Here is a 57,671-nt window from a genome sequence, read left to right as displayed (position 1 = left end):
TGTCTCAATCTCTTTTTTATCCCAAGAGTGATTTCCACCACTCATACAATCAACCCCATACCCAACCATCTCGTTTGCATTTTTTACAGTTAGCCCAAACCCATGAGATGCGTTTTCATAGTTTGCTATAACAAAGTCAATTTTATACTCTTTTCTTAGATTTTTAAGATAGTTTTTCAGCATATCTCTACCGGGTTCACCTACTACATCGCCTATAAATGCTATTCTCATTATGAAACTCTTCTTTGCTTTGAATATTTATTTGTTATGGATTGTACAAAATAGATGATGAATTCTTAGTTATATTTGAATGCGGGGGCTTAAGTTTGCTTATATTTTAAGTATGTTGTCAAATAGAGCTGTTTGACACTCCTTCTACTCTTTATCTGCACATTTAACTTGCAGATAAAGGGCACATTATAGACTAAGGCAGTAAAATCGCTACCGCTATTATGCCATTGAAAGCGTTGTTGACGCCGTTGCGGTACTGCTACCGTTAGTATAAGCTGACAAAATACGCTGCAAAAGTGCTGCTTGCATTTTTGAAGATGATGAATCATCCGGAGCTGTTGTAGCCTGTGAGAGCTGTTGCACCACATCTGTTGGTCCTTGCGAAGAGTCCGCTTTATGATGACCACCATGGCCATGTTTACCCTGCGACTGCTTCAGTGCGCTAAGGAGCTCATCAACACTCATGGATTGATCGCCATTTTTATCAATAGCACTAAATGCGCTATCCGCATCATAAGTGTTACCTGTTTTTTGAGAAAGTGCTTGTGATGCCTGAGAAAACTCATTTTTATCTATCGCTCCATCCTTATTTGTGTCAAGGGTAGAAACAAGCATCTCTGTCACTTGCTGCATCATGGAAGAAAAATTGTCAGTTGAATTTGCAGAACTTACGCTATCTTGGCTCTGAGTACCGCCAATTTTACTGGATTGTAAGCTAGTTGCCCAAGCTGATCCGCCGTTAATGGTCATTGTATCTCCTTTTAAGGGTTAAATACATATAAGATTCTTTAAAAAATATAAGGTCCTTCTTGTCGTTTCTAGGAGTTCAGATATGCTTTTTTTTGCAAGCAATATTAATTCCATAACCTCTACATAATTTTCATTAAGCCACTTCTTATAGAGTTTCAACAGCATCTTTACAAACAAGAAGCAGTACAATGGCACTCTTTGGCTATCTCTATAAAGATGGAGCTACAACCAAAAAAGCTACTTCTTCGCTCTTAAGTATAAAAGCACCGCTTTTATGATGTCATCATCATCTTTTGAGGCTGATTTTATGCTCTCTTTTTTCTCATCCATAAATGTAAATGTTATATTTTGCCCATAGTTTGAGACGCTCTTTATATTTTTTTCCAAACTTAGAAGTTTTATGACCATTAGCTCGAAGAACTGCTCTGTTGGAGTGTCGATTTTTCCAAATCTATCTATTAGTTCCTCTTGTATCTCATAAACCTCAACGCTGTTTTCACATGCCGAGAGCCTTCTGTATATATCCAAACGAAGCCTATCCTCTTGCACAATCTCATCAGAGATATAAGCTGAGATGGTGAGTTTTATATCTATTTTTGCCTTCTCTTTATCCACACTATTGCTTAAAAGCTTTATGGCATCCTCTAACATTCTAAGATAGAGCGAATAGCCTATGTTTTTGATATGTCCGCTTTGTGCATCCCCAACAAGGTTACCACCACCTCTAATCTCTAAGTCATGATAAGCCAAAACCGAACCGCTTCCCAAGAATGAGTTTGACTCTAATGCTAGAAGTCTTTTTTTTGCCTCATCTGTCAACTTCTCTTTATCTGCAACCACAAAATATGCAAAGCCCTCAACACTTCCACGCCCTACTCTTCCGCGAAGCTGATGCAAATCCGCTATACCAAACCTATCTGCACCATCGACTATGATGGTATTTACTCTAGGCATATGAATACCGCTCTCAATGATGGAAGTCGCAATCATCACATCATATTCGCCGGCTTCAAATTTTAGAAGCTCTTTTTCTGTATCGTTTGCCGAGATTTTGGAATGAAGCATAACTGCCCTTAGGTTTGGCAGAAGTGCTTTTAGTTCACCAAGTTTTATCGGCATGTGGTCAATCGAGTTGTGAACATAAAAAACTTGTCCGCCACGGCGAATCTCTCGCAGAATTACCTCTTTTATGAGCTTCTCTTCATACTCTTTTACAAATGTTCTAACCGGTTGTCTTAAACTTGGCGGAGTTAAAAGCTGTGACATAGTTTTAATCGAACTTAGAGCCTGATTTAGTGAGCGAGGAATCGGCGTTGCGCTCATTGAAAGAAGATGAACATTGTGGTAAAGCTCTTTTATCTGCTCCTTTTGTTTAACCCCAAATTTATGCTCCTCATCAACTATAACAACGCCAAGATTTTTAAAGTCAAGTCCAAAAAGAGCATGCGTTCCAACAACGGCATCTAGCTCTCCAGACGCAAGTGCTGAAATAATTTTTTTTCTATCTTTCTCACTCACAAATCTATCTAGTTTTGCGTATCTGATGCCTAAGTTTTTAAATCTCTCATCAAGTGAGCGAAAGTGTTGGGCAGAGAGAAGCGTTGTCGGAACGATTAAAGCCGACTGAAATCCTGACTTAAAAGCAGCGTAGATGGTGTTCATAGCAACTTCGGTTTTGCCAAAGCCCACATCTCCGCTAAGAAGTCTATCCATGATGTGTCCTGAGCTCATTTGCGAAATTATCTCATCAACCGATAACTTTTGGTCGTCCGTATATTCAAATCCGGACATTGCCTGAAACTCTTTTAAATCTGCTTCTGAGATTGTTATCTTTGGAGCCTCTATCAACTCTCTTGCAGCGGCAGTGTTTACAATCTGAGAAGCAATTTCCATAAGGCGTTTTTTTACACTCTCTTTTAGCTTACCAAAACTTCCCTTGCCGAGTCTATCCAGAGCAGGAGTAGAGCCTCCGGATGCGATGTAGCGGTCTATGCAATCTAGATTTTCAACAGGAAGAAGTATCTTATCGTCGCCGACATATCTTATGACTATAAAATCTTTTACGCCGCCAAGAATTTCAGTCTTTTCAATACCCTCAAATATACCAACGCCATAATCCTCATGAACAACATAATCGCCGCTTCTCAAATCATCAAGCAAGATGGAGCTTTTTCTGCGTCGTCTAAATTTTTCTGGCTTATTCAAAGAGACAACAAGCTCATCTTTTGAGATAATATTTAGAATGTACGGTGCATAAACCACTTTAATTTTTTTATGCTCAAAAAGTCCAACTTGCCTCAAAGCTCCCTCGTTTGAAGCTATAATGGTTATTTTTTTATCTTGATGAAGATTTACTAAAGTCGCAACATCTGAGACAATAAGCTCTTTAAAATCATCAGATTCTGGCAAAATATCCACATTAAAACACTCACGAGATATTGTCGGATGATTTAGTGCATAAGCGTCAATTAAAAGCGCATCTAAATTTCTTACCAACTTTACACTTTTGTTCTCTAGAAAATTTGAAGCGTTTTCATCCAGATGCCAAAAGCCCAGAGATGCCACATCTTTAACCAGTGAATCAAACTCACTTTTTATGATTTTCTCATTCAGAGTGTTGAACTCCTGCTCATTTAGGGAGTAAAAAGCAGGGGTTATGCGAATGCTCTCCAGCTCCTCTTTTTGTGTTCTTTGACTTTCAAGCTCAAAATATTTTATCTGCTCTATCTCGTTATCAAAAAGAGAGATTCTTATGGGCATTGGATTTGATGGAGAGAAGATGTCGATTATATCACCACGAAAAGAGATTTCGCCCTCAACCTGTACCATATCCACAAAACTGTATCCCCAAAAAAACATTCTCTCTTTAAATTCATTCAACTTGATATTTTCGCCAAACTCTAAAGTGCTGTATTGCAAAAGTTTTTCATTCGGCAGCGGAAAAAGAACTGTTTTAAGAGGAGAAATTATCAGAGGCTTTTTCTTGCTTGAGTAGTACTCTCTAAGAAGTAAGAAAAGTTTGTGAAGCTCCTCTTTAAAAACCCTCAAATCATCCCCATAAGATGCTCTAAGATCTGGAAAAACCAGAACTTCTTTACCAAAAAACTTAGCAACACTCTCTAGCTCTTTAGCTTCTCGTATATCTTCACAAATCAGAACTTCTAAATTTTGTTTTTTGTCATTTTTGTAATACTCAAATAGTCTATTCTGCGACACTGTTTTCCTTATTGAAATACTTTTTTAAAAAAGTCTCTACGACGCTAAAAGAGCCAAAAACTAGATATTTTTGCTCTTTGTTTATTTCCATAAATACCCCATGTTTTATCTCTAAATCATCCAGTGCATTTTGTATGAGTTTGACTTCTGCAATTCTGCTATCATCAACCTCTATAATCTCCACTCGTGAGATTATGGGTTTTAATATTTTTAGTATCTCTGTGTAATTTTTATCACTATAGCTATTATAAACAACTATCCGTTTTTCGCCATCAAGTGCCTCTACAATAGCAGATGCGGCAAGTGCATTGTGCCCTACATCAATGATAATATTTTCAGTTAGTTTTGTAACTCTTCCAAAAAGAGGTGGGTTTTTGAAATCATCTGTCTCATATTTTATTCCTAAAAAATTAAGTACTGAGATAGCCAAAGAGAGATTTTGTGAGAGATATTTAGCTAAAGAGAGCTCTTTAGTTATAGTTTCAATTTTTTTAAAATCATCATCATTCAGAAGTTCATCAACGCTATAAATATTCAAAGATTTAGCAACACCCATATTTTGTGCGATTTCATAAACCTCTTTGTGATTTTGGTATCCGATTATTGCGCTATTTTGGATGGCGTTTAATTTTGTAGTTGCAATCTCCTCTATGGATGAACCCAAAAAAGCTTCATGATCAAAAGAGATTGGCGTGACTAGCGTTAGACATTTGTCAAACACTGCAGTTGCATCCCTCTCTCCTCCAAGACCAGCTTCTAGGACTACAAAATCACACTCATTGAAGATAAGCATCGCTAAAAGTGTTGTGTACTCAAAATAACTAAGCGAGTCGGAATCTTCATTTGAGAGTAGAGATTGCAGTTTTTTATGAGCGTTGCTCAGCACATCATCTTCCACGCTAGCGCCATTTAGCCATACTCTTTCGCTAAACTTTAAAATGTGCGGAGAGGTATAGTGTCCGACACTAAAACCTATATGATGTAGCGCTGATGCCAGAAATCTTCCAGTCGTTCCCTTGCCATTTGTGCCAACTATATGGATATTTTTAAGACTTTTAAAATTAGACTCTATCTTCTTATATACCCTTGGAAATCGCTCATAATCAATCTCTGCGTAAAAGAGCGGTTTGTTGCTTAAAAAAGTTTGGAGCATTATTTTTTATATGCCACTTGATTACGACCATTTCTTTTGGCTGTATAGAGATACTCATCGGCTGACTTTAAAAGAGCCTGCAAGGATGTATGTCTTGCTCTCTCAGAGACTCCACAACTAACAGTAACTGCTATTCGCTCTCCCTTATACATGAAGTGAGCTTTTTGCACATGTTCTCTAACTTTTTCAGCAAAATTAGCTGCGCCTTTAGCATCTGTCTTGCTAAGAATCGCAATAAATTCCTCTCCGCCAAATCTTCCTACAATATCAACACTTCTTGTTAGATTTTTAAGCATCTTTGCAAAAGCAGTTAAAACAGCATCCCCAGCATCATGTCCATAGGTGTCATTTATGACTTTAAAGTGATCCAAATCAAACATAATTATAGAAAAATCATGCCCATGTCGCCCATACTCGGCCTCTTTAATATTTATGAATTCATCCAAGGCTCTTTTATTATAAAGTTTTGTTAAAAAATCTTCTCTTGACTCCTCTTTAGCGTTAAGAAGTTCGTTTTCAAGTGTCTCTATTTTTTTATTTAAAACTTTTACTTCTAGACTATGATTTCTTAAGTCTTTACTCAGATTTTGAGTATTTTCTTCCAGCGCCAAGGCAATAGTATATAATTTTTTATGCGCGGTATTAAAATTAGAATTGTCTTGTAAATTGTAAAGCTCTAGTTCGTTTTTAATTTTTTGTATCTCTACAGTTGAGCTGTCTGAACTCTCTATCATCTCAATAAGCCTAATAGAGAGCTTATCTAGTACGCCATCAAGAGACTCCAGCATCTCATTAACGCTCTGTTTGTCAAGCGCAATTCTAAGCGAGATTGCTGATTTTATCTCAGACTCAATATCTTTACTCTCTAAAATTCTTGGATTATCCTGAATCCTTTGGCTTAGATTTGCTATCTTGTCATTTACACTAGAGGCAATTGAGGGCACCAAGGATGAAACTAAAAGAGATGAGATTAAAGATAGCTCAAGCGAATTCATATCCTTATTTACACTACTGAGTAATTTTAGATTTAATACGCTATTTTTAAGATCCTTGCTATCTATATCACCTAAAGTTTTTAGTTTCTGTAAAAATGAGTCATCGTATGTAGTTATGAAGTTAACCCAAAGCTGTCTATATTGATCTATCTCAGTCGCGGAAGCCTCTCTACTAAGAAGATCAATACTCTTTCTAGCCAACTGCTCCGCTTCTTTATTGTGAAGAATCTCAACAACCTGAAGTACTCTTTTTGTAAAAACAGTTTGTGACTCTAAAAGCGTTGAACAGTGAGTTGGATTTGTACGGTTAAGCTTAGAGATTAAAAAGCGAGCGAGCTCAGAGATGGTTCTTATACTATATTTTTCTAGCTCTTTTTGAAACTCTCTATTGAGTGTATTTTTAAGATTTTCAACAAGCATACAATCTTCAACGCGAACTCCAGCCTTAGTCGACTCTTTACAAAATGCGTCCATATAAGCATCAGGAGTAAGCAACTTACCCTCATTTTCGAGTCTTTTAATTGCATTGTTTATAATAGCTTTAACGGTCACTGTATCACTCCTCGTTCTTTTTGGCTCTTGCTCCATCTGCAGAAACTTTTGCTATAAAAGATTTGATTGCTCTTTGTGCAGAAAATTTTATAGCATCAAATCTCTCTTGATCAGTTATTAGCGCATTTTGTGCTATTGTAAAATCATAAAATCCTCTTAAGCTATACTCTTTACTCTCACCATTTTTAAGACTTTTAATCTTTAATATAAGATTCATTCTATAGCCTATAACATAACCATTTTTATCATATACAATTGGCACATAACTAACACTGCCAACACTAACAACAAGATGAGTTGTTGACTCAGCTCTATCGACTAAAGATGTTTGAAAAACTTCTATCATCGCACTATCAATCGCATCTTTTATGATAACTGTATTTTCTGGATCTTGTGCAGAGATAATAACACTAGTACTTACTTTTTCACCTAAAACCCCGCGAGCGAACTTGGCACTTGGCTCATAGCCACAACCATCTATAAAAATCATTAAAAAAAATAGAACTAGAATTTTTTTTATGTAAAATATTTTCAAAATTAACCTTTTACCACTAGATTAACCAACCTATTTGGAACAACTATCTCTTTTACTATAGTTTGGCCATCTAGCCACTTTGCGACACTCTCTTTTGCAAGACTAACTATCTCACCTTGCGCCGTATCTAGAGCGACTTCTATCTCTGCCCTTACTTTGCCATTAACGGAGACTCCAAGTATTATAGAGTCTTGCATAAACACTTCATCCCTAATCTCTTGTTTTGTTAGGTTTTTCAAAGAGAAAAATCTACTGCTAATATCCCAACAGACATGCGGGATCACAGGTTCCATAATTGAAGATAGTATCCAATACCCCTCGCTCCAGACATCAGAGTTGTTTTGAGTGTTTAGTGCATTCATAGCTTCCATAACACCAGCTATCATCGTGTTAAATGTATACTTTTCTCTGTAAACATCATTTGCGCGAACCAGAGCTTCATACACTTTTTTTCTAGCAAATTTTTCCTCTTTAGATAGAGATGAGTGCTCTATCTGTGGAATCGTATTACACTTATAAACATTTGAACTTCTATCATAAAATCTTTTTATAAATTTAAATGCTCCCTCAACCGCACTATCATTCCACTCAAGTTCTTGTGTTGGAGGTGCAGCAAAAAGTATAAAAAGCCTTGCTGTGTCTGCACCATATTTCTCAATAATTGCATCAGGATCAACAGTATTGCCTTTTGATTTGCTCATTTTAGCGCCATCTTTTAGCACCATTCCTTGGGTCAAAAGCTTATCAAACGGCTCATCAAATTCTAAGTACCCCAAATCTCGAAATACTTTTGTAAAAAATCTTGCATAAAGAAGATGAAGTATCGCATGCTCTATACCGCCGATGTAATGGTCAACACCCATCCAGTACTCAATCTGCTCTTTAGAAAAAGCCTCTTTTTCCCAATTCTTTGGAGATGCACAAAAGCGCAAAAAGTACCATGAAGACTCAACAAATGTATCCATAGTATCTGTCTCACGAGTAGCATCCTCGCCACACTGTGGGCATTTGCAGTGCTTCCATGATGGATGTTTTTCAAGCGGATTTCCCTCGCCAGTAATTACGATATCTTCAGGCAGAGCAATTGGAAGATTCTCTTTTTTCTCCATAACCAAACCACAATCATGACAGTGAACAAATGGAATCGGCGCACCCCAATATCTCTGGCGAGAGACTCCCCAATCTTTTAGTTTATAGTTAGTTGTTTTTTTACCAATTTTTTCTGCTTCAAAATGCTCTATAATTTTAGCTTGAGCCTCTTTTGAGTTCATTCCACTAAACTCTGCTGAGTCAAAAAGCTCCCCAACTTCAGTAAATGCGATCTCACTATTAAGTTTGCCATTAAAAGGTTTGATAACTGGGCAAATCTCTAAATCGTACTTCTTAGCAAACTCAAAATCCCTATCATCGTGAGCAGGAACCGCCATAACAGCGCCACTTCCATAATCCATCAAAACAAAATTTGCACACCAAATAGGGATTTTTTTACCGGTTAGCGGATGCAAGACTTCAAGTCCAAGCGCCAAACCTGATTTCTCTTTTTGTCTATCTATTGACGAAGAACTTCTCATCTCTTTTATCTCAGAAATTGCATCAGCATCCAAACCAGCGTTTTCCATCAAATGAGAGATAATCGGATGCTCAGGGGCAAGAGCGGCGTAACTAACACCATATATAGTATCTGGTCTTGTTGTAAAAACATCAAAACCATCAAATTTTCCGTCCAATTTTGCTTTTGAAGCTTCATCAAAAAAGAGATCAAATGATAAGCCGTTTGATTTACCTATCCAGTTCTCTTGCATAGTAAGCACTTGTTTTGGCCAACCACCCTCAAGTTTTGACAAATCACTCAGTAACTCATCGCCATATTGCGTAATCTTAAAATAGTACTGATTCATATCTTTTTTAGTTATCTGAGTATCGCATCTCCAGCATCCGCCATCAATAACCTGTTCATTTGCCAAAACTGTATGACAGCTAGGGCACCAATTTAAAAACCCTTTTTTACGATACAGAAGCCCTTTTTCAAACATATCTATAATAAAACCCTGCTCAAACTTAGTATAAAGCTCATCACTTGTTGCAAGTTCTCGTTCTTTTGAAAATGAAAATCCAAGCGATTTAAACTCACTCTTCATGTAGTCTATATTGTCATAAGTCCATTTTTTTGGGTGTGAGCCATTTTTTATAGCTGCGTTCTCAGCGGGCATTCCAAAACTATCAAATCCTATTGGGTGAAGAACATTAAATCCTTGCTGCCTATAATATCTAGCAAAAGAGTCACTTAGCGTATAGTTTCTAACATGTCCCATATGAAGTCGTCCACTTGGAAATGGGAACATACTCAATATGTATTTTTTCTCTTTTGTAAAATCTTCACTTGGCTCAAAACTCCTATTTTTTAGCCAATAATCTTGCCACTCTCTCTCTACTGTTTTTGAACTATATTCCAAACTTTTCTCCTAAAACTTAATCTACTACTTTTTATAAATTATTACCAATAAAAAACTTCTTATAAATGTTTAATATAACTACCAAGATTATACAAAAAATATCTTAAGCAGTGACTGAAATACGGTGTCTACGACTTATCTATAAATACTCCAAAAAAAGAATATTTCACCATTATAAAATAGAGTTTAAATAAAAAAAATAACCTGTATAAAATTATGAATAAATTACTATTTTTTAAATATATTTTTAAGGTTTGCGAGTTATAATTCCGCAGACTTTACTTTATGTTATTAATTTAATAACCATAAAGAGAGAGAAATAACAAAAAAAAGGAAATAAAATGAAAAAAGTTTTATTCACGGCTCTTTTAGCATTAGGTTTAGTTGCATCATTCACAGGTTGTGAGAAAAAAGAGGCTCCTGTTGAAGCTCCTGTTGAAACTCCAGCTCCAGCTGCAGAAGCTACTCCAGCTCCAGCTCCAGAAGCTGCTCCAGTTGATGCTGCTGCAACTCCAGCTCCAGATGCTGCTGCAACTCCAGCTCCAGAAGCTGCTGCAACTCCAGCTAAATAATTTCTCTTCTTTACACCTTTTTGGTGTAAAGAGAATTTCTTCACATAATCATTTTAATTTCACAGCAGATTATTATATTTCACAAAAACAGTACTATATAGATAAACTAGAAAATATTTTATAGTAAATCTACTTTAGTTATAGACACTCTATACTTTTTTACTAAGCGCCTCTATATGGTTGCTGTCACCTAAAACAACTAAAATATCACCTTTTTCTAAAATATCATTATTCTCAAATGATGTATGCCAAACTCCCTGATGCTTATAGGCGATAGGTTTTACATTAAACTCGGTTTCAAAAACAGGAGATAAAATTGAGATTCCAATCCAAAAAGATGGAACATTCATTTTTGCCAACTTCATAGTAATAGATAGATCTATTGTCTCGTAGTGCATATTTTTTACCATTTTTTTAACAAGTTTTTTTGCAGATTCCATCTCAGGGTAGATAATCTTTGCGGCCCCTAGTTTTGCTAAAATTTGACCATGCACTGGAGTGATTGCCTTTGCTACAACAGTTTCTATTTTAAGCTCTTTTAGTGCCATAACAGTTAAAATACTTGATTCAATATTCTCACCTATACTAACAACAGCCACATCAACCTGATCTATTCCGGCTTCACGCAGTGCGCGAATATCAGTTGAATCAAGCATTATTGCTTCTTGAACATACTCATTTATATCGCGAACTTTTTCTTCATCATGATCAACAGCAATAACATTTAACCCCTGCTGCGCCAACCCTTTCGCAACATTAAATCCAAATTTTCCTAACCCTACAATTGCATAATTACTCATAGTATTACTTTTCCTTCTGCATATTTTATTCTACTCTCAACAGCTTTTCCAACAATTGCTATTGTAAAAGCAAAAACACCTATTCTTCCCATTAGCATTAAGAAAATTATGTTAAATTTTCCAAAATCACTAAAAAGAGCACTAAGACTTAAAACCCCGCCATCCCCAGTTGAAATACCAACTGTACCAAAAGCAGAACATGCCTCAAACAGTATCTTTAAAAATGGAGCACTCTCAATCTCTGAAAGAAACACAGAGGAAGCGACAACATAAAAAGAAGCTACAAAAACAATCGCGTATGATTTATTAATCTGAAATGCAGAAATTGAGCGATGAAAAATTCTTGCATTTTTATCTCCACGAAGTGTAAACCAGACTCCAAGCGCAGACAGAGCAAACGCCGTTGTTTTAATACCGCCAGCCGTACCACCAGGACTTCCTCCAATCATCATAAAAAATGTTGCAAAAAACAGATTTGGGTCTCGCAGTGTTGAAAAATCTATCGTATTAAAACCAGCTGTCCTGTAGTTAACGGATGTAAACCAAGCTGAGAGCATCTTATCTTTTAGACTCATTGAACCAAAAGATGCAGGGTTACTCCACTCCAAAGATAGCACTATAGCCATCCCAATTAAAATCAAAAAAAGTGTAGTATAAAGAACAATTTTTGTGTGCGTTGAGAGACGAACAACTTCTTTTTTGTAGTAATGAAAAAGCTCTTGAAGAACAATGTAACCAATACCGCCGAGAATAATCAAAAATGGAATCACCAGATTGATAATGGTATCGCCACGATAGTTCATTAGATTATTACTAAAAAGTGAGAAACCGGCATTATTAAAAGCTGATATAGAGTGAAAAAAACCAAACCAGAGAGCTTTTCCTAGTGGCATATCAGCAAGAAAGCGCAATGCAAGAATTATAGCACCTGCAAATTCTATAAAGAAAACAAAATAGAAAACAATTTTTAAAAATCTAACTAAACCATCCATGGCTGGATAGTTTAGCGACTCTTTTAGTATTAAACGGTCTCTATGGTCAACTTTTTTTCGTCTAATTACTGCAAAAAATGTAACAGCAGACATGTATCCAAGTCCACCAATTTGAATCAATACCAAAATAACCATATGCCCAAAAGATGTAAAATCAACGGGTGTATCTTTTACAATAAGTCCCGTTACACAAACCGCGGATGTTGAAGTAAAGATTGCATCAACAAAAGAGAGATGTCCATTGTGTGCGAACGGCATAGATAGCAGTATTGCTCCAATAGCTATGAGAACAACAAAGCTTAAAATAATAATTTTTATTTCACGAGAATGCACAAATTAGCCTTTTTTGGCAATTTAAAATCATCATATTTACTTAAAAACAGATATGACAAAAAGAGAAAATAGCCTCAAGACTATATTACTCCTGACTCAAACTGATCGCGCATTCTTTGCTTTTCAGCTATATTTTTCATTTTATCGGCCATTTTTTGACGATAAGAAGATACACTAAATCCAGTCCATACAACAAGTTGTGCAGCCACAAAAATCGAACTATATGTTCCAATAATTACCCCGATAAGCATTGGGAAACTAAAGCCATACATAATATCTCCACCAAAAATGAAAAGTGTTAGCACAACGAAAAATACCGTCAATGAAGTGAGTGTTGTTCGCGATTGTGTACGCGAAACTGCTTCGTTAATAATTGTAACAAAATCACTCTCTTTAGACTCTTCAATATATTCACGCACCCTGTCATAAACGATAATAGTATCATGAATTGAATAGCTTAAAATCATAAGCAGTGCTGCAACACTCTCTATATTAAAATCAACTTCAAAGTATGAAACAAACCCAAAAGTAATAATAATATCATGAACGATTGCAATAATAGCCGCTATGGCAAAACGCCATTCATAACGGAATGTTACTGTCGCCATAATAGCAAGCAGTGTTAATAAAAATGCGGTCAATCCTTTAACACGCAACTCATCACCTATTTTTGGACCAACCATATCAACACGGCGAATCTCAAACTCACCAGTATCTTTTAAAATTTCCTTGGTGGTATCACCTATATCATTAGTTACACCTACTGTTGATGATGCCGTTTTTATAACAATCTCTTGTGGCGAACCAAATTCACTTACACTTGCATGTTCAAAAAGTTTACTCTTTTTAAGGCTTTCACGCACTTTTTCAATAGGAGCATTTTGAGTATATTTTACCTGAACAACCGTTCCGCCAGTAAAATCAATACCAAATGAAAAACCTTTTATTGCAATAATGGCAATTGCAGCAAAAAAAAGAACAAAAGATGCAACAAAAAAAATCTTTCCCTTTCCTAGAAAATTATAAACTTTATCTTCTTTAAAAAGTTCCATAATTATGCTCCTTTTCTTCGTGACATACCAAACCACAATGTGTAGTTTTTATTTTTTTCTATACGACTTGTGAATAAATCATACACACCGTGTGTACCAATAATTGCTGTTATCATTGATGCTATAATTCCTAAACTAAGTGCAACAGCAAATCCTTGAATAGCGCCAGTTCCATAAACATAAAGAATAGTACACGCCAAAATTTGTGTTATGTTTGAATCTAAAATTGCACGCATTGCCTTTTGATACCCTTCCGTAATCGCTCGTCCAGCAGGAATCTTAGCGCGTAATCCTTCACGAATCCGCTCATTGATAATGATATTTGCATCTACTGCCAATCCTATATGTAAAACAATACCTGCCATTCCCGGCAAAGTCAAAGTTGCACCCAACAGAGACATCATTCCTAAGATAATAAAAAGATTGACTATAACTGCGAAATTAGCAATTACTCCAGCAAGTCCATAATAAAACATCATAAAAAGAATAACAAGCCCAAATCCACTAGCTAAAGCAAGAAGTGATGCATGAATACTATCTGCTCCTAAACTAGGGCCAACTGAGCGTTTTTCAAGTAGATAAATCGGTGCTAAAAGTGATCCTGAACGAAGGGCAATTGATAGATCTTTTGCTTCCTCAATTGTGTAGTTACCAGAAATCTGACCGCTTCCGCCACCAATTCTCTCATTTATTACGGGAGCAGAGTAAACTTTCCCATCCAAAACTACCGCTAAATGTTTTCCTACGCTCTTGCCAGTAAAGTCGCCAAATATCTCAGCACCCTCTGCGTTTAAGGAAAAATTTATCAGAGGGCGATTATTTTGATCAAAACCAACATGAGCATCTGTTAACATCGTGCCATCTAAGATTGGGATATCATGAACTAGATGTTTAATCTTTGGATTTTGAGCATCTTCTAGTATCACATCCGCGTACGAAGCAGCATCTGCGTCGCTCATGCTAAAAACACGAGCAGCTCTATCTTCATCAACCGCCATAAGCTCTAATTTTGCCGCACGAGAGATTAGCTCTCTTGCTCTTTGCTCATCTTCTTGAGTTTTTATTCCAGCTAGCTCTACAAGGATTTTATCCTCACCCTGTTTTGCAACAATCGGCTCAGACAAACCAAACTGATCAAGTCTGTTTCTTATGGTCTCTATTGCTTGGGAGATTGCTTGTTGCTCTGTCCTTAGCACCTCTTCTTTGCTTAGCGTAACAGAGACCTTTCCGCCATCAACAGCTACTACTGTTCCCGTTATTGCCGAAATATATGCTTTAACATCTTTAGCTGTCTCTTGGTCTAACAGAGTAAAAGAGACACTACTCTCATCAAAAGAGAACTCATCTATTAAGATATCTTTTTTTTCACTGTAGTGTTTAATACTTGAAGCGATTGACTTTATACGAGACTTTACAGCTTCTTCTGTTTTTACACCGAGAAGCATATGCAAACCACCCTGAAGATCAAGTCCTAGAGTTATTTTTTTGCCACTATCTAGCTGCAGCAGCGTTGGTGCCGAATAGAAGATACCAAATAATATGGCTACAACGAAAATAACAATACGATAACTAAATTTCATTTTCGTACTTTCTAGCAACCGCCTCTTTGGTTAATTTTACTATAGTATCTTCATTTATTTTTACACTCAGATATTTCTCTTCCACCTTGTAAACATCCACGATAAGACCGCCAGCAGTTATAATTTTATCACCTTTTTTAAGCGAGTCAATCATCTCTTTTCTTTTTTTTGTCTCTTGCTGCTGTGGGCGAAAAACCAAAAAGTACATAATTATGATTAGTATAACAAACGGTAGTAGTGATTTTAAAATTTCCATGCGAGGCGGTTTCCTTTGAATAAATTGCGGCAATTATACAAAAAATATATTAATAGCAGATTGAAGAGTGATATAATCTCAAACCAAAAAATAGGGCAACAAAATTATGATTCAAAAACTTCAAGACATAAGAAATTCTCAAAATCATCTACTCTTTGATTTAACTTTCGGGATTTTAACGGCTCTTCTTTTTAGCTCATTCATCTACTTTGAGCATTATGCAACAAGCATAAAATTAATAAACACTATCTCCGCTCTACTCTCTTTGGCACTGCTTTTGTATCTTCCAAAAAGAGCGATTTTAGTTGCTGGATTTTTCATAGGTATTTTATGGTTTTACTGGATTGGATACAGTTTCAAATATAATGGCGTTGGCTATATGGCGCCAATCATCACTCTTGCTTTTGCAATTATCTATATGCTCTTTTTTGGAGTTTTAGCACTCACAAACAGCGTAGCCATAAGAGCGGTTTTACTATTTGCTTTAAGTTTTTTTGAACCCATGGAGTGGAATTGGCTACAAATTCAACTTATCTTCGTGGATAGCTATATTGGGCTTTTTAAGTATCAACTTATAATTGTTTTATTCTCTCTCTCTCTTACTAACTATGTAAAAAAATCATACAAGTACACTCCACTTCTGCTTATATTTTTGGCATTTAACTTTAATCAACCAACACAAAAGGATGCTCCACTAAAAATTAAATTAGTGGCAACCGACATAAAGCAAGATATGAAATGGAGCAGAGACACGCTTACGCAGACAATATTTATGATATTTAACGAGATTGACAGTGCGGCAAAAAATGGTTATGAAGTAGTTGTTTTTCCAGAATCAGTTTTTCCTCTTTTTTTAAATGAAGATCAAACTCTAATAGATGAATTATCTCTTCGTTCTTATGAGATAACAATTATCGCAGGCGCTCTGCTTAATGAAAATGGCGTCCACTACAATGTTGCATATATGTTTAAAGATGGAAAATATGAGATTGCAAAGAAGATGATTTTAGTGCCTTTTGGAGAGTATATCCCACTTCCCTCATTTGCAAAAAAGTTTGTAAATGATTTCTTTTTCGCTGGAGCATCTGACTTTAAAACTGCAACTAAACCAACTGATTTTCTCATAAATGGCGTAAAATTCAGAAACGCAATTTGTTATGAAGCAACAACTAAAGAGATATACTATGGCGATGTTGATTTTGTAATCGCATCAAGCAATAATGCATGGTTTGCACCCTCTATTGAACCAACCCTTCAAAACCTACTAATGAAATACCATGCAAGAAAAAATGGTGTAACAATCTACCATTCTGCAAATTACCGAGGAACAGGCATAGTGAAGTAGTTAATCTAGTTTGGTATAATATAATCTTAATTTGATACAATAATAAACTAAATATTTATGGGAATTTTTAATAATGCTAAATCTAAGAAATCCAAGTCTATACAACAATCGTGAGCTTGCGTGGGTTCAATTTAACACAAGAGTTTTAAAACAAGCACAAGATGAATCGTTGCCGCTTTTAGAGAGATTAAAATTTCTTGCTATCTATGGGACAAACCTAGATGAGTTTTATATGATTCGTATGGCAGGGCTTAAAAAGCTATTTACTGCTGGAATCATAGAATCAAGCGCGGACAAACTAACACCTCTAGAGCAACTAAGAGAGATTAGAAAATATATCCATGATGAGCAAGATATTGTTGAGAGCTGTATAGATAATATCTTAAAAAAACTAGAACCTCATGGAATAAGCGTTAAATACTACAATCAAGTGAGCAAAAGTCAAAAAGAGCATCTTAGTAGATTTTTTAAAGAGCAGATTTATCCAGTAATAATTCCTATAGCAATAGACGCGACGCACCCTTTTCCACACTTAAATAATCTAAGTTTTGGACTAATCGTAAAACTCAAAGATAGCGACAATCCAATGATTGAGAGATCTGGAATCATCCGTGTACCTAGAGTTCTTCAAAGATTTGTTGAACTTGATAATAACACTTACATCCCAATAGAGAGCGTTATTTCAGAGCATGTTGAGGAGCTTTTTCCTGGATATACGCTCATAAAATATGCAACTTTTAGAGTAACTAGAAATGCAGATATAGCGATAGAAGAGGAAGAGGCTGATGATTTTATGGAGATTCTTGAAGAGGGTTTAAAGCTTCGTAGAAAAGGAGCAATGGTTAGGCTTGAGGTTCAGACTGATGGAGACGAAGAGCTTATTAACTTCTTCAATCGTCATGCGAACATTTACAAGGATGATATTTTTAGATTTCATACATTTTTAAATCTCTCAAGCCTATGGCAGATAGTATCAAACAAAAATTTCCAGAACTTACTAATAGAGCCTTTTCAGCCAAAAACTCTACCTCCGCTTAGTAGTAGTGAAAATATATTTAAGATTTTAGAAAAAGAAGATATCTTACTCTATCACCCATACGAGAGCTTTGATCCTGTAGTACAACTTATCCAAAGTGCAGCAAAAGATCCAGATGTTGTCTCAATCAAAATGACACTTTATCGCTCAGGAACAAATTCACCAATAGTTCAATCACTCATGAGTGCTAGTGAATCTGGAAAACAAGTTACCGTTATGGTTGAACTAAAAGCAAGATTTGATGAAGAGAACAATCTTATTTGGGCAAAAGCATTAGAAAAAGCAGGAGCGCATGTAATCTACGGTATCAGAGGGTTTAAAGTTCACGCAAAAGCCACACTTATAACAAAAAGAAAAAATGGGAAACTGAAACAGTATGCACATATAGGGACAGGCAATTACAACCCTGCAACAGCAAGAATATATACTGACATGAGCTATCTAACATCAAAAGATGAGATAACAAATGATTTGACAAGATTTTTTCACTTCCTAACTGGCTTCAGCAAGAAAGGTAGCTTAAATGAGCTATATATGTCGCCAGCTCAAATCAAACCAAAAATACTATCTCTTATTAACAATGAAACAAAATATGCAGATTCTGGAAAAATAATTGTAAAACTAAATGCACTTGTTGATGAGGATGTTATTCGCGCACTCTATAAAGCAAGTCAGGCTGGCGTCAAGATAGATCTGATTGTCCGCGGTGTTTGTTGTTTAAAACCAGGGATTGAGGGTGTTAGCGAAAATATTAGAGTTATTTCGATACTTGGAAAATACCTAGAGCATGCAAGAGCATTCTATTTTAAAAATGATGAAACTCAGGTCTATATCTCAAGCGCTGATTGGATGCCTAGAAATTTAACAAGACGCATAGAACTACTAACCGCCATCAAAGATATAAATGCAAGAGAGAAAATTATACAGATTCTAAAGCTTCAATGTGCCGATAACTCACTCGCTCATGAACTTCAAAGTGATGGTTCTTATGAAAAGGTCAGCAGTAGCTCTAATAAAATTGTAAATAATCATAAACTACTAGAGGATTCTGTAAATAAAATCGTAAAAGCAACAAAAAAAGAGAGCCCAAACACAATCTTGCAACTTGCTTCTAAACTATTTATAGAGGATGAAATATTATGATATACAACTTTAAAAACATGGAACCAAAGATAGGAGAAGGTAGCTGGATTGCGCCTTCTGCTGATGTTATAGGCGATGTTACATGCGGCGTTGATTGCTCAATATGGTTTGGAACAGTTGTTAGAGGCGATGTTCACTACATAAAAATCGGAGATAGAGTAAGCATACAAGATTTAAGCATGGTTCATGTCACGCATCACAAAAAAGATGACAAAAGTGATGGTCACCCAACAATAATAGGCAACGATGTAACAGTTGGGCATCGTGTAATGCTTCATGGATGCACAATCGAAGACGCTTGCTTAATCGGAATGAGTGCCACAATCCTTGATGGCGCAGTTATTGGAAAAGAGTCTATTGTTGGCGCAGACGCTCTTGTTACAAAAAATAAAATCTTTCCTCCTCGTTCACTCATAATGGGAAGTCCAGCCAAAGTAGTTAGAGAGCTAACAGACGCTGAAGTTAAAGAGCTTTATGCTTCTGCATCAAGATATGTAGAGTTTAAATCTCACTACCAATAAACGATGTCTAACTATTTTTTCTTTGCAGACATTATTGGAATAATTGCATTTACTATCAGTGGCTTTATTGTTGCCATGAGAAAGAACTTGGATATTTTAGGAATCTTAATAGCCTCTTCCTTAACTGCGCTTGGGGGCGGAGTCATCAGAGATGCCATACTAAGCACAACTCCTTTTGCTTTTAAATCACTATATCCAGCACTAACGCTATTTTTAACGATGCTAATCTTCTATATACTCAAACTCTACGAAAGAGAGTCGATTGAGAGAAAATGGATTTTTGTACTAAGTGATACAATCGGTTTAGTGGCTTTTAGCATAACAGGTGCTCTTTTGGCTATTCATGCAGAGTATAATTTTTTTGGAATTGTTACCATTAGCTTTATAACTGCAGTTGGTGGCGGAGTAACGAGAGATGTTATGATAAATGAGATTCCAACAGTATTAACGACTGATTTTTACGGCTCTATTGCCATCATAATTGCCACAGCGTTTGGAGTTTTAGATTTTTTTGATTTTGTAAATGAGTTTAGCATTTTGACAGTTGGGATTTTTAGCATACTTCTTAGACTGACCGCATACAAAAGAGAGTGGCATCTGCCTAAATTAAGCTGATGTCAAAAATAAATCTAGAGGGAGAAATCCCTTTAAATTTAACTTCTATAATCAGCATTTATCTTTACATAGTCATGACCCAGATCGCATCCATACGCCTTAAAATTTCCATCTCCAATACCTAAATCACAAGAGATTGTAAATTTTTGATGCTGCATCACAACGGCACATTTTTTCTCCATCTCTGCATCAAAAAATAGTTCACCTCTATCATAAACACACAGATTATCAAACGAAATTTTCAAACTCTCTTCACTGCACTCTACCCCGCTAGCGCCAACTGTTGAAGCTATTCTTCCCCAATTTGGATCCTCTCCAAAGAGTGCAGTTTTTACAAGAAGTGAGTCAGAGAGCGCTTTTGCTACAATCTCAGCATCTTTATCATCTTTTGCGCCACTTACTTTATAGGTAACAAGTTTTGTGGCACCCTCGCCGTCCCTAACCATCTCAAGCGCTAAAAAGTGCATTATTTTAAATAACACTTCTCTAAATGCCTCTTTGTCATATGCTCCACTTTTTCCATTAGCTAAAAGCAAAACTGTATCATTCGTTGAAGTGTCTCCATCCACGCTAATGGCGTTAAATGTTGTTTTTATTGTCTCATCTAAAATCTCTTGCATCTCATTTTTTGAAACTTTGGCATCAGTAGTTATGAAGCAGAGCATAGTAGCCATTGCTGGATTTATCATACCAGCGCCTTTTGCTATTGCACCTATGTTAAAACTGTTGCCATCATCAAGCTTAACGCTAAAAGCTATCTCTTTTGCAAAACTATCGGTTGTCATTATGGCTTTTGAAGCACTCTGTGAATCTTTTTTAGAGAAATCAAAAAGCTTCATACCTTCCATGATTTTCTCTTTTGGAAGTCTAACACCGATTACTCCAGTTGAACTCATAATGGGATTTATAACACTCTTATCAAGAGTTGCAAGAACCTCTCTTATATCATCTATGCCAGATTTTCCAGTCATTGCATTTGCATTTTTAGAGTTGATTAACAAAAAATTACTCTTAAACTCTCCCATAGACAAAAAGTGTCTTATCGGGGCTGCACACATCTTATTTGTTGTAAAAACAGAAGCGACCTCACACAAAACATCACTATATATAAATGCCATATCTTTTGCATTGTCTCTTTTGAGTCCAGCACTCACGCCATCAGCAAAAAAACCATTACTCTCACAAACCCCGCCTCGCATATAAGTTATATTATACAAATCAAAACTCCTTAACCATATTTTATTAATTTGATATTATCACATAATATTTTCAATTATAGATATTTAGAGTAGTAAAGAAAAGATATGTAAATGATTGTTGTAGGAAGTAAGCTTCAAAAAGAAGCTTTGTGGTATATCTGAATATCTCTAAAAATAAAAATTCTTAACTCTTCTATGAGAGTTAAGAATAGCTACAACTAAGAATTTTTCTTAAGTGTACGCAACTCTCTTGCAGAAATTTTAATTTTTTGAGTAGTGCCGTCATCTAAAGTAATACGAAGTGTTCTAAGATTTAGTAAAAAACGACGCTTTGTTCTATTTTTTGCGTGAGAAACATTGTTCCCGCTCATTGGGCCTTTGCCGCTTATAGCACATTTTCTTGCCATGTTGGGTTCCTTATGTTAGGTTTTAAAGTTGCGAATTGTATCAGCTTCAAACAAAACTTCTGCTTAAGGGCTTTATTTGAATCTATATTATTTTATGAATGTTATATCTTTATATATATCTTATTATTATGTAGTTAAAATGCATAAAATTTAACATATGTTGAGCCTATGATAACAAAAAATAAAATAGATTCTTTTATAGAAAAAATTCCTCCTTCGCCGAAAATCATTAAAGAGACGCTTTTGCTTGTGAATCAAGGCGAATTAACTAAGGCAGCAAAAGTTGCTGGAGAAGATATGGCTCTTAGAACATATCTTAAAAATATAGTAAATAAGCCAATTTATGGCTTTACAAATGAGGTAAATGATCTTTCACAAATATTTGCTATTCTTGGATTATCACTAACCAAGCAAACCGTCTATAACTACATGATATCCCTGCTTAGTCCAGATAAGTGGGTCCTTTTTAAGCTAAATAAAAAAACTTTTTATGAACTACAAGCAGATTTATCTAAAAATTGGGAAAAAATCCTAAAATATCTAAATATATCCGATAAAGAGATGTATAACGCAATAACTCTTCTACCATCAAGTATAATCATAACAGAAGCTCTTTTTTTTGAGCATCTAGATGATGTAAAGCTTCTAAGAGAGACAAAAGCAATAGATTTTAATACAATTTTAAGTCGTCTTTGTGGGGTCTCTTTGTTTGATATCTGCGAAGAGATAGCAAAAAAATGGGAGATGAATGAGGTAATCTATAAAGTTATTCAATCTTCATCTGGCACCAAACAATCAGGCAACAAAGAGATTGATACCTTAGGAAAATGGATGCATCTGTTACTTTTTTATGAACTATCAAAACCAATATTTATAGAGGCCAGGCTTAATGATTTTATTGATTTTCAAATAGATTTTGTAGCTGATATTTACAGTGAGTTTGCTGAAGTTATGGAAATTTCATGAAAGCAGTATTAAAAAAAGGAGTGGCTGTCTTTACACCACAAGGCTTTTTAGATGGAAACAACACAAGCGAGCTTCTAAGTATAGACGACATTGAATCAGCTATAAACTTAAAAGCAGATATGATTTTAGTTTCTCTCAAGAAAGTAATATTTTTCAACAAAAATGGTCTAGATGCTTTTACAAAACTGTTTCATGCAGTTCGTAAAAAAAATCATTCAATTGTTGGATTTTGCGACTACGATGCAATAAAATATGATGCAATAAGAAAGTTTTTTGGGGATCAAATTGATTTTTCTTTATATAAAACTTCTGATATTGCATCACTGTTTTCATCCGGTTTTAAAGAAACAGACAAAACAGTTCTACTTTATAGCCCTGATAAATCTCAAAGGACAGCTATGGCGATAGACCTTCATGATGGTGGATACAACCCAATAGTTGCACAGACAGAGGAAGAGTTTAATGACAAAGCCAGCAAAAAAGAGCTTTATGATTATATAATTGACTTAACTTACCTAGGACATATGGGGCAAAAAATTGCGACAAGAGTGGCAGGAAATGCAATAATCTACACAGTATCACAATTTCTAGATGCAGAAATTAATGATAAATTTAATATTGAATATCATAAAAACTCACTCAATGTTGGCTTTAGACTGTTTATATTTGACGCCTATAAAACTATAAGCATGAATGTCCATGCTCTTAACTTTTTCTCTAAACTAGCAAGCTCGGCAGCTGAATATAATGCGACAATATCTATCGTTGGTATGTCATTTAATAAAACTCCAGAATCATTTAAAGAGACGCTTGAAGATTCAGGTATTATTTTTTATGAACAGATGGATGATATTCTTCAAAACAAAGAGTTGTTAAAAGAGCTAGGAGCAAGTAGTGCTTCAAATATTAAAAACAAGAGAACAATAAACAAGCAAACAGTGACAGAGCTCCCTAGCTTTATAAGCGCCACTGTTGGAACAATAGAGATGATGACTAATGCAAAAGCTATCAAAAATGGTGTTAAAATAGATAATATTTTTATTGATGACAAAAAAGATAAAATAGCTAGCTCTATTGGATATTATGGAGATCTTGATGGTATGGTTATATTGGTTTTTCCAATAATTATTGCCAAAAAAGCTTGTGAACTTCTTATTGGTGAGCAGACTGATGATATTGAGTTAATACTAGATACATTAGCGGAACTAGTAAATATTGTGGGCGGAAAGATAAAAACTCTACTTGCAGATGAAAACATAAATGTAAATATTACACTCCCTAGAACTTACGGCAACATAGATAGTTTACTTGAAGTTATTGAGAATAAAAAAGGCGTTCAGGTAGATTTGTCATTCAATGATGATAAATTTTTATTCTTCTTAACAAGATAAAAGCTATCAAAGTGTAATATTGCGTTAATTTTTACAACAAATACAATAAGGTTTATCATGCTCATATCCCCAAGTGTTTTATCTGCTGACTTTGGTAATCTACAAAGAGATATTGAAGATATTTGCAACGCTGGATGTGACTTCATACATGTTGATGTTATGGATGGGCACTTTGTTCCCAACTTAACAATTGGACCTGTTGTAGTATCTGCCATCGCGAAAGTCGCAACCAAGCCTTTAGACATCCACTTGATGGTTGAAAATAACTCATTTTTTGTTGATCTTTTCGCTCCACTAAAACCGCAATACATCTCTTTCCATATAGAAGAAGAGAAACATCCCCATAGATTAATCCAAAAGATTCGCTCTCTAGGTATTAAATCTGCGATTGTTTTAAACCCTCACACTCCACCAGAAGAAATAGAGTTTTTACTTGAAGATTTGGATATGGTTCTTCTTATGAGTGTAAATCCTGGCTTTGGCGGTCAAAGCTTTATTGAGAGTGTTATACCAAAGGCAAAAAGATTGAGTGCTATGAGAGATAAAATTAACCCGAACTGCTTAATAGAGGTAGATGGTGGTGTTAGTGATAAAAATGTGGAACAACTCAGAGATGCTGGCGTTGATATTGTCGTAGCTGGAAGTTATATATTTAATCATACTGACAAAAAAAAGGCAATTATGAGCCTTCAATGCAGATAGTAAAAATTTCAATGCTACAAAAAAGATAAATTATGAGAGTAAAAATCTGCGGCATAACCTCATATAGAGATGCAATGATTGCCATAGATGCTGGAGCTGATGCGCTAGGTTTTGTTTTCTATGAAAAATCTCCAAGATATATTTCCCCTCGTGATGCTAGAGCTATAATAAAAGAACTTCCTCCATTTGTAGAAAAAGTCGCTCTTTTTGTAAATTCTGATGCTCAAATAATCAACTCCTACTCTCAAGAAGCTGGAACTACGCTGGCTCAGCTTCATTTTGAAGTAAATGACTCTTTATGCAGACAACTTTTTGTTCCATACATTAAAGTAGTAAGAGCTCAAAAAGCTAGTGATATATTACAATATAGTGATGAATACAGGCTAATTGACGCTTATTGTGAAGAGTATGGTGGTGCTGGAAAAAGATTAAATATTGAATGGTTTAAAGATGTTGATTGTTCTAAAATAATTCTAGCAGGTGGGCTAAACCCTCAAAATGTTGCATCTCTAAAGAATTATGGATTTTATGGTGTTGATGTTAGCAGTGGGGTAGAGTTATCACACGGCATAAAGAGTGAGCAAAAAGTTAAAGAATTCATAGCTAATGCTAAGTCATGATTTTATTCTAGATGCAAAAAGCATCCATAAACTCTCAACTACTGGTCTGTCTGCAAAAACACTTAAAGAGCAGATAAATGATAATTTAGATTTTCTACTTGAGCTTTGGTATGCACAAGGCTTAAAGATTGTAAAACACCAAAGCAATTACTTTTTTGCCACTAGCTTTATACCAATAAAAGATATGGAATTTTGTATAGTTGATATTGAAACAAATGGTTCTAAAATAGAAAAACATCAAATCATAGAGATTGGTGCCATAAAAGTAAAAAATGGCGAGATAGTTGGCAGATATGAATCATTTGTAAACTGTCATGAGATAAATCCAAATATTACAGAGATAACAGGCATATCTGTCGAAGATACCAAAGATGCGCCTAGTTTAAAAAATGTAATGCATGAGTTTAAAGCTTTTTTGCAAGACTCTGTATTTGTTGCACACGATATCAAATTTGACTATAGGTTTATATCTTTAAGTATGCAAAATGTTGGCTTAGCTCCACTGTTAAATAGAAGCTTATGCTCATTGGCGTTAGCAGAGAGAACAATTGAGTCATACAGATATGCACTCTCATACCTCAATGAATCTCTTAATTTGTATCCAAGCGCAACACACCACAGAGCTATGAGTGATGCGTTAACAACTAACGAACTTTTAAAACTATCATTAAAAAACATAGGGGATGATATTAAAAGCGTTGAGGATCTTATAAGATTTTCCAAGGAAGCAAAAAGATTAAAAAGACCAAAATTTAATCCTACAAGAGAGAATATTAATGGCAGAACAAGCGAAGATGAGTAGTTTATTCGCTATAAGCTCCAACGCCTGTTAGTTTTTTATATCTCTGTTCCATTCTTTCTTCATCACTCATTTTGCGAAGCTCCTTAAGCTCTGCTAAAAAATAATTTTTTATTGCATTTGCAGCACTTTCTTTATCTCTATGTGCTCCAATAAGTGGCTCATCTATAACATCATCTATAAGATTTAATTTCTTTAAATCTCCACTTGTTATCTTCATGGCATTTGTAGCAACTTCTGCTTTTGCTGGGTCATTCCATAAAATAGCAGAACATCCCTCAGGCGAAATAACGCTAAATACTGAGTATCTCATCATTGCAAATCTATCAGCAACTCCAATAGCAAGGGCACCGCCACTTCCTCCTTCGCCAATAACAACTGAAATGGTTTGAGTATTTAAAGCAGATAGCTCAAGCAGATTTCTAGCAATTGCCTCACTTTGATTTCTTTCTTCAGCCCCAATTCCAGGATAGGCACCAGGAGTATCAACAAACATTAGTAGTGGGATTTTAAATTTCTCAGCTAATTTTGCAGCACGAAGAGCTTTTCTGTAGCCCTCTGGATGTGGCATACCAAAATTTCTTTTGATTTTATTTTTTGTTCCACGACCCTTTTGCTCACCAATAACTACAACTTTTTCATCGCCTATATAACCGATATAGCATAAAATCGCAGCATCATCCCGAAAATGTCTATCGCCATGAATCTCATACTTATCTCGCATAAGCAAGTTTATATAATCAAGAGCATATGGTCTATCTAAATGACGAGCGAGTTGAAGCTGTTGAAAGGGAGATAGGTTGTTAAAAATATTTGAAACTTCTGCTTCAAGTTGATCTTTTAGTGCTACTAACGCGGCATCATCATGACGAACTTGAGCCGATACAATATCTTCTTGAATGAACTTAATTTTATATTCAAAGTCTAAATATGTTGCCAATTTAAATCCCTGTATTTAGATTTTTTTGAATATCAAAACGCCGTTAGTTCCGCCAAAGCCAAAAGAGTTACTCATAACTGTATTTAGCTCTGCTTTTCTTGACTTGTTTGGAACAATATCTAAATCACAATTTTCATCTGCTGTTTCATAGTTTATCGTTGGAGGTATAATTCCATCACGCATTGACATAAGACAAACAACTGCTTCAATACCGCCAGCTGCACCAAGACAGTGACCAATCTGACCTTTTATTGAGCTCATTGGAGGGCAGTTTTCTTTACCACCTAATAACTCTTTCAGTGCTGCAGTCTCATTTTTATCATTAATTGGCGTGCTTGTTCCATGCGCGTTTACATAATCAAGCTTTGGAAAACCTGCCATTTTATGTGCTGCTTTCATAGCTCGAGCAGGACCATCAAGGCTTGGAGTTGTTATGTGATTTGCATCTCCGCTCTCTCCAAAACCTATGATTTCGCCATAAATATTTGCTCCCCTTGCAACTGCATCTTCATAAGTCTCTAAGATTAAAGCAGCGGCGCCTTCGCCCATTACAAATCCATCACGATCTGCATCAAAAGGACGAGAAGCCTTTTTTGGATTTTCATTATTTGTTGAGAGTGCTTTCATTGCGGCAAATCCGCCAACACCAGCACCTGTAATAGCACACTCAGCCGAGACAACTAACATCTTATCAGCACCACCGCACATAATCGTCTTTACAGCTTCACTAATAGCGTGAGTTCCAGCGGCACATGCCGTAACACTTGAGAGATTTGGACCTTTTGTTCCATGCTCAATCGATACAAAACCACCAAGCATATTTACTAAAGCGGATGGGATAAAAAATGGAGATATTTTACGAGAGCCTCTTGTTTCAATGATTATAGAGTTTTTTTCTATTGCAGGAAGTCCGCCGATTCCAGAGCCAGCGCTTATACCGAATCTTTCCATATCAATATTTTCGCCAAAATTAGCATCTGCCATCGCCTCTTGAGCTGCTTTTAGTCCAAGATGAATAAATCTATCGGCTTTTTTTACCTCTTTTGCTGCCATAACTGTTTCTGGATTGAAATTTTTAACTTCACCTGCAATTTTTACAGCATAATCTTCAGGATCAAAAAGAGTGATAGTGTCTATCCCACATTCACCATCACAAATAGCTTTAAATGAGCTCTCTTTATCGTTTCCTACTGCATTTATCATGCCCAATCCTGTAACTACAACTCTTTTCATTTAAAATCTCCGTAAAAAAATATAAAATATTTTGTAAAAATCAGAAAAACTGACTACTAAAAAATATTTTCCACCAAGAAGCCCCTACAAGAAGCTCTTAGTAAAAATATAATGTAACTATTTGCTTTCGATATAGTTAACTACATCTCTAACAGTTCTAATTTTTTCTGCTTCATCATCAGGAATTTCAATATCGAATTTCTCTTCAAGGGCCATAACCAACTCAACTACATCTAGACTATCTGCACCTAAATCTTCAACGAACTTTGCGTCTTCTTTTACTTCATCAGCGCTAACGCCTAATTGCTCAACTACTACTTCTTTGATATCGTCTAAAAGTGCCATTATAGCTCCTATGTTTTATATGTAAAATCACGAAATTATAGCACAACTAACTTAATTAATTAAAAATACACACTAAATATGGCACTATAGGGGATAAAGTCTATGCCATATTTAATCCACCATTTACTTTTAGCGTCTCTCCGGTTATGTAACTTGAGTGGTCTGAGAGTAAAAATGCTGTGGCCTCTGCAACCTCAATTGCATTACCAAAACGCTTCATTGGAATCTTAGAAGTAAACCCATTTTTTATCTCATCACTTAGTGCATCCGTCATCTCAGTAGCTATAAAACCTGGAGTAACTGTGTTGTAACGAATCCCACTTGTAGCGGCCTCTATAGCAAAACTTTTACTCATAGCTATAACTCCACCTTTACTCGCAGAGTAGTTTGTTTGTCCAGCGTTTCCAGTCTCACCAACAATCGAAGCTATGTTTACAACGGCTCCAAATTTTTTCTTTCTCATAACTTTCATGGCTTCACGACATCCAATAAAACATGAAGTAAGATTTGCATTTATAACACTCATAAAATCTTCTGTTTTCATACGAAGAGCTAGTTTATCGTTTGTAATTCCAGCATTATTTACAAGATATGAAAGCTCACCATCACAATCAGTAATCATATTAATTGCTTCAACAAAAGCATCTTCATCGCTTACATCAAAACCAATAACAGCAGCTCTGCCACCACTTGCCTCAATTGCATCTTTGATGGCATCTGCCTCTTTTGCTCCACTTCTATAATTAATCCAAACTTTCAACCCATAGCCTGCTAAAACTTTCGCTATTTCCGCCCCGATACCACGACTTGAACCTGTTACTAGAACATTTTTTCCACTAAATTTCATTCTGTTTTTCTCCATTTTTATTTATTTCTGTTTCTATATTAATGCGTGATCCATCTCGGATGGAATTTCAAGTTCCATTAATTTCAGTATTGTTGGTGCAATATTATTTAAACCGCCAACTTCAACTTTGTTAACACCATCTGATTCAACAAAACACCACACTTTTCCAACTGTATGATTTGTTAAAATATTTCCATCATCATCTCTCATCTCTTCACAATTTCCATGATCGGAGGTAACCACAACCGCATAATCTTTCAACTTAGCTTTTTCTAAAATTCTACCAAGTTGTGCATCTACAGTAGTTACTGCTATTTTAGCTGCTTCAAAATCTCCAGTATGTCCAACCATATCGCCATTTGCGAAGTTTACAACTATGAAATCATACTCATCTTCCATTGCCACCAAAACAACATCTCCAACTTCGACTGCGCTCATCTGCGGTTTTTCATTATAGGTTTTAACATTTGGCGATGGAATTAAAACTCTAGTCTCATTCTCATACGGCTCATCTATCCCACCATTTAAAAAAAATGTTACATGAGCATATTTTTCAGTCTCTGCTGTATGAAGTTGTCTTAAGCCGGCTCTTGAAATAACCTCTGCCAGAGTGTTTTTAGGTGAATCTTTTTTAAATAAAATAGGAAAATTAAAACTTTTGTCATACTCTGTGATAGTTGCTAAGTTAACTTTTATATATTTTCTTTGAAATCCACTAAAATTTTCATCCCCAATAGCACTCACAAACTCTCTCATTCTGTCACTTCTAAAGTTTATCGTAAGCACACTATCCCCATCTCTAAAACCATCATATACACCAAACGCAACTGGTTGGATAAACTCATCCGTCTCATCTTTTGCGTATGATAATTCTATATACTCAGATACGCTCATGTCTGTTTTCGGAGTTGCTCGCACTACTGCGTCATATCCTTTTTCAACCCTATCCCAACGATTATCTCTATCCATACTATAAAAACGACCTGCAATTGTCGCTATCTTTATTTTATCACTTAAATAACTCTCTATCTGCTTTAAATATTTTTGCGCCGACACAGGAGAGACATCTCTTCCGTCAGTTATAAGGTGCAAGAAAATTTCTTTGTTGTTTCTTGCAGCAATATCAGCTATACCTATAAAATGCTCTATATGAGAGTGGACACCGCCATCACTCATGAGACCAATGAGATGTATTCTACCAGAGGATTGAAAGAGTTTTTGCAGCTCTTCATTTTGTTCAATGCTGCCCTCAGAAAGGGCCAGAGATATTTTTACTAAATCTTGATATAAAACTCTCCCGCTTCCTATACTCATATGCCCTACTTCTGAGTTGCCCATTTGACCCTCTGGAAGTCCAACACTAAGCCCAAAAGTATCTATTAAAGAGTGTGGAGTTTTTTTAAAAAGTTCATCATAAGTTGGCTTTGTTGCACTATAAAATGCATTAAATTGCGTTTTTGAGGAGTATCCTATTCCATCTGTTATAACCAAGATAGCTTTTTTTCTCAATTTTCCCCCTTTTGTTTTGTGCAATTATACTATAATGTCATCTTCATTTTATAAGGATAATACTTTGCTATATTGGCTATCAGAATTATTAAAGATTAATTTACTTGGATACATCACCGTAAGAGCAGGAATAGCATTCTTTTTGGCTCTATTTTTTACACTATTTTTAATGCCTCGTTTTATCAGATGGGCGCAAAATACATCCCGCGTTCAACCCATAAACGGATGGGCACCTGACAGACATAAAGAGAAAGCAAAAACTCCAACTATGGGTGGAGTTGTTTTTATTGGTGCTACTATTTTGGCATCTCTAATAAGCATCAGACTTACAAATGTTTATGCTCTTGGAGCTATCTTAACGCTTGTACTTTTTGCTCTTATAGGTTTTCAGGACGACTATGCAAAAATCAAAAAAAATCAGAATCTAGCTGGTTTAAAAGCAAGAACTAAACTTCTGCTTCAATTTATATCAGCTCTTGTCGTCGCGCTTTTTCTGTTTAATCTCTCTGATTTTAACACTAATCTTTATGTTCCGTTTATCAAAAATCCTATTTACGATATGGGTCTCTTGGCAATTGTATTTTGGGTAATCATCATTATCGCCACCTCAAATGCAGTAAATTTAACAGACGGGCTAGACGGACTTGCGACAGTTCCATCTCTTGCTGCACTTACATCTTTTAGTATTATTATCTACATCACAGGAAATGTGAAAATAAGTGCATATCTGCTTATGCCAACTTTCAACATTGGTGAAGTTGCAATAATTTCTAGCGCCTTAATGGGCGCACTTACCGGATTTTTATGGCACAACTGTCATCCAGCTGAAGTTTTTATGGGCGATAGCGGTTCACTAACAATAGGTGCTTTTTTGGGTTACCTTGCAATTATAAGTAAAAGCGAGATTCTCCTACTGATAATTGGTTTAATATTTGTAATTGAAACTCTCTCTGTTATTCTTCAAGTTGGAAGTTTCAAACTTCGTAAAAAAAGGGTGTTTTTAATGGCTCCAATTCATCACCATTTTGAGATGAAACATTGGGCTGAAAACAAGATTATTGTTAGATTTTGGATAATCTCTATTCTTTCAAATATGATTGCACTAATCTCTCTAAAGATTCGCTAATGAAAAGAGTATCTCTATTTGGTTACGGAAAAACAACAAAGGCTTTAACAAAACTCTATCCAAACGCTATCTTTTATGATGACAAATGTACAAAACCTTTTGTTGATGAAAACGGCTTCAGAGTAAAACCATCATCAAGTTTTGATTCAAAATATTCGGACTTAGAGATAGTCTCTCCTGGAATAGCACCATCAAATCCACTTGTTAGAAAAGCAAAAAATCTTATAAGCGATTATGACTGCTTTGCCGATAAATCCCCACTTACAGTCTGGATAAGCGGAACAAATGGTAAAACAACAACAACTCAAATGATGCAGTATTTGCTTCAAGATAGAGGCTCACAAGAGGGTGGAAATATAGGAACTCCTTTAGCAGATTTAAGCTCAGATGCTAGCATCTGGGTCCTTGAGACTAGCTCTTTTACTATGCACTACACCAACAAAGCAGTTCCAAATATATATGTTTTACTTCCAATAACGCCAGATCATCTAAGCTGGCATGGAGATATGGATGAGTATATAAAAGCAAAATTAAGACCTATTTCACAAATGAAAGAGGGTGAAATTGCAATAATTCCAGCCGAGTTCAAAGATATAAAAACTTCAGCACACATAATCACTTACTCAAACGAAGAGGATTTAGCTCTACATTTTGGCATAGATAGAGAGAAAATAAAGTTTAAAGGTGTGTTTTTGGTAGATGCACTTTTAGCAATGGCGGTTGATAAAATGCTTTTTGATAGAGTTGATTATGAAAAAATAAACTCGTTTATCATAGACGCGCATAGACAAGAAGAGCTCAGAGACAGTAAAGACCGCCTATGGATAAATGACACAAAAGCCACTAATCTTGACGCTACAATAGCTGCACTTAATCGCTACCACGGCTCTTTTGTCCACCTTATTTTAGGTGGAGACGATAAAGGCGTTGATTTAGCTGAACTTTTTGAATTTCTAAAAAATTACAAAGTAAAAATATACAATATTGGGACCAATAAAGAGAAACTATCAACGCTAGCAACAAACTATAATATACCTTTTGAGCTATGCAAAAACTTGGCAGATGCAGTAAATAAAATAGATAAAAACCTACAGAACAGCGAAATCGGAATGCTCTCTCCTGCCGCATCTAGCCTTGATGAGTTTACCTCTTATGTGCAAAGAGGCAACGAGTTCAAAGAGGCAGTTCACAGCATAAGCTAACTTTCAGTGCTCTAGCTGTATAATTGCGCTCTTAAAAGATGGCCTGTTAGCTCAGTTGGTAGAGCAAATGACTGAAAATCATTGTGTCCTTGGTTCAATTCCGAGACAGGCCACCACTTTTGAACTCATCTACTTTTTATTATGGCCAATTAGCTCAGTTGGTAGAGCAAATGACTGAAAATCATTGTGTCCTTGGTTCAATTCCGAGATTGGCCACCACCTTAAAACATAACTTTTAACCTCCATTTAGCAACACAATCACATACAATATATAAATTTAGATTTACAACACCTCTATTTCGTTAATCATTTCTGATATAATTGCGCTTATGGGGCTGACCTGGTTTCGACGGGATCAAGTAGCTTTTAATTGCATGTCGGACTGAGCACTTCCGTTACGCGGCTCAAATTGCTTAAACGCAAACAATACAAATTATCGCCCAGCTTTAGCAGTAGCTTAAGTTTTATCCCCTCGTAAGAGGCGGGCTGCTTCACCTATTGACGCTAGATAGATAGGGCTCGAAGTATAACCCTTATGTAGATATATTTTATGTCTGCCTTGTGCATAAAATGAATCCCAAAGGATCGTCTTGCGTAACTTTGCAAGTTGTGTGAAGCAAGATTAAATTCAAACAATTTTTCTAAACATGTAGACATTAGGAGTAGCGTGGTTTCGGACTGGAGTTCGATTCTCCACAGCTCCACCAACACAACTTTTTCTTATCCCATGAAAAATCCACTTAAAATGCCAAAAATACGAACTTTTAAAGACTTTAAAGTCTAAAAAACTACATACAAATACATACAAAAAACTACAGATATCTATAATTTATTGTACAATTATATGTACAACTTTTATGTTGTACATTAAATTTTCTCTAGGTTGTACACATGCTAACAGCTACGCAAGTTAAAACTTTAAAACCAAAAGACAAGTTGTACACAGTTAATGATGGTGCAGGACTTAGTTTGGAAATTACTCCACAAGGATCTAAAAGGTGGAGATTCCGTTACCGCTTTAACAATAAGCCTATGCGTAAAAGCTTTGGAGTTTATCCAGACGTATCATTAGCAAGAGCAAGAGAAAAACGAGATGCTGCCAGAACAGCTATTGCAGACGGGATAGATCCATTTATTGTAGTTGAAGAAACTATTCAAACTGAAGTTTCCGCTAAAACATTTAAAGAGTGGTCGGAATACTACATGGATAAAGTTGCCAATAACGTAAGCGAAACTCATTTAGTAAGAAGTCTCAAAGGCTGGAAGAAAGATGTTTATCCTGAGATCGGTGATATGCTAATAAATGATATAAAACCTAAAGATATCATCAGAATTTTAAACAATATGTCCAACAGAGGTGCGAAAGAGTCAGCAAAAAAGACTTTTAGCAGCATCTCAAGAGTTTATGATGTCGCAATTGCTAACTACCCTGATGAAGTAGAACTAAATCCTTGTAAATCCGTATCGCTGAAAGACGTTGTTGGTTCATCCAAAACAAATAACTACCCTATTATTACAGGTGATAAGGAGTTAGGTATATTACTGAACTTGATAGAGCAATATCCAGGTCATATTAGTACAAAATTAGCTCTGAAACTCATAGCCCATACATTTGTAAGACCCATCAATATGCGCTATGCAGAATGGGATGAAATCAATTTAAAAGCCAAACAGTGGATTATCCCTGCTGCAAAGATGAAAACAAATAAAGAGCTAATTGTACCCATGAGCAAACAGTCTATTGAAATTATCAAAGAAGCTAAAGAGAATAGCACTGGTAGTAAGTTCTTATTTCCATCACCAAGAGGTCAAAACACACCTCTTTCGGATGCGGCTATGGTTGCTGCTTTAAGAAGAATCGGTTACACAAAAGATGAGATAGTGGCTCACTCATTTCGAGGTATATTTTCTACTATCGCTCATGAACACGGTAGATACACTCATGATGTAATCGAAACACAACTTGCCCATACGGTAGGCTCAAAAGTCTCTCAAGCCTATAACAGAGCTTTGTATTTAAAAGAACGTACCGAGATGATGGACTGGTATAGCAATCATCTTGATTATATTATGAGTGCTGTCAAAAAATTATGAACAATAACTTAAACAAGCCAAAGCTGCTTATTATGTTACAATTTTTATCTAATTCAGTGTTAGTACAATGTGCTTTGCATTATTTAAAACGAATTAGAGCACTGAAATTAAAGGTAATAAATGGCATTATGGTTTAATAGAGTTAATGTAAAAGATGTATATTCTAGTTTTACTTATGACAATAAACTCAATAACAATAAACTTTATGTTCAGAATAACTGGGTTAAAGAAATTTATGGTGAAGCTTTTTATTTAGCCATATCAAATGAGATTAACATTATAAATTTACGTGGAGGTGCTCTTTGGCTTACATCCAACGGTGATATATGCTATAGGTTTTCTCCAAAAGGAAAAGTTCATACTGCAACTTTACCTAAAATAAATATTCTTTTTAGTAATTTCTTAAACTGTAATTTTACTCTTACACAAAAAATTACAAAAAAACAAATACTAGCCGATGAACGAGAGGAACTCCACAAAAATAATAATTTGGTTATCTCTGTAAGTCAACTCTTGCTTGCAGAGTCTGAAGAATACAATCCTCACGAAAATTACGAATTTTATATAAATAAAAAAGATGGGCTATATTATCGCAACACCTTTAAGCCATCGCATTACCTAACAATGTCAACACAAGTACCAGAGACCACGCGAACTGAATCATGGGAGCCTGAAAAAACTGAAGAAGAGTACATACGCACAGCAATAGATTTTCAACAAAATGAACCTCAAAAATCTATAATACTACAATATTTATATCATCTGTCTGGATATAGTTATAATAAATTCAGCTATATTTTAAATTGGATAGCCTCCTTTTTTAAGAATCTTGAAAATAAATCAAATACTACTTTAGTGTTATATGGCAGTAAGGATTCAGGGCTAGAAATATTGTTTCATAATATTATTGTTCCTCTTTTTGGTGAAGAAAATTGCCTCGAAATAACTGATAAAATATTAACATCTAACAATGTACTTAATATCGTAAAAGAGAAGCTATTTTATAATTTAAATAATATATCAAAATCAGCTATTGAAAATAAAGTAACTAAGCAATATTTGCAGAGCCTACTTTCAAGTCAACAAAAATATGCTCAAACATTAATCACTATAGAAGAGCCTGAATTACTGTATCTTGAGAACGATGAAAACTATACTGTTTTTCATATAGCCACAAAACTTGACCAAATGTATATTCCTGTATGGTGCAATAGACAAGATAAAACCAAAATAACAAAGATAGATTTAGAGAATAATATAAAAAAAGACCTAGAAAACTTTGTTAAAGTATTAAGATTTTATTCAAGTACTCTTAATAATCAAACTCCATTCGAAAATGATAATCGTAATATGATGACAGTTTCTTTGGATGACAAGTTAAAGATATTTATTAATGCAGTTAAAAATATTGACAAAGAGTACTTTAAACAAATTCAATTGAAAAATAATAAACTATATGCAGAACTAGAACAAGATTTCGAAAAAAAATTAATAAAGCAAGCAAACCTTCTAAATTACTTCAAAATACTTAATCCAGATAGTGTTATTGAGTCATCTAGAACTTTTATGAATATGTTGAGAAAAATTGATAATGATTTTTTTAAAGTTGAAAATGCCAAATCGCTCTCTGCAGGAAAAAAATATTTTCATATTTTTCTATAACAACTACCTATTCTATTCTATTCTATATTTAGACTAAATTTCTAACAATAAAATAGAATATTAGAAACAATATTATTGATATTTTTCATATCTATTATTCTAATTTTATCTTATTTTAAATTAAATTTTTACAGATGAAATATAGGCAAATACTCAAATACAAGAATATTGTTTCTAATATTCTAATATTTTTATAAAATTAGTAAACTAAATAATTATTGATTTTATAGCATTCCTGAAATAATTTATCAAGTATTGCTAGATAGATATTTTCTTTGGAATACACTCAATTATAAGTACCTTAATATAGTAGATCAAGACAAAATTTTACTCCAACTTATTGTAATAATTTTAAAATTTTCTGATATTTTTACTACATATTGACATACTGCTTTAAGCCTTATTCACCTTTAAACCAAGAATATCATCTTCTGCTTATAAAGTATAAAACAAGTTCATATAATCTCAATAATGGAATAAATCAGATTACATTTATAGCAAACATAAAGTATTCATACTATAAAAAGTGCTATAGATTTATGTCAGCTAAAAACAGTTTTCATGCGCAAAGACGCAATTGCTTTAAGATGTAAATGTAATATTAGAGTATCTTAATATCATTATTTATTTTTTGAAAGATAGAGAAATAGTAGGTATTTGTCAATCGGAGATGAGAATTAGAGAAGAAATAGCAAAAAAACTTTTAGCTTTAAGAATTAAAAAGCTAGATAATCAAACATTAGCTAAAGTTACAGGCTTGCCAACAGAAAAAATTGAAAAATTAAAAAAAAGATATTAATCTCACACATAGCCGCAAGCCATGTGTGAGATTTTAATTTCCTGTACAGCAAGGTGCCGCTATTACAGACCTCCGCAAGCCATGTGTGAGATTTTAATTTATTGTAGGAATTGTATTTTTCTCCAGATATCTTAATAATTCAGAATAACTCAAATGTAACTTATTACCTATTTTAACTACCTCTAATTCACCTTTATAAATCAATTTTTTTGCCATATCTATTTTTAATATACCAAGTTGTTGAACATCCTTTAAATTAAATAATACCTGTCGCGGCAATAACTCTCTGAAATTTGTAGTACTTTTCTCCATTTTGTACCCCTAATCTAGTTTGGAAATTTTTTCTCAAATGATTAGAAGCATTAAAAAAAATTTACACTATCTTTTAATTTCAAACTTTTTTCAATCACATATTATTCAAATGACGATTCCACAAGAACCATCAATCTAACAAAAAAGGAGCATATATGCCACTATCCCAATGTCTAACAATCGCTATTTTAGTTGCTACAGCAGTAGTCAGTACATACGAGTCTTCCAAAAAGAAAAAGAAGAAGAGATTTCCTCTTGAAGATGAACTATACAAACAAGAGAAATGAACCATGTCAAACATACCGTTAACCAATGAGCAGCTAAGAGCTGCTGCACCTTCAATCTTTTCAGAGACTCCTATTGATGGCGTCTCTGAGAGATATGCTTTTGTACCGACATATTCCGTGTTGGATACATTTAGAGATGCCGGATACTACCCTATTATGGCAAGTGAAAGCAAAGTACGTAACAGCGACAATCAAGGTTACCAAAAACACATTATCCAGTTTCGAAGTATCGACAATCTGTTAAGACCGGACGCAAACGAAGAGTACGCAGATATCGTTCTCACAAACTCACACAACCGTACATCTTCATTTATCGTCGATCTCGCCTATTTTCGCATTGTTTGTTCAAACATGCTTGTAGTGCCCTCACAAACATTCTCACACCACTCTATCATCCACTCTGGATTCAACCTTGAAAAAGTAAAGAGTGCTATTGAAGAAGTTGTTTCTTATATGCCACATATACAAAAAGAGATAGAGAAATTTAAAACAATTCATCTCTCACCTATAGAGCAGTACTCTTTAGCCAATGCTGCGGTAGATATCCGCTTTGACAAGGAGACACATGCCGTTGATCCGCAGGAGTTCTTACATGTACACAGAGAGGAAGATAAAGATTCCTCTTTATGGATTGTATTCAATCGCATACAAGAGGCGATGATTAAAGGTGGAGTAAGAGGTCACAACCGTTATACGGGAAGAAACTTTACTTCCAAACCTATCACACAGATCGATGCAAATCTCAAGCTAAACAAAGAACTTTATGAAACGGCGCGAATGATCGCCAATCTAAAAGAGCCGTCATATCAGATGGCAGCATAAGGAGTCAATAATGAAAACAACAAACTACCGTCTTCAAACAGAAATTGAAAATCTCAAAGAAGGCAAAGAAGAATGGTTTAAAAACTATGTACGACAAGTTTTAGAATCAGACAAACCTTATTACGCCAAGGCTGATTATCTGGGTCTAAGCATCCAAGAACTTCAAAACAAAATCGACTACCTCTCAGAAGACATCAAAGAGCTCACCGCTCTTAAAAAGAGACTTGTGAATGCAAAAGAACTTTCTCTTCAAGCAATCGCATCCGTTATAGCAGAATACGGCATAGAACGTTTGGACGGCACGGCAATATCATCTATTACGATCACACCATCAGCTATAAAATCCAAAGAGACTTTCAAGATATTAGATGCTCAGGCACTTATTGATCTTGGATACTACACAGTAATAGTGGATGAAGATGCTGTAAAAAACGCGATGCTGACTCTTGAGGGTATGAACGAGATAGATAAATACATAGAGGTCGGAGTCGTTGCAGAAGAAGTGCCTGCCCGCATAAAGGTCAATACAAGACGCATGCATACAAACAATCAAGCTGCCGAACTATTGAGTCTGGCAGAGCAAGCCGCATAAGGAGGTTATTATGTTTAACGAAAAACAGTTACAGGTACTTTCTTACGAGCCAGATTCAAACCGTATCAAAACACGAACCAAAGGCAATATCGAACTTTCTTATTTGGAAGGATTCGATATTATCGATACAGCAAACAGGATATTTGGCTACGGCAATTGGAGCTACACCATATCCCAATTGGAACAAGTCTCTCAAGAGACTAATCAAAATCAGAACATCGTGATCTGCTACAAGGCGATAGTAAAGGTCACTGTATATGATCTACAACACACCAAACAAATAGAACGTGAAGATATAGGATTTGGTATTGGAATCAATAAAATATTGGCAGATGCATATGAAAATGCTGCTAAAGAAGCTGTAACTGATTGTATAAAAAGATGTTTTAGAACACTTGGTGCACAGTTTGGAAATACGCTATATGACAAGGGCAGACAAGCAACAACACATCAGCAAAACACCCAAGCTTCACTACCATCAAAACAACCGCAGCAGAAGATACACGACCGCTCTCCGCAAGATTACACCTCGCTATACAATCTCGGGCTCTCCGTATTACAGCAGGGAAATTCTCTTATAGTTATAGGCGATGACATATACGCTAAAAAAGATAGTATCAAAGCATACGGTTTCCGCTGGAACGGAAAGCAGTGGTATAAACCGCTTGATCAACAGGCGGCATGAGATGAGAAATTTTCTATTCTTTACAACGGAGGGTTATACGTGTGATCCCAGCAATAAAGAGATCACCAATATGCAGATACTTGGTTCGCAAGAGGGAGTGGATATTTTAGAAGCATTTAAAAACTTTAAAATAAGCCACTCCTATTTGAGAGAATTTGCATTTAAAGATGTAAATGCCATTGAGTGCATCGGTGATTTTATACGAAATTTGGAACTATGAAAGGAGGTCATTTTATGGAACTAATATCAAAAGAGATAGAAGATAAAATCCCTCTTCTTTACGCTACAAAGGAGCAACAAGACCCTATAGCGTATGTAAAACTCTTTTTAGACGGCTGGACTTGGTACATTACAGAGCTTTCAATAGATAAAGATATTTGCTTTGGATATGTGGTATCGCCTTTTGGGAGCGAACTAGGATATTTTTCGCTATCAGAGATACAAGAGGCAAAAGGAAGTCTTGGACTAGGTGTTGAGAGGGATTTAGGGTTTAAACCACAGCCACTATCGCAGTTAAAAAAAGAGCAGTAGGTGAGTCAACCAACAATACAAGAGAGGTGTCAAGCGATTTTACCGTTCTTAATAAAAACTTACCTAAGACTACATTTTGTAGTTTTAGGTATCACAATTTTTTATTTTTTTTTAAATTATCCATTAATTGAAAAGATAGATAAGACTATACATTTTTATGTTAAAAAAATGATTCTAGAATAAGTAGCAGTTATAAACATATAATTAATTTAATTTACATTATATGACACACAACAAACTTTAATCAAAACTATTTAACTTATAAACTATTAGTACATATATCTATCCTTTTAATATATACATAAGAGAAAATAAATGCATTACACGACACAAATAGACAGTATAGGATTAAGAGTAGAGTTTCATAGTGCGGAGCTACAAAGAGCGAGATTAAACGAAATGATAAATTTAGTTATGAGTATTGAAACTTTTTTTGTAGATTCCAAAGAACATAGATTTGGTAACGGTGGTGTACGAATAGAGTATGTTATTTATAGCAACAACACAACTATAGCAACGATTAACACTGGTGTTTATGCTCATGGTCAAGACAGAAAAGAATCAACATATTACATAAAGATGGTATTTGCAGGGTTAAAGAGTTATGATGATTATAATGATGAGTTAAGAAGCAACTTTTTATTTGCTATGGCTAGTTGGCTAAATAGTAAAAGGTTGCCATTTAAACTGAGTGAGTTAGATTGTAATATTGATGTAAATTGTGCGTACGACAACTTTTATGCTATGCAGATTAAAAAAGTGCCAAATGGCAGATACCATAACGAACAAATTTATATTACCACTAATTATTTACAAAAGAAAACTAAATCAGTATCAGCGTTGTTTTATGACAAACAGTTTAAAGAGTCGTTACATGAGCAGATAAGTAGATTTGAGTTAAAACTTCCATCTAAATTTTTTAAAAACAAAAACTTAGATACTCTTAATGAAGCCATCAGCAGGATATTTGAGAGATACGCAATTTTTTATTTTGAAGATATACGAGTTAAAAACCAAGTGCTTTATATACAAAAATGCATAGAGTGTAGTAACATTGCGAATAAAGCAAGAGAATACAATAAACTCATGTCTCAGGTTAATAAATATAGACTGTACCCAAATTTCTCATATATAATGGAATATATTTATAATCTCTATAGTATAAAAAATTATAAAATGGTTGTTAAGAAAAAAGAGGAAGAGTTTGTTCTTAATGATAGCTGTGGAAATTTTGATTTCTAAAGCATATGAAACGATTTCAAGCCATAATAACCCCGTATTCTGATACAATTTATGTCTCTATTGCAATGGTTAAGATCTAAAAAACTCACAAATGTCTATATCTAAAACCTTGGAGATTTTAGCAAGGTGTTTGATATTAAAGTGATGATTGTCTTTTCTCAGTTCGGCACGTCCCAAATAAACACCCCCCCCGCTCATCCATATCTTTAAGGTATGGCTGCATCTGCATTAAAAATCTCGTATCTGCCGTTGTTTCCAAAAATGCTATTAGCATAAATAGAGATCAGTTCCAAGTTACAGTTGCTGTCAAACATCAATCATCTTTTCGTTTATTCCTACCTATGGAGTTTTAACTTGAATATTCCACGTTTTATATTAAATACATTTTTTAAAGATATAATAAGTAAAAAATGTATTTAATAAATTATGTTAAATAAAAGGTCACAATAATTAATGGCAAAAGAAAAAAATCAAAAATCTATGGAAGAAACTCTTTGGGATAGTGCAAATAAACTAAGAGGCTCTGTTGAATCTAGTGAATATAAACATATTGTTTTAGGTCTAATATTTTTAAAGTTTGTCAGTGATACATTTGAAGAGCGCAGAGAAAAGCTACTATCAGAGGGAAAAGAAGCATTTATCGATATGGTAGAGTTTTATACTATGGAAAATGTATTTTATCTTCCAGAAGAATCAAGATGGTCGTATATCAAGCAGCAAGCAAAACAAGATGATATAGCTCTCAAAATAGATACAGCTTTAGCAACGATTGAAAAAAACAATCCTTCTCTCAAAGGGGCTTTGCCCGATAACTACTTCTCAAGACTAGGGCTTGATGCAAGCAAGCTCTCTTCTCTTATAGATACTATCAACAACATCAACACCATAGAAGACAAAGGGCACGATATCGTCGGTCGTGTGTATGAATACTTTTTGAGTAATTTTGCTATTGCAGAGGGAAAAGGAAAAGGTGAGTTCTACACTCCAAAATCAATCGTCAATCTGATAGCAACCATGATAGAGCCTTATAAAGGCAAAATTTACGATCCTGCTTGTGGTAGTGGTGGTATGTTTGTTCAGTCTGTCAAGTTCATAGATGCTCACAACGGAAACAAAAAAGATATCTCAGTCTATGGTCAAGAATACACGGCGACTACATATAAACTCGCCAAAATGAACCTAGCCATTAGAGGAATTTCCGCAAATCTTGGAGATGTACCTGCCGATACATTTGCAAAAGACCAACACAAAGATTTAAAAGCCGACTTTATTATGGCAAATCCTCCTTTTAATCAAAAGGACTGGAGAGGTGTAAATGAACTGCTAGATGATGCGAGATGGGCAGGATACGATGTACCGCCTACATCAAACGCTAACTACGGTTGGATACTAAATATGGTATCAAAACTCTCTCAAAATGGAGTAGCAGGATTCATCTTGGCAAACGGATCACTCAGTGGTGGCGGTGAAGAGTATAAAATTAGAGCAAAACTAATAGAAAATGATTTAGTGGAAGCTATACTTGTATTGCCAATGAAGATGTTTTATACCACAGACATCAGTGTAACACTTTGGATACTCAATGCCAATAAGAAGCTCAGAACTTTTGAACAAAATGACCGAACAAAAACCCATAGAGATAGAACCGGAGAAATACTCTTTATGGATTTAAGAAAAAAAGGGGTGCCATTTGAGAAAAAATTTGTGCAGTTTGACGATGAAACGTTAGATGAAGTATCATCAACTTATCATACTTGGCAAAGCGATAAAGAGGCTTATAAAGATATAGCAGAATACTGTAAAAGTGCCACGATAGACGAAGTGAGAGCAAAAGACTATTCCCTCGTTCCTAGTAAATACATCAAGTTTGTAAACAAAGATGAAAATATAGATTTCGATACAAAGATGACAACACTTCAAGGTGAATTTACAGAGCTTCTAAAAGAGGAAGAACGATCAAAGCATGAGCTATTAACAGTTTTTAAAGAGTTGGGCTATGAGATCAAACTATAAAAAGATTGGTAAGTTTGTTCAACAAGCCAAAAATAAAAACAATTCTAACAGTCGAACAGTTGAACATCTTCGAGGTATAAATATAACTAAAGAATTTATGCCATCAGTCGCAAATGTCACTGGCACAGACTTATCAGTATATAAAATTGTTGAAAAGAATCAATTCGCTTATAATCCAATGCACGTTGGAAGAGATGAAATTCTTCCAATCAGTATGCTTGCACACGAAGATAGTGTTATTGTATCTCCTGCTTATGTCGTTTTTGAAATAGTAGACACTAATGAATTATTGCCAGAATATCTGATGATGTGGTGTAGAAGAAGTGAGTTTGATAGAAATGCTTGGTTTACAACTGATAGCAGCGTGAGAGGTGGCTTTAACTGGGAAGATTTTTGTGATTTAGAACTTCCAGTTCCATCAATCGAGAAACAAAGAGAGATAGTCAAAGAGTACCACACCATCACAGATAGAATCAAACTAAATGAACAACTAAATCACAAGCTAGAAGACACCGCTCAAGGTATCTATAAAGAGTGGTTTGTGGATTTTGAGTTTCCTGATGAAAATGGTAAGCCATATAAATCAAATAGTGGTGAGATGGTTTATTGTGAAGAGTTGGATATGGAGATACCTAAAGGGTGGAAAGCTTCTAAAATTTCAGAAATTGGTAATGTGATTACAGGAAAAACACCATCAAGCGACTATCCAGAAGATTTTGGTATATATATGCCTTTTATTACACCTACTGATTATAAAAATTACGGAAAATTTGTTACAGAATCAATAAGAAGCTTATCTAATAAAGGTGCAAAAAAATTAAAGAATAAGGTTTTAAAAGAAGATTCTTTATTAGTTACTTGTATAGGTTCAGATATGGGAAAAGTGGTCATAAACAAGACTCAATGTATAACTAATCAGCAGATAAATTCAATTATTCTAAATGAAAATAAAATGGTCGAATACTTGTATTATACTTTATTAAATAGTTATGAAAATCTTAGGAATATTGCAATTGGTTCGTCGACAATGTTAATGATAAATAAAACAGAATTTGAACAAATAAAATTTTCACATCCTAATAGAATAATAATTGACAAATTTTATTTACTTATTAGTCAATGTAGTCAGTATATTTGGGTAACTGAATCAATGAATAAAAAGCTATTTAAGTTAAAAGAAATTTTACTTTCAAAAATGGCAACTATTGAGGGGTAAATATGTATAGAAAACAAATCCAAGCCTTTGAAAACTTGAGAGATACACTCTTGCCAAAACTTTTGAATGAAGAAATGAGGATCAATTTATGAAAAGGATGTATAAATGATAGATAGCATTGATTTAAAAACGCAGGGAGCATGGTTGATTCATCATGCAAATAAATTACAAACAGTCAATACGACAGCTTTTGATAATATAAAAACGGCTGGTAAAGCTGGTATTTTACTTTCTGCATTAAGTACTTCAGAGGAATTTACTTTAAATCAAACCAAAATTGATGCATTGGCAAAAGAAGCTAATATATCTAAATTAGAACAAAAAGCTTTGCTAGATATTTTAAAAGCAAATGAATTAATAGATATTGGACAGTCAGGTATAGCAATATTGGGTCTTACAACTTCCACTACACTTGAACATACTAGCAAAATATTTCAAAGTCAAGAACCTGATAAAACAGAATTTGCTTCGATTATACTTTCGGAAAAGATATCAGAGACACCTTATAGGCGAGAAGATATTTTGGCAGAAATATCTGACCAATATAAAATTGATGCTACATCACTAAGTTCATTTCAGCAAAATATAGAACAAATTGGGCTAGTAGATGTAGAAAATATAGATGATCAAAATACTTTGTATTTCAATGGTAATCTTTTTAAAAGAGAAAATACAAAAAAAATACAGCAAGTTCTAGCTTCACTTACTCAAGATGAACAAACAAAGCTTATACAATTTAATAAATTATTGGATGAAAAGGCTTGCATTGAATCAAATCAGGCAATCAAAATATTAGGTGAACAATTATATTCTAAACTTAGTGCAATAGGTATGTTTGATATTAATGTTGTAAGTAACGAAAAAGGAGAAGTTGGATTTTTAACTAAACCATCGTCTTTTTCTAAATATAGTTCATCTAATGTTGATGATGCATTTGATTTAGCCAAAGCTTTTGTCAGTTCATTAACTTATGGTATGACAAAAAGTGGTTCTAGCAGAGGAAATATCACTATGATAGAAAAACTACTAAAAGCACTAATTAGAGGTGAGGAAGTAGGACCAGTTGATGCGATAGGGCAAGATTATAAGGTTTTAGAATTAAAACATGTTGTTGAGATTAAACATGGCTCTAAAACAAGTTGGCAAGGCAATAAGAGAAGTGGTTGGATGATGAAGTTGCTTAAAAAAGATGTTGGAGAACTTGCCTTACAGGCAATAAAACAAGGAAATATAAGTGAGCAATCATTAACATCTTTGCCAAGTGCAACAATCAACAAATATAAAGGACCAGAAGTAAATCGAGTGAATATCAGAAAAAAACAAGTGGATAGAACTGCAAAAGATACTAACAATATGATTATGGCATTAAGAACGGGAGGATTTTAATTATGGCTACAGCAATAAACAAAGGTTTTAAAACAGAAGAGATATTGAGAATATATTTCTTGAAAAATGGCTACTATGTAGCACGAGGAATACCATTTAATTATAGAGGTTTTGCAATAACTGATATTGACTTATGGCTTTATAATCGTACATCTTCTGTATCTAGAGAAATTTCTATAGTTGATATCAAAAATAAAAAAACACCCCAAGCTATTGAGAGAATATTTTGGGTAAAAGGTTTACAAACTGCAATAAAAGCCACTAATGCTTTAATTGCTACAACAGATAAAAGACCTGATGTGAAAGATTTTGGAAAAGATTTAAATGTTTTTGTTTTAGATGGAAATTTCTTGAATAAAATTAAGAATTATGAACAATACTTAGAAGCAAGATTGACAGATGAAGAAATAATCTCAATGATTGATTCTTATTCTTTAAGCAAGTTGGATGGTGATTGGAAAAATAAGTTTTTAGAAGCAAAATCACTCTTGGCACTTGGATTAAATTTTGATAATATGAATAAATTACTCAATATTACTAAATTTTTTGTTGAACAGATATTTACAAAACCATCACAAAAAGAAATTTCTCTTAGAATTTTTTATTTACTATGTTCTTATATTGCTATTAATCTTGATTATATTCAAAGAGATTTAGCTTTTTTAGAAGATGCAGATGCTAGAAAAAATGCCTTTAAAAATGGATTTAGATATGGAAATAAGGGTGAAAAGGAAATTAAAAGAATTATTGATATGTCTTTGTCTTTCGTTGAACAATATGCTGACAATGGACAGAGCATAGCAAATCAAGCTAGATATAATATTTCAAAACAGTTTGAAAATATGCCAACTGATATTTTAGCTGAATATTTTTCGGATAATAAGGTGTTAAAAAGTATTTTTGCTTCCTCTTTGGAGTTTGAGCTATTGAGTGCGAATAGAATTTTCAAATTACACACTTATTCAACAACAGAAGTAAAGAGTTTTATTGCTGTTCTATTGGATTTTTATGGTATTGATAGAGTTTTTTTTGCTAAAACTATTGAATAGTAATAATTACCAAACAAGAGGAATTTGATTCAATGCTAATAAAATTAAAACAAATAATGTAGGATTTGAGAAATGGCTGATAAACTTATTCACGATGCAACAAAAACAATTAAGCCTATTTTTTATCAATGTTATATTGCACTTGAAAAATGTTTTGACTTACTTGAAAATGAAAGTGTTTATATTGAAACATATGGTGATGTTACAGTAATGAATAAAAATGGAAGTAGTCAAACCGAAGTTAAAGACTATGAAAAAGATTTAACGAATTTAGATCACAATATTTGGAAAACACTGAAAAATTGGCTCAATGATCCAAATATATTAACATATAAAAACTTGATACTTTTAACTACTCAAGATTTGAGTAAGATGACAGCTTTTCAAGAATGGAACAGTAAGAATAAAAATGAAAAATTATCGATTTTAAAAGATATAAACACATTATTTTTAGAACAAACTAAAAAAGCAAAAGAAACAGAAGAATTATTGCTATTAGTTTTGGATAATTCAAGAAATGAAAAATTATTGGAGATTTTGAATAAGTTTATAATTTCAAGTTCACAAGAAAATGATGAAGAACTTTATAAAAGGTTGATACAAGCAAGAACATATGGAGTGCCTTCTGATAAAAAAACTGATTATATTAATTCACTAATGGGATATATTATAAGTCCACCTATTACCTCTCAAGATTGGAAAATTACATATCAATCTTTTCAAGCAAGAACAACATCATTATTAGAAGAGTTCAATTCAAAAACTATTATTTTTCCAGCAATATATCGAAGCGTAATGGCAACTGAAGATGAAGAAAAACAACATTCAGAATACACTTTTGTAAAGAAAATTGATGAGATAAATTATAAAGATGTTAAAAGTGATGCAATTTCAGATTTTATCTATACTAGAAAAACAATTTTTGAAGAATTGAGCAGGTATGAGGTACCTACTATATATTACGATAATTATGAAAAAGAGATACATGATACTTACAAATCAAAATATAATATGGCTTCACTAGGTACTGAAAATTCCAAAGTTCCAAGAGACTCAAAAATATTTTATAACAGTGTAATGGGAGAGAATACACCAAATTTTAGAAATTTTAATGATACTCCAAAACGATTTAGAAATGGTCTTTTACATCAAATGGCAGATGATGAAAGCAGTGAGAATGAAAGAAAAATCACTTGGAAATTAAAGGTTGATGAAGATGAATAAATTTATTGATAATGTTTCTAAAATACATAATAATCCTTTTGTTTTTACTCCATTAATTGTGGCATTTTATGAAAAACTTGGAGAAAAGCCAAAAAATATTTTATTAGCTTATCTTATTTTGCCTATAGTATTAAATGAGCGAAGCAAACAAACACTTCAAACTGTTAGAACAACAAGTAACATTCATACTTTTATGGATAGTAAGGACAAATCAAAAAGAGAAAATGTTTTTGGTTTACCAGATAGAATTAAAAATTATAAAGAGATAACGAATCAATGTATTCAACATGCTATTGACAATCAATGGATTAGAGTTAATGAAGATTTATCGATTGAATTTTTAAAAAAAGTGGAGAATAAGGTGGAAAATTTGAATCAGTCATTTAAAGCCTCTTCAAATTTACATAAAATTTTCAGAGATTTGGATGTTGTTGCAATATACAGATTATTAGGAGTGAAAGAGCTATGAAAAGTCATGTAAAATATCTAGGTGTTGTGGATAAATCAAACAAAATACATTATGTTGAATTTAACACGGGCGTTAATGTAATTACAGGTAAATCATCTACTGGGAAAAGTGCAATGATTGAACTATTTGATTATTGTTTTGGTAGCAGTGAGTTTACAATACCATCAGGCATTATTACAGATAGTGCAGATGTATATTTTATGGTTTTAGCTATTAAAGACTCTTTTATAACTATTGGTAGAAGTCCAAATTTATCAAAAAAATTCTTAAAATTTGAATCTGAATCGCCAAATATTGAAAATCTAAAAAAAGAATATTTTGAAGAAAGCTATTTTACACAAGATTTTAATGTGGATTTAGGTCATTACTTAGGGTTAGATATAACGGATACGGATGAAGATTTAGAAGATAGAAATTATAGAAAAAATAATGCTAAAAAAGGTCGCCCATCAATTAGAAATATGATACCTTTTTTGTTACAACATCAAAATTTAGTAGCTAATAAACACTCTTTATTTTATAGGTTTGATGAAAAAGAAAAAAGAGAACAAACAATTGACCAATTTAAAATTTTTGCTAGTTTCGTAAAACAAGAATACTACACTATTAAGCAAAGTTTGGCGGATGAACAAAGAAATTTTAAGAGTTTAGAAAATCAACAAAAAGCATTAATTCAGCAAAATGAATTTAATACTCATAAATTAAATGATTTATTGGATGAGTATTATGCAATTACTGGTAATAAATTAACAGATGAAAGTATAATGCAAATACTCATAAATCCTGCAAATACCTTACAAAAACTTGAAAAAAAAGAGATTTTGACTAATTATGAATCTGAGCAAAGTTTAAAAGACTTACAAGTATTAAGAAATAAAAAAAATGAGCTTTATTCAAAAAAAAGGATTTTGCAAAATAAACTTAACGATATTTCATCTTCAATAGAGTACGCAAATAAACATTTTCATGATGTAGAAAATTTGACAAATGAAAGTGAAGAAAAAGTTAAAGTATCAGAATGCCCTTTTTGTCATACACATAATGAAAAAATTTTAATTCAAGCAAATCATTTAGAAAGTGCTATTCATTGGCTTAATGGTGAACTTTCAAAATCTAATTATTTACTTGATTCATTTGAAAGTGATAAAAAAGAGATTGAAGAACAAATTAGTAGCTTAGATAATGAAATTAGAAGTATTTATCAAAAAATTAATAAATTAGAAGACATTACAAGTGGATTAGAAAGAAATAAAAGTTTAGAAGAACAAGGCTTAAAAGTTAAGCTTAAAATTGAAAATCTACTTGAAAATTTGGTAGGTAGAGATAGTTCCAGTCTTGAAGAACAAATTAATATTTCAAAGAAAAAAATACAAGACTATCAAAAAGATTTAAAAGAGAAATTTGCTGTTACTAAAAAATTATTAAATGCAGAAAAGTATATCAATACTGAAATGAAAAAAATTGGTGAAAAATTTGATTTTGAAGAAACATACAAACCTATTAATTTGAAATTTTCATTAGAAAGTTTTGATTTATGGCATGAAAGAGAAAGTGGAGAAAAAATTTATCTTCGTTCTATGGGAAGTGGTGCGAATTGGTTATATAGTCATGTGACTTTATTTTTGGCTTTACATAAATTCTTTTGTTCTTTAGGCGATAAATCTTTAATTCCAGCTATTTTATTTCTAGATCAACCAAGCCAAGTTTATTTCCCAACTTCTATAAAAGATGAGAATATAGAATTCAATATTGATGATATTGAAGCAAAAAAAGGAACAGGGACAAAAGATGAAGATTTAAGAGCTGTTACTAATTTATTTAATCAATTAGTTTCTTTTTGCAAAACAACATTTGAAGAAACAGGTATTGAACTTCAAGTTATAGTTACTGATCATGCTGACCATTTGACTCTTGATAATAATACTGATTTTGAAAGTTTAGTTAGTAATAGAAGATGGAGGACAAGAGGTTTTATAAATGAATAAATTAAATATACCTCCATATACGATCACTTCAAAAATCCTCAAACTTTCAACGCAAATTAGCGAAGAGCTCACAAAACTCCAGTTCACCGAGTTTACAAAAGTAAACCCTATGTTAAGAAAAAAGAACCGTATTAAAACATTAGCTGGTACTTTGGAGATAGAGGGGAATTTTATCGGTGAAGAGAAGATCACCGCTATACTTGATGGTAAAAAGGTGTTGGGTACGGTTAAAGAGCTGGCAGAGGTAGAGGGAGCTATAAAAGCCTATGAAAAACTAGATGCTTACATGTACGACAGCTTAGACGATCTTCTGCTCGCTCATAAAATATTAATGGGCGATATTCTCACATCGGCAGGAAGTTTTAGAGGTGTAAACGTACAAGTGGGTGAACATATAGCACCACAGCCTAGCATGGTAAGCGAGTTAATGCAACAACTCTTTTCATGGTTACAGATGAGCAATGAGCATCTTCTTTTAAAATCGTGCATATTTCACTATGAATTTGAGTTTATACACCCATTTTCAGATGGAAATGGGAGAATCGGCAGACTGTGGCAGACGGTCATTCTAAACCGATTAAATCCTATCTTCTCACTCTTGCCTACTGAAAGTATTGTAAGAGATAATCAAGAAGAGTATTACAATGCTATCGAAAGCTCGACTCAAAATGGAGAAAGTACCCCATTTATAGAGTTTATGTTAGAGATGATATTAAAAGCCATTCAAAACACTTTAAAAAGTGACCAAAAAAGTAACTATAAAAGTGACCAAAAGATACTCTCTTTGATGCAAGAAAAGAACAAAATAACGATAAAAGAGCTGATGGAAATACTTGCCATGAGTGAATCAGGTGTAAAAAAAGTTATCAAAAAGCTCAAAGATGAAGGAATTCTCAATAGAGTTGGAAGCTTAAAATCAGGATACTGGGAAGTAAAACAATGAATAAATTCACAGAAGAAAAACTCGAACTGGCATTTATAGAACTTCTTGGTGAGCAAGGTATTGGCTACGAGTATGGCAAAGAGATAGCAAGAGCTGACGGCGAAGTGCTTTTAGTAAATGATCTAAGAAAATATCTAGCAGATAGATATAAGCCTGAATACATCACAGAGAGTGAAATCAATCAGATCATTAGAAAACTAGAGTCATATCCATCAAGCGACTTATACGATACAAACAAATCCATTATGAAGCTAGTAGCTGATGGTTTTATCTTTAAAAGAGAAGATGCAAATCAAAAAGACATCCATATACAGTTCATAAACTATGAAGATGTACAAAACAACACTTTTAAAATAGTGAATCAGCTTGAAATAGTTGGCTATGAAAAACGAATACCTGATGGCATACTGTATATAAACGGGTTGCCATTGGTCGTATTTGAGTTTAAAAGTGCCATTAGAGAAGAAGCTACCATCCATGATGCCTATGTACAACTTACAACAAGATACAGAAGAGATATACCTGAGCTATTTAAATATAATGCTCTTTGTATCATAAGTGATGGAGTAAACAATAAGGCGGGTTCATTCTTTGCACCGTATGAGTTCTTCTATGCTTGGAGAAAAATTACTGGCGATGAAGTAGATGTAGATGGTATAGCTTCAATGCACTCAATGATTCAAGGAATGTTTAATAAAGAGCGACTCGTAGATATCATCCACAACTTTATCTATATGCCCGATAAGTCAAAAAAAGAGGAAAAGATAGTTTGCCGTTATCCTCAATACTATGCCGCAAGAAAACTTTACGAAAATATAAAACTGCATCAAAAACCACAAGGTGACGGTAAAGGTGGTACATATTTTGGTGCCACAGGGTGCGGTAAGAGCTTCACTATGCTCTACTTGACGAGAATGCTGATGAAAAGTATCCATTTTTCGAGTCCTACAATTATACTCATTACAGATAGAACAGATTTAGATTCACAATTAAGCCAACAGTTCGGTAATGCAAAGGGATTTATAGGTGATGATGGAATTGTCAGCGTAGAAAGTCGTGAAGATTTAAGACAAAGATTAAGTGGTCGAGAGAGTGGTGGAGTCTTTCTCACTACTATCCATAAATTTACAGAAGATTTAGAACTACTCAGTGAGAGAACGAATATCATTGTAATCTCTGATGAGGCACATAGAAGCCAGATTAACTTAGATCAAAAAATAAAAATGACAAAAGATGGCGTTAAAAAAACATACGGTTTTGCAAAATACTTGCATGATTCCTTACCAAATGCAACTTTTGTAGGATTTACAGGTACTCCGATTGATGCGACTTTAGACGTGTTTGGAGATGTGATAGACAGCTACACCATGACAGAATCCGTAAGAGATGAGATTACTGTACGTATAGTCTATGAAGGAAGAGCTGCGAAAGTCTTACTTGATAACTCAAAACTGCATGAAATTGAAGAGTATTATGAAGAATGTGCAAGTGCTGGAACTAATGAGTATCAAATAGAGGATAGTAAAAAAGTGATGGCAAATATGAACGCCATACTTGGTGATCCAGATAGGATAAAAGCTGTAGCGAAAGACTTCGTAGAGCATTATGAAAAAAGAGTACGAGAGGGAGCTACACTCAAAGGGAAAGCTATATTTGTTTCTAGTAGCAGACCAATAGCGTATGCATTCTATACTGAGCTTATCGCATTAAGACCACAGTGGGGCGAACAAAGAGTATGTGATGAAGAAATAGAACTTACAGATAAAGAGAAACAAGAGATACTGCCTCTTGAAAAGCTAAAAATGATTATGACTCGAAATAAGGATGATAGTAAAGAGCTTTATGAATTGCTAGGAACAAAAGAGTATAGAAAAACACTCGATACACAATTTAAAAATGAAAAATCAAACTTTAAAATCGCTATAGTCGTTGATATGTGGCTTACTGGTTTTGATGTACCATTTTTAGATACCATCTATATAGACAAACCTATACAAGAGCATAATCTCATCCAAACAATCTCAAGAGTCAATAGAAAATATGCAGGTAAAGACAAAGGATTGGTTGTTGACTACATAGGTATAAAAACCGCTATGAACAAAGCTCTCAAACAGTTTTCAAAAATAGATAGCCAAAATTTTGAAGATATAAATGCTTCCATAGTCGTTGTCAAGGATCAACTAGATTTACTTTCTAAACTATTTCATAAATTTGACACGCACCTTTACTTCAACGGGAGTCCGACAGAGCAGTTAAAGTGCTTAAATCTTGCCAGTGAATATGTGCAACTTACTAAAGAGCTAGAGAGTAGATTTATCTATATTGTAAAAAGACTTAAATCTGCTTACAATATCTGTTGTGGCAGTGAAGTATTCAGTGAATCAGAAAAAAATCACATCCATTTTTACTTGGCAGTTCGCTCTATTGTTATTAAACTAACCCGTGGTGATGCACCTGATACGGCACAAATGAATGCAAAAGTGTCTCAAATGATCACAGAAGCTCTAAAAAGTGACGGTGTCGAAGAGATATTTAAACTTGGAAGTGAGAACGACTCAAAGATAGATATATTCGACGAAGACTATATCAACAAGATAGAGAAAATCAAACTGCCCAATACGAAGATAAAGCTTCTACAACAACTTTTGGCAAAAGCATTAGAAGATTTTAAAAAGGTTAACAAAGTCAAAGCTATTGATTTTTCAAAACAATTTACTGCATTAGTTCAAAAATACAATGAACGAAAAGAAGAAGATGTACTTGTCAGTGGAGTCCTAGAGGACTTCACTGATGAAATTATTGACCTCTATCATGCTCTGCAAAAAGAAAAAGAGTCATTTGCTGATTTAGGTATCGACTTTGAAGAAAAAGCTTTTTACGACATTTTAAAAGCTATAGCGCATAAATATGATTTTGCGTATCCCGAAGATAAACTAATCGCCTTAGCTAAAGAGGTCAAGGTAGTTGTGGATGACAAGTCAAAATATACAGATTGGAATGTCAGAGAAGATATAAAAGCAGAGCTAAAAGTTGATTTGATTATGTTGCTGGCTAAACACGGTTATCCACCGATTACAAAAGATGAAGTGTATAGAGAGATTTTCGAGCAGGCTGAGAATTTCAAGAAGTATAAGGTACTTACAGATGGAAAATAATTTTAGATTTAAATGTTATAAAAATTTGAAAACAACATTAGGAGAAATCGATGCTATTGTTGAATCTATAGAATTAGCAACTAGAGAATTCATAAGCACAGTATCTCCAGATATAAGCACATCAAAAGAAACTATACAAAAAAATATTACCGAATTATCAGAAAAACATGTCATTAAAGTTAATTATGTAGATATAAAGAAATTAGAAAGTCGAGTAATGATATTGCACATAATTAATGTATACGAACGATTTGAAAAATATTTAGAAGAGCTAATTGAAGAACATCCAGACCTTGGTGATAAAAAAAGTAAACAGCAAGAAGAAACAATATTAGACTATATTTTAAGAAAATTAAATAAGGGATCGTTAAAATCTACTTTAGACTATTCAATAATAAATCACTACAGACTTGTTAGAAATATTTTTGTACACTCATCTGATAAAAAAATCACTAAATATGAGAATAAGATTGCAGATACAATAAAAAATTCTGATTATAAAATTCTAAAAGCACCTAATAACATTACTACTTTAGTTTTTGACGATTTTATTTTATTTACAAGAGCTATTAAAAATTTTGCAAAGTCAATTAATCAACATTGCCAACTATCTGATGAACAAATGGTTATGGCTATTAAAGAGAATTACAAAGCTAAATTAGCTAAATTATCCAACAATATTAAAAGGAAAGAATGTTTAATTACTCAGTTACTTAAAATAGATTATAATATTCTTGATGCTAAACTTGTTGAGCAAGTTTTGAAGGATTAGCTTATTGGTAGAGCAAGATCCTCCATCAGAAGTTTTTGGACTTTTGAAGAAGGTCTTGGAAGAGGTTCGACTCCTCTATCCTTCACCATTTACTATTCGAATACATTTTTTATAAACTGCTTCATTATCAATAATCACTAAGGTAAGCTTCTTTCTGGTGCGTGTTATAGCTTGGAATAGTGTTTCTAAAGGATTATAATAATAGCTAGCTCTATAACTTAGTTTTAATGTACCCGTGTAATAAAAATGTTCATTGATGGTTACTACTACATTATCGTATTCTTGTCCAATCGCTTGATGTGAACTATTACTAGAAGAAAACCGTACTAAGTCTAATGGTTCTGAATTAACTCTACTTGGCGTCAAGTAAATATGCTCCCAACCTAAACTTTTTAGATATTCTATATATTTCTTCGCATCCCCAATTTCATTTATAAAATAAAACGAAATGTCATCATAAGCTTTTTTTGATAAATTATCAGATTCTATTTTATTTAAATCATAAAACTTTTGTACAAATGAAGCAAGGTTTTTATTATGTCTGATTTTATTCTTCAACTTGTAATTATTATTAGCTACTGTAGTCCCTTCAATATACTTTACAACATCTTCTGCTTTGCTTTTATTATTTAATTTTTGGTTAGCATCATGAGAAAAAATTATAAATTTTTTCTCATTAGTGATTATATTTACTAATTGGCTAATGCCTATTCTCTGCGATTCGTCAAAAATAAGTATATCAGCAAAAGAAATATTAGCTGGACTATAATCACGAATAGTTATAATATACCAGCCATAAATACTTCGTAATTTTATTATGCCTTGATTTACTTGTGCACAATGAATAATAGCAACTTTTTTCCCAGAATTTCGTAATTCATTTGCAATATTATAATGGCCTGAAAATCTAAGACACAATTTCATCAAAGTTTATTTCCTAAAAAGTTAAAATAAGCATGAAATATATGGAGATAAATATGAGTCGAAAAAAAGGTCAGGTTTACAGTGCCGAGCAGA

At 33.9% G+C, this 57,671-nt stretch carries 53 protein-coding genes, 3 tRNA genes and 1 other RNA gene (1 of these 57 running past the window's edge); 36 read left to right on the top strand and 21 right to left on the bottom strand.

What is annotated here, in order from left to right:
• The 7 genes from PHV22_RS08830 to leuS all read right to left on the bottom strand — a co-directional run.
• Window positions 1-231 carry the 5' end (the start) of a TIGR00282 family metallophosphoesterase gene (locus PHV22_RS08830; RefSeq protein WP_295023499.1) on the bottom strand. Its footprint begins 582 nt before the window's first position, so only the first 231 of its 813 coding nucleotides appear in the window; it begins with the start codon at window positions 229-231; its stop codon lies off the left edge, out of view.
• Window positions 232-450: 219 nt separating this feature from the next.
• A complete protein-coding gene (locus PHV22_RS08825) occupies window positions 451-981 on the bottom strand; it encodes an EF-hand domain-containing protein (RefSeq protein WP_295023501.1) in 531 nt (176 codons plus the stop codon).
• Between the two features lie 237 nt (window positions 982-1,218).
• A complete protein-coding gene (locus PHV22_RS08820; RefSeq protein ID WP_299947167.1) occupies window positions 1,219-4,197 on the bottom strand; it encodes a DEAD/DEAH box helicase in 2,979 nt (992 codons plus the stop codon).
• Window positions 4,184-5,350, bottom strand: coding sequence for a bifunctional folylpolyglutamate synthase/dihydrofolate synthase (locus PHV22_RS08815; RefSeq protein ID WP_299947164.1), 1,167 nt, complete (start codon window positions 5,348-5,350; stop codon window positions 4,184-4,186). Before PHV22_RS08815 ends, PHV22_RS08820 begins: the two co-directional genes overlap by 14 nt.
• On the bottom strand, window positions 5,350-6,897 hold the full coding sequence (locus PHV22_RS08810) for a GGDEF domain-containing protein (protein ID WP_299947162.1): 1,548 nt from the start codon (window positions 6,895-6,897) through the stop codon (window positions 5,350-5,352). The genes PHV22_RS08815 and PHV22_RS08810 overlap by 1 nt, the downstream gene beginning before the upstream one ends.
• A 4-nt stretch (window positions 6,898-6,901) precedes the next feature.
• Complete coding sequence (gene lptE / locus PHV22_RS08805) at window positions 6,902-7,432, bottom strand: LPS assembly lipoprotein LptE (protein WP_295023509.1); 531 nt, start codon at window positions 7,430-7,432, stop codon at window positions 6,902-6,904.
• A 2-nt stretch (window positions 7,433-7,434) separates the two neighbouring features.
• On the bottom strand, window positions 7,435-9,885 hold the full coding sequence (gene leuS, locus PHV22_RS08800) for a leucine--tRNA ligase (RefSeq protein WP_295023511.1): 2,451 nt from the start codon (window positions 9,883-9,885) through the stop codon (window positions 7,435-7,437).
• Window positions 9,886-10,226: 341 nt separating this feature from the next.
• Here leuS and PHV22_RS08795 point away from each other — a divergent pair, with 341 nt between their 5' ends.
• Entirely contained in the window at window positions 10,227-10,457 is a 231-nt protein-coding gene (locus PHV22_RS08795; RefSeq protein WP_295023513.1) for a hypothetical protein, read from the top strand.
• Between the two features lie 149 nt (window positions 10,458-10,606).
• Here the strand turns inward: PHV22_RS08795 and PHV22_RS08790 are convergent, their stop codons facing one another.
• The 5 genes from PHV22_RS08790 to yajC all read right to left on the bottom strand — a co-directional run bounded on the left by PHV22_RS08790 (window position 10,607) and on the right by yajC (window position 15,470).
• Complete coding sequence (locus PHV22_RS08790) at window positions 10,607-11,257, bottom strand: TrkA family potassium uptake protein (RefSeq protein ID WP_295023515.1); 651 nt, start codon at window positions 11,255-11,257, stop codon at window positions 10,607-10,609.
• Window positions 11,254-12,582, bottom strand: coding sequence for a TrkH family potassium uptake protein (locus PHV22_RS08785; RefSeq protein ID WP_295023517.1), 1,329 nt, complete (start codon window positions 12,580-12,582; stop codon window positions 11,254-11,256). Before PHV22_RS08785 ends, PHV22_RS08790 begins: the two co-directional genes overlap by 4 nt.
• A gap of 80 nt (window positions 12,583-12,662) precedes the next feature.
• Window positions 12,663-13,634, bottom strand: a complete 972-nt coding sequence (gene secF / locus PHV22_RS08780; protein ID WP_295023519.1) for a protein translocase subunit SecF — start codon at window positions 13,632-13,634, stop codon at window positions 12,663-12,665.
• A gap of 2 nt (window positions 13,635-13,636) precedes the next feature.
• On the bottom strand, window positions 13,637-15,214 hold the full coding sequence (gene secD / locus PHV22_RS08775; RefSeq protein WP_295023521.1) for a protein translocase subunit SecD: 1,578 nt from the start codon (window positions 15,212-15,214) through the stop codon (window positions 13,637-13,639).
• Complete coding sequence (yajC, locus tag PHV22_RS08770; RefSeq protein WP_295023522.1) at window positions 15,204-15,470, bottom strand: preprotein translocase subunit YajC; 267 nt, start codon at window positions 15,468-15,470, stop codon at window positions 15,204-15,206. Before yajC ends, secD begins: the two co-directional genes overlap by 11 nt.
• A 106-nt stretch (window positions 15,471-15,576) precedes the next feature.
• Here yajC and PHV22_RS08765 point away from each other — a divergent pair, with 106 nt between their 5' ends.
• The 4 genes from PHV22_RS08765 to PHV22_RS08750 all read left to right on the top strand — a co-directional run bounded on the left by PHV22_RS08765 (window position 15,577) and on the right by PHV22_RS08750 (window position 20,130).
• Window positions 15,577-16,815: an apolipoprotein N-acyltransferase gene (locus PHV22_RS08765; RefSeq protein ID WP_295023524.1), complete on the top strand. Its 1,239-nt coding sequence runs from the start codon at window positions 15,577-15,579 to the stop codon at window positions 16,813-16,815.
• 73 nt (window positions 16,816-16,888) lie between these two features.
• Window positions 16,889-18,994: an RNA degradosome polyphosphate kinase gene (locus PHV22_RS08760; RefSeq protein ID WP_295023525.1), complete on the top strand. Its 2,106-nt coding sequence runs from the start codon at window positions 16,889-16,891 to the stop codon at window positions 18,992-18,994.
• The gene (locus tag PHV22_RS08755) at window positions 18,991-19,515 is read left to right on the top strand and encodes a gamma carbonic anhydrase family protein (protein ID WP_295023527.1); all 525 of its coding nucleotides are present in this window, start codon (window positions 18,991-18,993) and stop codon (window positions 19,513-19,515) included. The genes PHV22_RS08760 and PHV22_RS08755 overlap by 4 nt, the downstream gene beginning before the upstream one ends.
• 3 nt (window positions 19,516-19,518) lie before the next feature.
• Window positions 19,519-20,130 carry a trimeric intracellular cation channel family protein gene (locus PHV22_RS08750; protein ID WP_295023529.1) on the top strand — a complete coding sequence of 204 codons (612 nt, stop codon included), beginning with the start codon at window positions 19,519-19,521 and terminating at the stop codon, window positions 20,128-20,130.
• A 38-nt stretch (window positions 20,131-20,168) separates the two neighbouring features.
• On the opposite strand, the gene argJ is transcribed toward PHV22_RS08750, so the two are convergent.
• Together argJ and rpmB are read right to left on the bottom strand one after the other, a co-directional pair.
• Window positions 20,169-21,347, bottom strand: a complete 1,179-nt coding sequence (gene argJ, locus PHV22_RS08745) for a bifunctional glutamate N-acetyltransferase/amino-acid acetyltransferase ArgJ (RefSeq protein WP_295023531.1) — start codon at window positions 21,345-21,347, stop codon at window positions 20,169-20,171.
• Window positions 21,348-21,547: 200 nt separating this feature from the next.
• Window positions 21,548-21,736 carry a 50S ribosomal protein L28 gene (gene rpmB / locus PHV22_RS08740; protein WP_295023533.1) on the bottom strand — a complete coding sequence of 63 codons (189 nt, stop codon included), beginning with the start codon at window positions 21,734-21,736 and terminating at the stop codon, window positions 21,548-21,550.
• Window positions 21,737-21,904: 168 nt separating this feature from the next.
• Between rpmB and PHV22_RS08735 the strand changes: the two genes are divergently transcribed.
• The 5 genes from PHV22_RS08735 to PHV22_RS08715 are packed head-to-tail and all read left to right on the top strand — an operon-like array spanning window position 21,905 to window position 26,217.
• Window positions 21,905-22,702, top strand: coding sequence for an HDOD domain-containing protein (locus PHV22_RS08735; RefSeq protein WP_295023535.1), 798 nt, complete (start codon window positions 21,905-21,907; stop codon window positions 22,700-22,702).
• Entirely contained in the window at window positions 22,699-24,093 is a 1,395-nt protein-coding gene (locus PHV22_RS08730) for a chemotaxis protein CheX (protein WP_295023537.1), read from the top strand. Before PHV22_RS08735 ends, PHV22_RS08730 begins: the two co-directional genes overlap by 4 nt.
• A 57-nt stretch (window positions 24,094-24,150) precedes the next feature.
• Window positions 24,151-24,795, top strand: a complete 645-nt coding sequence (gene rpe, locus PHV22_RS08725; RefSeq protein ID WP_295023539.1) for a ribulose-phosphate 3-epimerase — start codon at window positions 24,151-24,153, stop codon at window positions 24,793-24,795.
• Window positions 24,796-24,827: 32 nt separating this feature from the next.
• Window positions 24,828-25,415, top strand: coding sequence for a phosphoribosylanthranilate isomerase (locus tag PHV22_RS08720; RefSeq protein WP_295023541.1), 588 nt, complete (start codon window positions 24,828-24,830; stop codon window positions 25,413-25,415).
• Entirely contained in the window at window positions 25,402-26,217 is an 816-nt protein-coding gene (locus PHV22_RS08715; RefSeq protein ID WP_295023542.1) for a 3'-5' exonuclease, read from the top strand. The genes PHV22_RS08720 and PHV22_RS08715 overlap by 14 nt, the downstream gene beginning before the upstream one ends.
• Before the next feature lies 1 nt (window position 26,218).
• Here the strand turns inward: PHV22_RS08715 and accA are convergent, their stop codons facing one another.
• The 5 genes from accA to gpmI form a co-directional block, all read right to left on the bottom strand.
• Entirely contained in the window at window positions 26,219-27,154 is a 936-nt protein-coding gene (gene accA / locus PHV22_RS08710) for an acetyl-CoA carboxylase carboxyl transferase subunit alpha (RefSeq protein ID WP_295023544.1), read from the bottom strand.
• A gap of 15 nt (window positions 27,155-27,169) precedes the next feature.
• Window positions 27,170-28,387: a beta-ketoacyl-ACP synthase II gene (locus PHV22_RS08705; protein ID WP_295023546.1), complete on the bottom strand. Its 1,218-nt coding sequence runs from the start codon at window positions 28,385-28,387 to the stop codon at window positions 27,170-27,172.
• A 117-nt stretch (window positions 28,388-28,504) separates the two neighbouring features.
• On the bottom strand, window positions 28,505-28,732 hold the full coding sequence (acpP, locus tag PHV22_RS08700) for an acyl carrier protein (protein ID WP_295023548.1): 228 nt from the start codon (window positions 28,730-28,732) through the stop codon (window positions 28,505-28,507).
• Between the two features lie 100 nt (window positions 28,733-28,832).
• Complete coding sequence (fabG, locus tag PHV22_RS08695; protein ID WP_295023550.1) at window positions 28,833-29,579, bottom strand: 3-oxoacyl-ACP reductase FabG; 747 nt, start codon at window positions 29,577-29,579, stop codon at window positions 28,833-28,835.
• Window positions 29,580-29,612: 33 nt separating this feature from the next.
• On the bottom strand, window positions 29,613-31,088 hold the full coding sequence (gene gpmI, locus PHV22_RS08690; RefSeq protein WP_295023551.1) for a 2,3-bisphosphoglycerate-independent phosphoglycerate mutase: 1,476 nt from the start codon (window positions 31,086-31,088) through the stop codon (window positions 29,613-29,615).
• A 64-nt stretch (window positions 31,089-31,152) separates the two neighbouring features.
• Between gpmI and mraY the strand changes: the two genes are divergently transcribed.
• The 8 genes from mraY (at window position 31,153) to PHV22_RS08650 (ending at window position 37,971) form a co-directional block, all read left to right on the top strand.
• Window positions 31,153-32,214: a phospho-N-acetylmuramoyl-pentapeptide-transferase gene (mraY, locus tag PHV22_RS08685; RefSeq protein ID WP_295023553.1), complete on the top strand. Its 1,062-nt coding sequence runs from the start codon at window positions 31,153-31,155 to the stop codon at window positions 32,212-32,214.
• Window positions 32,214-33,416, top strand: a complete 1,203-nt coding sequence (gene murD, locus PHV22_RS08680) for a UDP-N-acetylmuramoyl-L-alanine--D-glutamate ligase (RefSeq protein ID WP_295023555.1) — start codon at window positions 32,214-32,216, stop codon at window positions 33,414-33,416. The genes mraY and murD overlap by 1 nt, the downstream gene beginning before the upstream one ends.
• 40 nt (window positions 33,417-33,456) lie before the next feature.
• A tRNA-Phe gene (locus PHV22_RS08675) sits at window positions 33,457-33,532 on the top strand.
• Window positions 33,533-33,559: 27 nt separating this feature from the next.
• Window positions 33,560-33,635 (top strand) — tRNA-Phe (locus PHV22_RS08670).
• 112 nt (window positions 33,636-33,747) lie between these two features.
• Window positions 33,748-34,123: a transfer-messenger RNA gene (ssrA, locus tag PHV22_RS08665) on the top strand.
• Between the two features lie 184 nt (window positions 34,124-34,307).
• Window positions 34,308-35,510, top strand: a complete 1,203-nt coding sequence (locus PHV22_RS08660) for an integrase arm-type DNA-binding domain-containing protein (RefSeq protein ID WP_295023558.1) — start codon at window positions 34,308-34,310, stop codon at window positions 35,508-35,510.
• Between the two features lie 120 nt (window positions 35,511-35,630).
• Complete coding sequence (locus PHV22_RS08655; protein ID WP_295023559.1) at window positions 35,631-37,172, top strand: hypothetical protein; 1,542 nt, start codon at window positions 35,631-35,633, stop codon at window positions 37,170-37,172.
• A 631-nt stretch (window positions 37,173-37,803) separates the two neighbouring features.
• Complete coding sequence (locus PHV22_RS08650; RefSeq protein ID WP_295023561.1) at window positions 37,804-37,971, top strand: hypothetical protein; 168 nt, start codon at window positions 37,804-37,806, stop codon at window positions 37,969-37,971.
• Window positions 37,972-38,064: 93 nt separating this feature from the next.
• On the opposite strand, the gene PHV22_RS08645 is transcribed toward PHV22_RS08650, so the two are convergent.
• Window positions 38,065-38,283, bottom strand: coding sequence for a DNA-binding protein (locus PHV22_RS08645; protein WP_295023563.1), 219 nt, complete (start codon window positions 38,281-38,283; stop codon window positions 38,065-38,067).
• 155 nt (window positions 38,284-38,438) lie between these two features.
• Here PHV22_RS08645 and PHV22_RS08640 point away from each other — a divergent pair, with 155 nt between their 5' ends.
• The 18 genes from PHV22_RS08640 to PHV22_RS08555 all read left to right on the top strand — a co-directional run bounded on the left by PHV22_RS08640 (window position 38,439) and on the right by PHV22_RS08555 (window position 56,742).
• Window positions 38,439-38,570: a hypothetical protein gene (locus PHV22_RS08640; RefSeq protein ID WP_295023565.1), complete on the top strand. Its 132-nt coding sequence runs from the start codon at window positions 38,439-38,441 to the stop codon at window positions 38,568-38,570.
• A gap of 3 nt (window positions 38,571-38,573) precedes the next feature.
• Complete coding sequence (locus PHV22_RS08635) at window positions 38,574-39,392, top strand: DUF932 domain-containing protein (RefSeq protein WP_295023567.1); 819 nt, start codon at window positions 38,574-38,576, stop codon at window positions 39,390-39,392.
• Between the two features lie 10 nt (window positions 39,393-39,402).
• Window positions 39,403-39,984 carry a hypothetical protein gene (locus PHV22_RS08630; protein ID WP_295023569.1) on the top strand — a complete coding sequence of 194 codons (582 nt, stop codon included), beginning with the start codon at window positions 39,403-39,405 and terminating at the stop codon, window positions 39,982-39,984.
• Window positions 39,985-39,994: 10 nt separating this feature from the next.
• Window positions 39,995-40,669 (top strand): Rad52/Rad22 family DNA repair protein, encoded by a 675-nt coding sequence (locus PHV22_RS08625; protein WP_295023571.1) that lies wholly within the window; start codon window positions 39,995-39,997, stop codon window positions 40,667-40,669.
• 70 nt (window positions 40,670-40,739) lie between these two features.
• Window positions 40,740-40,889, top strand: coding sequence for a hypothetical protein (locus PHV22_RS08620; protein WP_299947091.1), 150 nt, complete (start codon window positions 40,740-40,742; stop codon window positions 40,887-40,889).
• A gap of 14 nt (window positions 40,890-40,903) precedes the next feature.
• The gene (locus tag PHV22_RS08615; RefSeq protein ID WP_295023575.1) at window positions 40,904-41,200 is read left to right on the top strand and encodes a DUF2958 domain-containing protein; all 297 of its coding nucleotides are present in this window, start codon (window positions 40,904-40,906) and stop codon (window positions 41,198-41,200) included.
• A 315-nt stretch (window positions 41,201-41,515) separates the two neighbouring features.
• Window positions 41,516-42,442: a hypothetical protein gene (locus tag PHV22_RS08610; RefSeq protein ID WP_299947087.1), complete on the top strand. Its 927-nt coding sequence runs from the start codon at window positions 41,516-41,518 to the stop codon at window positions 42,440-42,442.
• A 453-nt stretch (window positions 42,443-42,895) separates the two neighbouring features.
• Window positions 42,896-44,455 (top strand): class I SAM-dependent DNA methyltransferase, encoded by a 1,560-nt coding sequence (locus PHV22_RS08605; protein WP_299947084.1) that lies wholly within the window; start codon window positions 42,896-42,898, stop codon window positions 44,453-44,455.
• Complete coding sequence (locus tag PHV22_RS08600) at window positions 44,439-45,671, top strand: restriction endonuclease subunit S (protein ID WP_299947081.1); 1,233 nt, start codon at window positions 44,439-44,441, stop codon at window positions 45,669-45,671. Before PHV22_RS08605 ends, PHV22_RS08600 begins: the two co-directional genes overlap by 17 nt.
• Window positions 45,672-45,776: 105 nt before the next feature.
• On the top strand, window positions 45,777-47,057 hold the full coding sequence (locus PHV22_RS08595) for a hypothetical protein (RefSeq protein WP_299947078.1): 1,281 nt from the start codon (window positions 45,777-45,779) through the stop codon (window positions 47,055-47,057).
• A gap of 2 nt (window positions 47,058-47,059) precedes the next feature.
• Window positions 47,060-48,106 (top strand): hypothetical protein, encoded by a 1,047-nt coding sequence (locus tag PHV22_RS08590; RefSeq protein ID WP_299947075.1) that lies wholly within the window; start codon window positions 47,060-47,062, stop codon window positions 48,104-48,106.
• Window positions 48,107-48,178: 72 nt separating this feature from the next.
• The gene (locus PHV22_RS08585; protein ID WP_299947072.1) at window positions 48,179-49,330 is read left to right on the top strand and encodes a hypothetical protein; all 1,152 of its coding nucleotides are present in this window, start codon (window positions 48,179-48,181) and stop codon (window positions 49,328-49,330) included.
• Complete coding sequence (locus PHV22_RS08580; protein ID WP_299947069.1) at window positions 49,323-49,799, top strand: three component ABC system middle component; 477 nt, start codon at window positions 49,323-49,325, stop codon at window positions 49,797-49,799. The genes PHV22_RS08585 and PHV22_RS08580 overlap by 8 nt, the downstream gene beginning before the upstream one ends.
• The gene (locus tag PHV22_RS08575) at window positions 49,796-51,784 is read left to right on the top strand and encodes a DUF3732 domain-containing protein (protein ID WP_299947067.1); all 1,989 of its coding nucleotides are present in this window, start codon (window positions 49,796-49,798) and stop codon (window positions 51,782-51,784) included. The genes PHV22_RS08580 and PHV22_RS08575 overlap by 4 nt, the downstream gene beginning before the upstream one ends.
• Entirely contained in the window at window positions 51,777-52,727 is a 951-nt protein-coding gene (locus PHV22_RS08570; RefSeq protein ID WP_299947064.1) for a Fic family protein, read from the top strand. The genes PHV22_RS08575 and PHV22_RS08570 overlap by 8 nt, the downstream gene beginning before the upstream one ends.
• Window positions 52,724-55,882, top strand: coding sequence for a type I restriction endonuclease subunit R (locus PHV22_RS08565; protein ID WP_299947061.1), 3,159 nt, complete (start codon window positions 52,724-52,726; stop codon window positions 55,880-55,882). Before PHV22_RS08570 ends, PHV22_RS08565 begins: the two co-directional genes overlap by 4 nt.
• On the top strand, window positions 55,872-56,654 hold the full coding sequence (locus PHV22_RS08560) for a hypothetical protein (RefSeq protein ID WP_295023595.1): 783 nt from the start codon (window positions 55,872-55,874) through the stop codon (window positions 56,652-56,654). Before PHV22_RS08565 ends, PHV22_RS08560 begins: the two co-directional genes overlap by 11 nt.
• Window positions 56,645-56,742 (top strand) — tRNA-OTHER (locus tag PHV22_RS08555). Before PHV22_RS08560 ends, PHV22_RS08555 begins: the two co-directional genes overlap by 10 nt.
• Here the strand turns inward: PHV22_RS08555 and PHV22_RS08550 are convergent.
• The gene (locus tag PHV22_RS08550; RefSeq protein WP_295023597.1) at window positions 56,730-57,578 is read right to left on the bottom strand and encodes a hypothetical protein; all 849 of its coding nucleotides are present in this window, start codon (window positions 57,576-57,578) and stop codon (window positions 56,730-56,732) included. The two genes, PHV22_RS08555 and PHV22_RS08550, sit on opposite strands and share 13 nt — an antisense overlap.
• Window positions 57,579-57,671: the final 93 nt, after the last annotated feature.

This window comes from Sulfurimonas sp. (assembly GCF_028713515.1).
Lineage (GTDB): Bacteria > Campylobacterota > Campylobacteria > Campylobacterales > Sulfurimonadaceae > Sulfurimonas.
The sequence above is the reverse complement of the archived record's forward strand: the minus strand, read 5'-3'. Positions and strand labels throughout refer to the sequence as shown.

Coding starts and splice junctions, on each gene's coding strand:
- PHV22_RS08825 (WP_295023501.1), bottom strand. CDS start 981: ATGACCATTAACGGCGGATCAGCTTGGGCAACTAGCTTACAATCCAGT.
- PHV22_RS08815 (WP_299947164.1), bottom strand. CDS start 5,350: ATGCTCCAAACTTTTTTAAGCAACAAACCGCTCTTTTACGCAGAGATT.
- PHV22_RS08795 (WP_295023513.1), top strand. CDS start 10,227: ATGAAAAAAGTTTTATTCACGGCTCTTTTAGCATTAGGTTTAGTTGCA.
- PHV22_RS08790 (WP_295023515.1), bottom strand. CDS start 11,257: ATGAGTAATTATGCAATTGTAGGGTTAGGAAAATTTGGATTTAATGTT.
- secF (WP_295023519.1), bottom strand. CDS start 13,634: ATGGAACTTTTTAAAGAAGATAAAGTTTATAATTTTCTAGGAAAGGGA.
- secD (WP_295023521.1), bottom strand. CDS start 15,214: ATGAAATTTAGTTATCGTATTGTTATTTTCGTTGTAGCCATATTATTT.
- yajC (WP_295023522.1), bottom strand. CDS start 15,470: ATGGAAATTTTAAAATCACTACTACCGTTTGTTATACTAATCATAATT.
- PHV22_RS08765 (WP_295023524.1), top strand. CDS start 15,577: ATGATTCAAAAACTTCAAGACATAAGAAATTCTCAAAATCATCTACTC.
- PHV22_RS08760 (WP_295023525.1), top strand. CDS start 16,889: ATGCTAAATCTAAGAAATCCAAGTCTATACAACAATCGTGAGCTTGCG.
- PHV22_RS08755 (WP_295023527.1), top strand. CDS start 18,991: ATGATATACAACTTTAAAAACATGGAACCAAAGATAGGAGAAGGTAGC.
- PHV22_RS08750 (WP_295023529.1), top strand. CDS start 19,519: ATGTCTAACTATTTTTTCTTTGCAGACATTATTGGAATAATTGCATTT.
- rpmB (WP_295023533.1), bottom strand. CDS start 21,736: ATGGCAAGAAAATGTGCTATAAGCGGCAAAGGCCCAATGAGCGGGAAC.
- PHV22_RS08735 (WP_295023535.1), top strand. CDS start 21,905: ATGATAACAAAAAATAAAATAGATTCTTTTATAGAAAAAATTCCTCCT.
- PHV22_RS08730 (WP_295023537.1), top strand. CDS start 22,699: ATGAAAGCAGTATTAAAAAAAGGAGTGGCTGTCTTTACACCACAAGGC.
- rpe (WP_295023539.1), top strand. CDS start 24,151: ATGCTCATATCCCCAAGTGTTTTATCTGCTGACTTTGGTAATCTACAA.
- PHV22_RS08720 (WP_295023541.1), top strand. CDS start 24,828: ATGAGAGTAAAAATCTGCGGCATAACCTCATATAGAGATGCAATGATT.
- PHV22_RS08715 (WP_295023542.1), top strand. CDS start 25,402: ATGCTAAGTCATGATTTTATTCTAGATGCAAAAAGCATCCATAAACTC.
- PHV22_RS08705 (WP_295023546.1), bottom strand. CDS start 28,387: ATGAAAAGAGTTGTAGTTACAGGATTGGGCATGATAAATGCAGTAGGA.
- acpP (WP_295023548.1), bottom strand. CDS start 28,732: ATGGCACTTTTAGACGATATCAAAGAAGTAGTAGTTGAGCAATTAGGC.
- fabG (WP_295023550.1), bottom strand. CDS start 29,579: ATGAAATTTAGTGGAAAAAATGTTCTAGTAACAGGTTCAAGTCGTGGT.
- murD (WP_295023555.1), top strand. CDS start 32,214: ATGAAAAGAGTATCTCTATTTGGTTACGGAAAAACAACAAAGGCTTTA.
- PHV22_RS08660 (WP_295023558.1), top strand. CDS start 34,308: ATGCTAACAGCTACGCAAGTTAAAACTTTAAAACCAAAAGACAAGTTG.
- PHV22_RS08655 (WP_295023559.1), top strand. CDS start 35,631: ATGGCATTATGGTTTAATAGAGTTAATGTAAAAGATGTATATTCTAGT.
- PHV22_RS08645 (WP_295023563.1), bottom strand. CDS start 38,283: ATGGAGAAAAGTACTACAAATTTCAGAGAGTTATTGCCGCGACAGGTA.
- PHV22_RS08640 (WP_295023565.1), top strand. CDS start 38,439: ATGCCACTATCCCAATGTCTAACAATCGCTATTTTAGTTGCTACAGCA.
- PHV22_RS08635 (WP_295023567.1), top strand. CDS start 38,574: ATGTCAAACATACCGTTAACCAATGAGCAGCTAAGAGCTGCTGCACCT.
- PHV22_RS08630 (WP_295023569.1), top strand. CDS start 39,403: ATGAAAACAACAAACTACCGTCTTCAAACAGAAATTGAAAATCTCAAA.
- PHV22_RS08625 (WP_295023571.1), top strand. CDS start 39,995: ATGTTTAACGAAAAACAGTTACAGGTACTTTCTTACGAGCCAGATTCA.
- PHV22_RS08620 (WP_299947091.1), top strand. CDS start 40,740: ATGCAGATACTTGGTTCGCAAGAGGGAGTGGATATTTTAGAAGCATTT.
- PHV22_RS08615 (WP_295023575.1), top strand. CDS start 40,904: ATGGAACTAATATCAAAAGAGATAGAAGATAAAATCCCTCTTCTTTAC.
- PHV22_RS08610 (WP_299947087.1), top strand. CDS start 41,516: ATGCATTACACGACACAAATAGACAGTATAGGATTAAGAGTAGAGTTT.
- PHV22_RS08605 (WP_299947084.1), top strand. CDS start 42,896: ATGGCAAAAGAAAAAAATCAAAAATCTATGGAAGAAACTCTTTGGGAT.
- PHV22_RS08600 (WP_299947081.1), top strand. CDS start 44,439: ATGAGATCAAACTATAAAAAGATTGGTAAGTTTGTTCAACAAGCCAAA.
- PHV22_RS08595 (WP_299947078.1), top strand. CDS start 45,777: ATGATAGATAGCATTGATTTAAAAACGCAGGGAGCATGGTTGATTCAT.
- PHV22_RS08590 (WP_299947075.1), top strand. CDS start 47,060: ATGGCTACAGCAATAAACAAAGGTTTTAAAACAGAAGAGATATTGAGA.
- PHV22_RS08585 (WP_299947072.1), top strand. CDS start 48,179: ATGGCTGATAAACTTATTCACGATGCAACAAAAACAATTAAGCCTATT.
- PHV22_RS08580 (WP_299947069.1), top strand. CDS start 49,323: ATGAATAAATTTATTGATAATGTTTCTAAAATACATAATAATCCTTTT.
- PHV22_RS08575 (WP_299947067.1), top strand. CDS start 49,796: ATGAAAAGTCATGTAAAATATCTAGGTGTTGTGGATAAATCAAACAAA.
- PHV22_RS08570 (WP_299947064.1), top strand. CDS start 51,777: ATGAATAAATTAAATATACCTCCATATACGATCACTTCAAAAATCCTC.
- PHV22_RS08565 (WP_299947061.1), top strand. CDS start 52,724: ATGAATAAATTCACAGAAGAAAAACTCGAACTGGCATTTATAGAACTT.
- PHV22_RS08560 (WP_295023595.1), top strand. CDS start 55,872: ATGGAAAATAATTTTAGATTTAAATGTTATAAAAATTTGAAAACAACA.
- PHV22_RS08550 (WP_295023597.1), bottom strand. CDS start 57,578: ATGAAATTGTGTCTTAGATTTTCAGGCCATTATAATATTGCAAATGAA.